Genomic DNA, 41,313 nt, shown 5'->3' on the forward strand with positions numbered 1-41,313 from the left:
CAGCCACACCAAGATCATCTCACCTGTGACCAGCAGTTACGGGACAAGCCTTAGGTACGCAGGTCGGCTGCCGTCGATGACCTCGCGAAACACTCCCCTCCAACTGCAAGTCTGTCGGTCTCATCACCGGCCGCTGCCTACGCTGCCTTCATGTCCGATCCGAAGAACACCACGACCGACTACGGCAGGCTGGTCCACCTCGTGGGGCCGCCGGCCGCTCCCGTGGACGCCCACGGGGACTGGACCGCCGTGGAGACCGTGATCGGTACCCGGCTGCCCCACGACTACAAACGACTCGTCGAAACCTACGGCTGGGGAGAGTTTTGCGACTTCCTCTACCTCCGGACGCCGTTCGGCACGAGCAAGCACAACGGCATCGAGTGGCAGAGTGCCCACCACTCCACGGGTTCTCCCGAACGAGACTACGAGCGCTACCCGTATCCGCTGCACCCGGCTCCCGGCGGACTGCTGATCTGGGGCACCAGCATGGACGCCGACCGGCTGTGCTGGCTTACCGACGGGGACCTCGAGAAATGGCCGGTCATCGTGTGGAGCAGCGAGGGCTGGTACGAGCCGCATCCCATGGGCGCGACCGAGTTCGTCAAGGGCTGGGCCGGCGGAAACGTCACCTCGGGCTTGATCGGAGACATGGAGCCGGACCTCGCTCCGTGGTTCAACGCGTTCCGTTCCCGTACGCACCGTTGCCTGCGCCTGTCCGAGGGCACCTCCTCCCACTCCGAACGCCTGCGACTCCTGCGCGAGGCATTGGCCCCCACTACCGACCGGGGCTCGTGGCGCTCAGAGCACGACGAAATGGGACAGGACCACTTCGCGACCGTCGACACCGACTGGCTGCTCACCTACGACGCATCCCGCCCTCACCAAATCCGGATCGGCTACCCGCCCGAAGACAGCGGACGGGTTCGCCGGCGCCTCTTTGCCGCAGTTCATCTCATGGGGTGTGAAGTCCTTCAGATCACGACGGCGGCCGGAACGTCCCTGGCGACCTGGGACACGCCCTCAGACGAAGACGAGGAGTAGCGGAGGAGCTTGCCCATGAGTCCCGCGCCGGTCAACTGAACCACTCAGACTCCTACGCCACGCACTGCTCGCGGGAGAGTGACCTCCAGAGCAGACTTCAGAAGTTCGACGGCGACGGCAGTGCCGCACGCTCAGCCTGCTCCAGCCAGGTGGTGTACCAGCGGGCGAAGGTCACCGGCTGCCCGTCAGGGGCGAGGAGCGGTACGAGATCGGCGTCGTCCGCCCGGCCGTCGGACCAGATCGTGCCCCGGTGACTACCGCTGATGATCAGCCACTCCCGCAGGGCGCAGCCCAGATGAGAGATCACGATCGCGCCGGCGGTGCGCTCGGGCGCGAACATGAGGGCTCCCCACGCCTCGTCCCACGCCTCAAAATCTTCGTCGAAGTCCTCGATCTCGTCAAAGTCCTCTGCCTCAGGACATCGAGCGAGGAGCTCCTCAAGGGCCTTGGGGTTCGGACCTTGCTCGGGGAACGGCTCGGCGAGCATGGAGAGGTCGGCCAGGTCGGCGCCGTCCCCTTCCCAGCACCACCCGTCTTGTACGCGCCGCACGGGAAAGAGGCCGTACGCCGGTCCTGCGCCGCCCGCGGCGACCTGGACAAGGAAGGTCCGGTAGTCCCCCGGCAGCCTCACGGCTATCTGGTCCTCGAGTTCAGCGAGCTCGTTCTCGGTGAGCGGCTCATCGAGGACCCACCGATGCCCGAGTGACCCGAACACCTCACTGCGCGCCGACTGAGCGCCCAACGCCGCTACGCGTTCCCGTACTCCTGCCCACTGATCAGTCATGAGCAGACCGTATGCGTCACCACTGACACCCTGTGCCGCCCGGCATGGTCCGGGGCCGTTCCCTCTGGGGCAGGGCGGAGGGCGCATCCTCCAGTGCTGGCCATTGCAGCCTTTGCCGCTTCGTCGGCGGCGGAAGTCGGGGTGCCTTCCCCCAGCCGCACCCGGGACCGCGCTGGTGTAGTCAGCAGGATTCTCGCGGGTCCGAACCTCGAACCCGGCCGCGAGGGGGAGCGGTCTCACTGGGGCAGTCTCGGGCGTCGGCGCCCGATCACCAGGTCGGCAGGACGTACGCGCAGGGCAGAACCCGGGACGGAGCCTGAACCGGTTTCGCCGTGACCGGGCGGGCCTCAGAATCTGCTCTTGGCTTCCGTCACGGTGCGCGAACGAGAGGGGAGCGTGTGAGGCGTCCCATGAGCCCTGCGACAGCGAACTGGTCAGCCCTGCGCTACTGGTGGCGCATCTGCCACCGGCCATGCTGACGTAGTCGGCCTGCCCCTGATCTCCTGGGGCAGATCGACGGGCCGTCCCTGCCAGAAGTGGCGGACTGAGAAACCAGACAATTGAAGCTCCGCCGCGAAGCCGGCGGAGCTTCAATTGGAAAACAGGATCAATCCCAACCCGCTAGAACCCCTTAGCCAAAACCTGATCATCTGGCAGCTCAAAGGCCGAAAGAAACACCCTCAAGGTTTCCTCCAGAAAGGTTTCAACAGGGCTATCTGCCCGAATGAACAGACTAAATCCCGGAGTGAGCTGATTCTGGACCCTTGTCAGGGATACGTCCTGCCCAGAGTCGAGACGAAAGGCGAACGTGATACGCCTTCCAAGATCCCACGGATCATCGAACTCTTCACCTTGACCCCAACTCGAACTCAGCTCATCTTCGAGCATATCGATATCAGCAACATAGATAGCGCGACGTCCGCCAACCATGTCGGAAACTTCAATTCTCTTCATCATTTAACCTACCCGCTGTCACGAATGCACGCGGCCCCGCAGGCATCATCGTCGCCCTCAGGGCTGTCCCGTAAATGATCTACGAGTTGCCTCGGGCTGGGTCGGCCGCTGTCTGGTCGGCTCGCCTATCCGGCGAGGGTGCGGTTGTGCATGCGGGCGATGCCGAGCATGGCGTGGTGGACCCCGTCGCCTTTGAGTCGGCAGTCGCGGAGGATCTTCCAGGTCTTCATGCGGGCGAAGGTGTGCTCGATGCGGGCGCGGACCTGCTTGTGGGACTTGTTGTGCTCCTGCTTCCAGTCGGGCAGGTCTTCGCCTTTGCGGCGGCGGTGGGGCATGACGAGCCGGTGCCGGGGTAGCCGCCGTCGGCGAGCGTGAGTGTTCTGCCGACGGCGCCTTGGGCGCCGGATTCCTCCCATGCCTTGCAGTCGTTGCGGTTTCCGGCGAGCGGCCGGCCGACCACGACGACCAGGTGGGTGTCGGCGTCGATGACGACCTGATGGTTGGTGGAGTATCGGTAGTTCTTGGACTGCGCGGCGATGGTGTGGTCCTGGGTGGGGACCAGGGTGCCGTCCACGATGAGCACGGCGTCCTTGGCGAACCGCTGGCGGGGCTGGAGCGCGAGCATCGGCCCGAGGTGGTCGATGATGCGGTCAGCTGCCGACTTGGACACCCCGAACAGCGGAGCGAGCTGCCGCATCGTCAAGTTCGTGCGCCAGTACGCCGCCACCAGCAGTGCTCGGTCCTCCAGCGGAAGGCTCCATGGCCGGCCTTGCGGACCGCGTCCGCACTCTTACGTCGCAAGACCGTCACCAGCTTTCCGAAGCAGTGCGGACTCAGCCCGGAGAACGGGGCCATCCAGGACGGCTCTGACGCCGTGATCACACCAGCCACGCGGAGATCATCACATCATGATCAGCGAGACGATTCAGGTGCGGGGGCTGAGTCGCAAGACCAGCAGGCGGCGTAGACGAGCAGAGGCCCCGCGGAGCGTCCCGAGTCGTGCCACCTCCTCCGCCTCAAGTTCCAGACGGCCGGCGAGGGCCAGCACAACTGCGTAGGGCCGTTCGCCCTCTTCGAGCTTCGCTGCCACAGCATCGAGGACAGCGCGAAGAACGAAGGAGTCCGCGGAAGGATGTTCCGCCAGCAGACGAAGAAGCCTGTTGTCGTTCCAGACACTGTCGCGGGCTGCGCTCAAGTCAAAGAGGACGGCGGACGGGGTGTGGGGATTGGTTGCCAGGGCCTGCCAGACGAAGGGGTACGGACACTGCGCGAGACGCTGCAGGGCGGAGCCGTCCTTCTCCTTATGTGCAAGGGCAAGGTAGTCCGTGGGGGTGGGCACGAGGGCGGCCTCCCGGAGTGGTCGAAGCCGTCATCTTGCCACCGCTCGTCCGCTGCCCGCTCAGGGAATCGTGTCCCACCTGCTTCGGCCGCCATTTACGGGACAGCCCTTAGCCGAACAGATCGGCTGACGCGGACCTGCAGGGCCCGCACGGCCGCCCAGCCGCTGGTGCGGAGCGGGAAGTCGGAGTTCCGCGGTTCGGCGGCGGCTGCCGTGCGATCTGGAGGAGCGGCTCGCGCGGCAACGCGACGACTGCGCTGCACACCGCGGCGCCGGCCGTCGACGGCCTCCCCCTCCGGAGGCCTTGTCGGTGGCACATCGTCCTTCCGCCGATCCGGCTCTCCAAAGCGTGGGTCCAGCCCCGGCGTCGACGAGGGCGCCCGACAACGCAGGCGCACGGCCCCGGCCCAGGCTGCGGCCAGCGCCGCAGCCGCGGGGTGCCACTCGTCGTGTCGTACGGGCTCGGGCGACGAGGCGCTGGCCCTGACAGCCGGCCTTTTCAACCGGAAGGCCCCGCCGGCCGAGGAGGACGTCACACCACTCAACCTGCGCGGCCGTCGTCATGTCACGGCCGACCCCGCGCCACCGCGTACCGAGTCGTTACAGTGCGGGTTCGTAGATGACGGTGGTGGCGGGACAGTCCTCGGTGACCCCGGGGAGCGCCTGGCGCTCGTTCTCGTCGGCGGCCAGGGCCCAGCGCAGCTTCGTCCCGGCCCAGGTCGCGGCATAGGTGCAGTGGTAGGAACCTTCGGAGGGCAGCCCATCGGCCGGGTCCTTGTCGGCCTTGGACCGGTTGGAGGCGGCGGACACCGCGATCAGCGTGTCCGGGGAGGCCTGGTCGTTCGCGTATGCCTCCTGTCGCGTCGCCGACCACGAAATGGTCAACATCCAGTCGGGCCGCGTGGCCTCAGGGCTCACACAGGCGTACGGCGAGGGCGGCGATGTCGTCGTCAAGGTGTCCTTTGGTGTAGCGGAGGAGGTCGCGGTGAAGAGCCGCGAGCAGTTCGCGGGGCGGCGTTGCGGGCTGTCGACGCATCCAAGCTGCCAGCGGGAAGAACTCGCCGTCGCGGGCGCGGGCCTCGGCGATCCCGTCGGTGTAGAGAAGCAGCAGGTCGCCAGGGGCGAAGTCGAAGGTGTCGACGTTGTAGTGATCGCCGAGTAGCTCCGCGAGGCTGAGCAATGGCGAGGGGGTGGCGACCTCGAGGACACGGAGTTTCCTGCGGTTCAGGAGCAGCGGTGGGGGGTGTCCGCAGTTGAGGATGTCGATACGTGTGCCCTCGTGCGGGATCTCGACGAGAAGGGCGGTGGCGAAGCGCTCCATCGGCCCGTCGGGGGGGAAGGCGGCGTTGTAGCGGGTGCTGCTGACGTCCAGCCTGCGCGCGATGTTGACCATGTAGGTCTCGGCGTAGGCCGCCTCCCGGAAGGCGTTGACGATGGCCGCGGCCGCCCCCACCGCCGGCAGTCCCTTGCCCCGCACGTCACCGATGAGCAGCCTGACCCCGTATGGCGTGTCGACCACCTCGTAGAAGTCCCCGCCGATGCGGGCCTCCGCCGCGGCCGCGAGGTACAGCGACTCGATCTCGACATTCCCGAAGCGGCGCGGCATAGGGCTCAGCACCACCTGTTGCGCCGCGTCGGCGACGAGCCGTACCTGGAAGAGGGTGCGCTCGCGCTGGAGTCTGACATGGCTTCCGTACGCGGCGGCCACGGTGACCGCGATGATCCCCGCGGCCGTCCACCACGTTCCCAGATCGGGGAAGACGAGGCCGAGGCCGATCATCAGGAAGAGGCAGACCGTCCCGAGCAGGACGGTGGGGAGGACCGGCCACATGGCGGCGGCCAGGGCCGGCGCTGCGGGCAGGAGGCGGCTGAAGGCCATTTCCGGCGGAGTGGCGTAGGCCAGGCTGGCGATCACGACGGTCAGAATGACCGGCGACAGCCGCACGAGCCTGCCGCGGCCGTAGCGCCGACGGAGCCGCGGCCGTCCAGACTCGATCACACTTCCCACAATATCTGCGCAATACGGGCATAGCGCGCTGAGCGGCAGAGTCGGCCGCATGTCTCTCCCGCACGGACCCACCCGGCGCGGGGCGGCCTCAGCCCTCGCTTCGGGCACCGCGATCGGGTGCGCTCATGTCGCCCGTCGCGGGAGTGCCGTCGGCGAGCCCGTAGCGCACATAGACGGTGCCCTTCGGGCTGGCTACCGGGGGAGCGAGGAGCGTGACGTTGGTGGGCACCGCGCCATCGTCGAACACCTTCTTCCCGACGCCGAGCACGATCGGGTGCACCCAGAGATCGAGACGGTCGAAGAGCTTCTCGCGCAGGAGGGTCTGCACGAGGTTCAGGCTCCCGACGACCTTCACGTGCTCGTGCCGCTCACGGATCTCACGCACCGCGTCGGCGAGGTCCGGGCCGAGCTGCGTGGACCCGGCCCACGAGAGCTCGGGCCTGCCGCGGGAGGCCACGTACTTCGGGACGCTGTTGAAGAGCGTGGCGATCTCGTTGTCCTCGCCGCCCTCCTGGTGAGGCCAGTAGGCGGCGAAGATGTCGTACGTCCGCCGGCCGAGCAGGAGGGCGTCCGTGCCCTCGTACGCGGCACCGACCTGCGCCCCGGCGACCTCGTCCAGCAGAGGCGCCTGCCAGCCGCCGAACGGGAACCCCACCGGGTCCTCGTCGGGGCCGCCGGGCGCCTGTCCGACGAGGTCGAGGGTCGCGAACAGCTCGATGTGGATGAGGCCCATGGCTTACTCCCGATGAGTGAGTCGGTTGTCTCCGTCAAGAGATAGACCTGCGGGTGCCCGCAAACTCATCGCCACGACGGAACCGGCTTCACCCAGTCGGGCGGAATGACCACGAGGTCACCAGGGACACCAGGGGCCGTCTACAGCGCTCAGTCACAAGCAGCCGGTTAGGGGGTGTGTCCCGATGTGCAAAAGAAATCGAACAGGTGCTCTAATCGGAGGGTGAAGCGAGATTTCGACCGCGATGACCTGGTGCAGCTACAGATCCTGTGGGACCAGACGTACCGGGACTTGGCCCAGCTACGACCTGACCTCGGCGCAACGGCGTACCGCCGCCGGCTGATCAAGCTCTCCTGCGTGCTCGCCCGCGCCGGCGTGAGCGGCGCTGACCTGGCCGCGCTGCGCCGCGAGGCCAAGGCCCGCTGCTGGACGGAGGCGGCGTGAGAGGTGTCAGGCAAGGGCGGAAGCCGGGGAGCCCCGGCGCGGCAGCGTGAAAGAGCCACCGGCCCGGGCGCGGCCGGGTCCGTGCCCTACGTTCCGATCGGGCTCATAACCCCAGACCGGCAGCACCTCCAGGTCCGTCTGTACGAGAAGCAGCAGATCGACCTCGGCGACGGCCGCCGCCGATGGCTGTTCCGCATCGCGGTGCCGATGTGGCAGGCCGCTGCCGGCGGCCGCGTGGAGGCGATGGGCTTCACCACCTGGGTCACGGCCGAGGTGCTGCAGCCGTACTGGTGCGTCGCCTACGACGCGGTTCCCGCGCACAAGATTCCCGCGCAGCTACCGGGGCCCAAGCGCTGGGGCTGGTAGACCGACCGCGCCGCCGCGGTACAGCCCGCCCTACGCGACCCGCCAGGGGCGGCGGCCCCCGAGCGGGCCCGGCGGCAGGGCGCTTCTGGGGCCGAGCTCGAGTGGGGCAGGCCGGTTCGCTGGTGCTGTGACCGCGCACCTTTGCCGTTGCTCGTTGTGCCGTTGACGACTTCGGCCGGCGTGGGGAGGCGGGATGGCATCGCCGGTGAGGGTTCGTGGACTGTCTGAGCGGGAGGGGCAGAGGCTGCAGCAGATCGTGCGGCGGGGCGTACCAGCTCGGGGCGATTTCGCCGGGCGATGATGCTGCTGGCCTCGGCCGGCGGCAGCACGGTCCCGGTCATCGCACGCCTGGTCCAGGCGGTTCAACCGGCGGGAGGGGGCTGTTCCGACCGTGCACGTGCACCGTTCCCGTTCCCGCTCCCGCCAGTAGTCCGTGGCTCAGGCAGCCTCTCAGGCGATGGTCGCCGGAGTGTCCCGCAGGGTGACGTTGGCGTGGCTCTCCTGGAAGCTCTGGTCGGAGACCAGGGTCAGCCGGGCCGTCGACTGGAACTCCGGAAGCGTGGCGGAGCCGCAGGAGACCATCGTGGTCTTGAGCTTGGCGATGGTCAGGGCGAGCCCTTCGTTGAGGTCGCCGGCGTAGGGGACGTAGCCGTCGACGCCTTCCTCGAAGATCAGGCCCTGGCTGCCCTGGCCGTAGCGCTGCCAGTTGCGGGCACGGTTCGAGCCTTCGCCCCAGTACTCCTTCACGAAGCCGTCCCGGGTGGGGAGCTTCGCGCCGGCCGCCTGGTCGAAGCGGGCGAAGTAGCGTCCCATCATGACGAAGTCGGCACCCATCGCCAGCGCCAAGGCCACGTGGTAGTCGTGCACCAGGCCGCCGTCGGAGCAGATCGGCACGTACTCGCCGGTGCGCTCCAGGAAGGCGTCCCGGGCCGCGGCGACGTCCAGCACCGCGCTGGCCTGGCCGCGGCCGATGCCCTTCTGATCGCGGGTGATGCAGATGGAGCCGCCGCCCACGCCGACCTTGACGAAGTCCGCGCCGGCTTCGGCGAGGAAGGTGAAGGCTTCACCGTCGACCACGTTGCCGCCGCCGATCGGGATCTCCGGGTAGTGCTTCTTCACCCAGGTCAGGGCTTGCGCCTGCCAGTCGCTGTAGCCGTCGGAGGAGTCGAAGCACAGGGCGTCCGCGCCTGCCTCCAGCAGGGCGGGGACGCGCTCTTGGTAGTCGTGGGTGTTGACGCCCGCGCCCACGCGCAGACGCTTGGCGCTGTCCACGGCCTGGTTCGGGAAGCGCTTGTTGTCCGCGTAGTCGGACCGGAACACCAGATACTGCAGGTGGCCCTCGGCGTCCAGCACCGGGAGGCAGTCCAGCCGCTGGTCCCACAGCCGCGCGTTGGCCTCGGAGAGAGTCGTGTCGGCCCCGGCGTGGGGCAGGTCGGCGATGTCGGTCATCCGACCGCCTACCGGTCCGTCGAGGTCGTGGCGCTGGGGGTGGAAGTCGCGGGAGGTCACCAGGCCGAGCAGGCGGCCGGTGGGGCTGCCGTCGTGGGTGACCGCAGCGGTGCTGTGACCGGTGCGCTGCATGACGGCGACCAGGTGGCTCAGGCTGTCGTCGGGGCGGACGTTGGTGTCGCTGGTGACGAACCCGGCCTTGAAGTTCTTCACCTGGCGGATGGCCGCAGCCTGGTCCTGGACCGACTGGTTGTGGTGCAGGAAGCTCAGACCGCCGTTGCGCGCGAGCGCGATCGCGAGCTCCGGTGTGCTGACCGCCTGCATGATCGCGGACGTGAACGGAGAGCCGAGTTCGATCGCCGACCGCTCGCCCGCGACGTGCCGCACCAGAGGCGTGCGCAGGTCGACCGTCGCGGGCGAACAGTCGGTCCGGGTCCGGTTAGGCAAGAGCAGAAACTCGTTGAACGTTCTTGAGACTTCGGCGATGACCTGTGCCACTCATTCCTCCTGACCCGCCGGCCGGAGCCCACTGCCCGGCCGTGAAGATCGCCCCGTGTCCCAAGACCCGGGCAGGCAGGTGCGGCATGGCAGTTGTGGAGGTGCCACGAACTGCGGCAGAGCCCTGACCTGCCCGTGTGTTCGAATCGGGTGCGGTCGTGACCTGGCACCCTACCCATTGCCCCGCCGCTGCACGAATCCTGCCCTCTTCCTCCCCAACCGCCGGTCACGGGCGTCTCCTTGGCCGCTCCGTGGACGGGCGATCCGGAACGCGCGCCCGTCCACGGACGCGACGCTGCGTGGCGGCGCGTGGTGGCCGGACCTGGCGTGCCGGCCAACCTTTAGCCCCGGACTTCACGGATGCTCGCCACGGGGTGCGTACGCGCCCCGTCGCGTACAGCAGCTGGCGCAATTCCAGGACCTACATGACCCGGGTGGTCACGTCACTGCTCCCGCACTGCGGGAAGGGCCACAGCCGCCCGCGCCGCCATCTTCGTGACCTCGCTCAGTGATCGCTCGGGTCCCTCACCGATACGGTTGTGGAAACCCCCTCAAGCAGGAGCTCGTGATCGCAAGCTCCTCGGGGTGGACGTTGCTGAGGCCCCGTGTCAGGCCTCCTGGACAGGAACAGCTGTCGCGACATGGCTGGCCCGTCCCCTCGGGGCGTTGCCGGGGTGACGGGCCATCGGTTCGCGGTGGAATGTTTTGCTCCCGAGCTGCTCCCCGCGCCCGCGGGGATGGCGCGAGGGACGCGGACACGGCGGAAGCCGCCTCCCGGGTGGGGAGACGGCTTCCGTGTGGTGCGGTGGCGTTTGGCGCCCGACGCTAATTCGTGGGCTCAGGCGGGGCGGTGGTGGGGACGGGCAGGGGCGCTGTGCCCAGCGCGGGGATCGTCCAGCGCTGCGCGTTGCTCGCGTTGCAGTCGTAGAGCCAGAGCTGGATCCCGTTCGTGGTGTCGTTCTGGGCCAGGTCCAGGCAGCGACCGGAAGCCGGGTTGTAGATGGTGCCGTCGGCGCGGGGCAGGAACTGCTGCGCCGGGTTGTTGTGGCAGTCGACCGCCTGGATCGGAGTGAGGTTGGCGGTCCCGGCGTCCTTGGCGTCCATGCACTTGCCCTGGATGCGGAGGGTGCCGTCGGCCCGGACGTCGAACTTCTGGGCGGCGCCGCCGTTGGTCTCGTTGCAGTCCCAGATCTGGATCTTGGCGCCGTCGGAGGCGAGGTCCAGACACTTCGTGCCCGACGAGGTGAGCGAAATCTTGGTGGTGGTGCCGGAAGCGGTGGGGCTGGCGGCGTAGGGGTAGACGGCGAGGTTGCTGATGCCTCCGGTGAAGCCGCCGTAGGTGTCGGGCTTGCTGTTGGACTGGTAGCGGCCCATGGCGAGCGGGCCGACGGGGGCCGGGCTGGTGGAGGCCGTGTGGTGGCCGGTGGCGGCGAGTACGCCGTTGACGTAGAGGCTCATCAGGCTGGTGTCGGCGTTGTAGAGGGCGGTGAGGCGGGTCCAGGTGCCGGGGGTGTAGCGGGCGGTGATGTTGGTGGTGTCGGTCCAGTCGTAGTGTCCGCTGCCGTCGTCGGCCGTGGCGAGGGCGAAGCGCCAGTTCTTGTTGAGCGGGTCGGCGAAGAGGGTGAAGGCGCTGTTCTTGGTGCCGTCCTGGCTGGCGATGAGTCCGCCTTGGGCACCGGGCTTGGCCCAGGTGCTGATGGTGAAGCTCTGGTGGGTGTCGATGACGGACTTGGTGGTGGTGATGGTTGACCCGGTGCCGTTGAAGGCGGCGTACGCCGTGTCGCGGCCGCCGATCTTCTCGGTCGGGAAGGTGATGCCGGCCGTGGTGGCCGGGTAGGCGCCGACGGCGCTGGGGGTGGTGGTGCCGGTCTGCCCGGTCAGCTTCCACTGGGCCCTGGGCATGTTGAGGTTGCCCAGGGTGATGGTCGTCGTATCGATACCGGTGACGCTCGGCTGCGGAGTGGCGGTGCCGATGCCGTTGAAGGCGACGAGCTGCTGATTGGCGCCGACGGCCCACAGGTCGGGGACTCCGTCGCCGGTCAGGTCACCGTTGGAGCCGACGCGGGGGTAGGCCACGGGGTCGATCTTCCCCGCCAGCAGGCCAGCGGCGGGGTTGGTGAAGCCGGTCAGGTCCGGGTTGGCCGCCGTGCCCTTGACCGAAAAGGCGTGCAGACTTCCGTCGGCCTTTGAGCGGGCCCACAGGGTCGGGAAGACGGTGCCCTGGGCCTTGCCCGGGGCGATCAGCTCGTAGCCGTCCCACTTGGTGTCGTTGGCGGAGAGCAGGACGGCCTTTGACCCCAGCTGGTTGGTGGCGCCAGCCATGGCCAGCCACAGCCGCCCGTTCTCGACGAAAAGTAGAGAGGTGCGCGGCAACGCGCCGTCGCCATCCAGGGTGTCGCCGTACGGCGACCCGAAGGCTGCCGCCTGCGAGACGTTGGCCCAGTTCGCGCCGTATCCGTGGGCCGCGCAGTCGATGGCACCGCCTGCCGGATTGAGGCAGCTGGTGGGCTTGGTCACCGTGGTTGGCGCCTGAGAGTCGAACCGTCCGCTGTTGCCATTGTTTGTGTACAGGTGGAGGTCAGTGTTGCCGGGCTGGTGTGCGAAGAGGTCGTCGACTTCCTGGAAGCCGAGGCTGCCGCGGTGCGTGATCTGGATGCCGTTCCAGCCGTTGCCGCCCGGGGCGGGCTTGATGCGTGCGTTGGGCGCCGCGGCCGGGTCTGTGCCGCCGCCGATCTGGCGGAGGTTGCCCGCCGTGTCGGGGAGCAGGACATCGGCCTTCTTGTCGCCGTCGACGTCGCCGAAGAGAGGCGCCGGGCTGTTCGGGTTGGAGGGGGCGTAGTAGCTGTATGCGACTGGCTGGGAGAGGTTGCCGGCGTTGTCCTGGGTCTGGAGGTAGACGAAGTTCGTGCCCCAGCGCTGCGGGGTGATCTTGATCGTGGCCGTTCCGCCGGTCAGCTTGGTGACGCCGGGGTCAGTGTCGGTGCACCTCCAGTTGGTGGCCGAGGCCCTGATCGGATCGGTGGTCCAGCGGGCGCAGGCCAGGCCGGAGCTGCGGCCGCCGTTGGCGGGGGCCGGGTCGCTGCCGGTGAGCGTGAAGGCGCCCTCCTGGCCGACCAGCTTGGGGTGGGCGCCGATGGTGCCGGATTCGGGGAAGTCGGTGGAGGTGACGGATGCGGTCGGGGGAGTCTGGTCGACGCGGAAGAAGCACCATTCGGTGGTGGGGCTGGTGAGCGTCTCGTCGGTGGTGCTCGATGCCCAGCCGTACTGGTGTCCGTCGGTCAGTCGGCCGATATCAACGGTGGCGTCCGCCCGGCTGCCGTGCCAATCGGTCTTGGCGAACTCGGTCTTCCCGCCGTTGTCGTCGTCCCAGTACTGGAAAGTGGTCTGGAGCTGTCGGTTGGTCGGTGACCAGGTGGACGCGACCAGGGTGATGTTGTTGTTGGCGCCGACCCAGCCCGGGTTGTCCCAGGCGTTCGCAGTGTTGGGTGTGCGGCAGTCCGCGTAGGAGGCGGTGTCCGCGAAGCCGGGGGTGGGGCGGGTGCGGGGCCACCAGATGCTGGGCTTGATGTCGTACGTGATCTTGATGTGCGGGTTGTTGCTGAACCGCTGCCGGTAGAGCATCTCCTTCTCGTTGTCGGGCGCGAGGCCGAAGGTGAAGTTGGCCCACTTGTCCCGGGCAGCGGTCTCCATCTGGGACTTGACGTCGAAGGAGATCTCGCCGGATCCCTTCATGTTCGCGGTGCCGATCTTCTGGCACCCCTGCATGGTGGAACCGATGCCGCAGGGCTGACGCGACCACATGGTGGGGTTGGAGATCGCACCGGTCCAGTACAGGCCCATCGGGGTGATGGTGTTGGGGCTGGAGGATGCGACGACGTTCGCGTACAGGCGGGCGTCGAGGACGACGGCGCCGTGGATGACCGAGTTGATCCCGACCTGGAAGTAGGCGCGCTCCCGGCCCTTGCGCTCACAGGATGAGTAGCCGCAGTATCCGGCCGCGGGCTGGTCCTGGCCGTCGGCCGTGCCGTTGTACTCGTTGGTGTCGGGGTATGCCTCCTGGACCTGGGACCAGGCCTGGGTGCCGTTGTCCACGTCCGGGTTCCAGCCCGGGTCGATGAACCAGGGGCCGGTGCCTTGGCCGAGCACCGCGGTGTCCGGGACGAGCTGGATGGTCTTGGAATCGCTCGTCGTGTGGATGGGGGCGACAGAAGCGCCCTGGCCGGGACCGTCCGTGCTGGAGGCAGCCGGTCGGTCGGCGGCCGGAGGCGCGGTAGACGTGTCGACGGAGGCGAGGCTGCGGGCGGCGGACTTGGAGCTCGGCGCAGCCGCCGCCGAGGAAGTCGTGGACGAGTCCCACATCAGGGGGGTGGGAGCGGAGAACCGCGTCTTGCCCTCGCCGTCAGCGGCGTTGAGGTTTCCGGCGCCGTCCGCTCGCACGGTGAGTCCGTCGGTCTCGACGACGAGCTGGAGCTTCTCCACGGCGGGATTGGCCGCGGCTGCGGCGGTGCGCACGATCAGCACCTGTCGCCAGCCTCCGACCGGGGTGGCTGTGAGCTCTAGGTCGACGTCCGGGAGCACGCCCATGTAGAGGGCGGCGGCGCCGTTGAGGGCCGGCTTGGGCAGCGCGAAGGGCGCCTTCAGAGCCAGTTTCTTGCCGTCGGCCGTGGTCATGGTGGCCATCGGTCCGGTGCCGCCACCGGAGAAGCTGAGCTGAGAGGCGGAGGCTACGGGCGCCACGGTGCCGTCGGCAAGGGGCCTCAGGTTCGCGTCGAGACCACGCCATTTGCCGTCGGATCCCTTGGTCCGCTGCAGCACCGGGGATGAGTCGGTGGTCAGGGTGCCATCGGGGTTGGCGACGGTCTGCGAGCTACCAGTCGTCAGGTGCTCGATGACCACGGCCTTCTTGGTCTCCTTCGCCTGGGCCTTGGCGGAGTCGACAGCTGTCGACTCCGCGGTCGGCGCGGGCTTGCCCTGGGGGGCAGGCCAGGCGGTCGTTGCCGGGCCGTGGCCGCGAGCGGAGTCGTCGGCGAAAGCCGGCTGACCCGTGAGCAGACCGGCTCCCAAGGAGAGGACGGCGGCCCCGGTGACGGGGAGCACCGCGATACGGGAGGCCCGCCGTCGGCGGGGGGCGGCGCCCGGTCCCGGTATCCAGGATGGAAGTAGTGACGGCCTCACGTTGGCGGTCCTCGCTGTGAGCTGATGGGATGTAAGTCAGCCGCACAGTCCCCTTCACTTCAGCAATCTGTCAACGCGTCATGGACGCCTGATGCCCCATTTGATCCGAGAAGTTATGCCCTGCCCGCAGAGTGATTTTAGTCATGTAAGAAACTTTTAAGAAATCGCTGTACTTGCCGAGCGGGCGATCTTTAGAGTGCGTTCGATCTGGACTCTGAGCGTCCATTCGTTGTGCCCTTATTTGATCCTGTGGGGGGATTCGTTTGTCTCGTCGGCATGGTTTCTTCGAGCGCTCGCGAGCGGGACGGTCGCGTGTAGCGGTCGCCTCCGTGTTCGCGGTGCTCCTCTCTGGCCTGGGGATTCCCCTGGCCGAGGCGGCTGACAAGCCGCCAAAGGTGTGGGTGCCTCCGAACACCCCCCTACCGCAAACCAAACCGGCCAAGGGGTCTGACGCGAAGCCTTCGGCCAAGCGGAGTGAATCTGGCCGAATTTGGACCCCGGATTCGAAGGCCAAAGCGCCTGTCGGTTCGGCTGCCGTGGACCTGAGCAGCCTTGCAGCTCCTAACACTTCCGGGTCCGGCTCCACTCAGGCCGGCTCTTTGCCTGTCTGGATCGCACCCGGGAAGACAGCCAAGTCTGCCGCCAGCCTGACACCGAACACAGCCGCCCCGGGGGCCGAAGGCACCGGCACGCTCACCGTCGAGGTGAAGGATGAGGCCCGTACCAAAGCCGCCGGCGTCAACGGCGCGCTCGTCGCCCTCACCGATCCCGCAGGGAACGCCCCTTCGGGCACGATGAAAGTCGGCTTCGACGTTGCCGCCTGGGCAAAGACGAACGGCGCCAACTGGGCCGACCGTGCCCGCCTGGTCCAGCTGCCGACCTGTGCTCTGACCACGCCGGGCGCCGAGGGCTGCACGACCCGCACGCCTGTGGCATCCCACCGTGACTCCGCCGGACGCCTGGTTGCCGAGGTCGAGGCTCCGAAGGGTGCTGCAGCGTCCCCTTCGGCTTCTCCCCTGCTGAAATCCGCCCCGGCGGCGTCCGCCCCGCAGGTGCTGGCAGCGCAGGGCGTGGCCCTAGCGGTGGAGCCGGGCCCGGCGGGCGCGAGTGGTGACTTCTCCGCGACCCCGCTTCAGCCGTCCGCCTCGTGGCAGGCGGGCTCCAATGCCGCGAACTTCACCTACGGCTACACCGTCGAGGTGCCCTCCTCCATCGCCGGAGCGTCCCCGGGCGTGTCCCTGGGCTACGACTCCTCCTCGATCGACGGCCGCACCGCGTCGACGAACGCGCAAGCGAGCGGCTTCGGCGAGGGCTGGGACTGGAGCCCGGGCTCCATCTCACGCTCGTACAAGGGCTGCAAGGACGCCGGTATCGCGGGCTCGGGTGACGAGTGCTGGGCCGGCGACATCCTCTCCCTGTCACTGGCGGGCCACGCGGGCCAGATCGTCCGCGACGACAACACGTGCGCGTACCGCCTCCAGGGCGAGGACGGCACGAAGATCGAGCGTCTGACCAGCCAGCGGAACGCCGCCTGGAAGGGTGAGGGCTTCAAGGTCACCACGACCGACGGGACCCAGTACTACTTCGGCTCCAACCGCCTGCCCGGTGGTGACGGGACCGACCCCGAGGCCAAGTCGGTCTCCACGGTGCCCGTCTACTTCAACAGCGGCCAGGACAAGTGCCTGGGCGCGGACACTCCGGCCAACGGGACGTGGCAGCAGCTGGGCTGGGAGTGGAACCTCGACTACGTCGTGGACCCGCACCAGAACCTCATCTCCTACCGCTACGAGCAGGAGGACAACTACTACGGGCGGGGCGGCGGCCAGAACAACGGCACCGGCACCTCCACCAAGTACCAGCGCGGCTCCTACCCGACCTGGATCGGCTACGGCCAGCGCCTGCCCGACCAGATCGCAGCCAAGGGCGCCGCCAAGCCGGCCGCACAGGTCGTCATCAAGAACGCCGAGCGCTGCGTCGCCGTCGGGTCGGTCAACTGCACCGACACCGCCCAGCGCACCAAGGCGAACGCCAAGTCCTGGCCCGACACCCCCGTGGACCAGGAATGCCCCGCCACCGGACAATGCCTGAACCTCTCGCCGACGTACTTCACCACGAAGAAGTTCACCGAGGTCGACACCGAGGTGTGGACCGGCACAGCCTGGCGCCCGGTCGACGCCTTCGCGCTGAAGCACTCCTTCCAGGACCCGGGGGACGGCACCTCGCCGACCCTGTGGCTCGAGTCGATCCAGCGCACGGCCTCCAATGGCAAGCCCGAGCAGAGCCTGCCCGCGGTCTCCTTCGGCAGCCCGCTCCAGATGGCCAACCGCGTCGACGGAGTCGTCAAGCGCCACGACGGCACCGAAGCCTCGGCCCCCGCGTACAACCGGCCGCGCATCCAGACGATCAACACCGAGACCGGTGGCCGCATTAATGTGGTCTACAAGGCGCCGGAGTGCTCGCGCGTCAAGGGCACCATGCCGTCCTCGGAGGACGGCAACACGATGGCCTGCATGCCGGTCAAGTGGTACCTGCCCGGCCAGTCCGACCCGGATCCGGTCGACGACTGGTTCAACAAGATCGTCATCCAGTCCGTCACCCAGGACGACCTGGTGGCCGGCCAGGTGACCACAGTGACGAACTACGAGTACGGCGGCGGCATCGCCTGGCACCGCAACGACTCGGAGTTCACTGACCCGAAGACCCGCACGTGGGACCAGTTCCGCGGCTTCGCCACGGTCACCACGAAGACCGGCAACGGGAACGCAACCGAGGCCCCGCGCACCAAGCACGTGGCGACGTTCCTGCGCGGCATGGACGGCGACTTCCTCGCCAACGGCACCAAGCGCAGCGTGACGGTGTCGGATGCCCAGGGCGGCTCGATCAAGGACGAGGACATCCTCTCCGGCTTCGTCCGCCAGACCGAGACCTACGACCGCGACGGTGGCTCCGTCGTCTCCGACGAGGTCTCCGCCCCGTGGATCGGCGCGGTCACCGCGACTCGCGCCCAGTCCGGCGGCATGCCGGCGATCACGGCCCGCCCGATGAACACGGCCAAGGTCACCACCCGAGCAAAGCTGGCCAACGGCACGTGGCGGACCAGCGAACGGACATCCACCTACGACAACACCGCCTTCTCGCGGCCCCTCCAGGTCGACGACCGCAGCGACCTCTCCCGGCCGCAGGAACGTCTCTGCACCACCTTTGAATACGCGACTGGCCCGGGCGGCGCGCTGACCCAGCTCGCCTCGAGGACGCTCGTCCTCTCGTCGGCCTGTGGACAGACGCCCACGGCCGCGAACACGGTGGGCGACACCCGCGCCTACTTCGACGGTCTGCCCCTCGGCCAGAGCGCCGCGACGGCTGACCAGACCGGCACCGAGGTCCTGGAGAAGTACGACGGGGCCGGCAAGCCGGTCTACCGTCTCAACTCCACCTCCACCTACGACGTGTACGGCCGCGTCACCAGCAACACCAATAGGGTCCGCAAGGACGCCGCCCACCCGAACGGCGCGGTCACCACGACCGAGTACAAGCCGGCCACCGGCGTGCTGCCCTCCGAGGTCGTCCACACCAACCCGCTGGGTTGGAAGTCCTCCAACACACTGGACATCGGCCGCTCGCTGCCGCTGATCACGAAGGACGAGAACGGTCACGTCGCCGAGCGCGACTACGACGCCTTCGGCCGGGTCGTCGCGATCTGGCAGCCGGGGCAGGAGCGGACGAACAAGTTCCTTCCGGTCCGCAAGTTCTCGTACGCCATGAACGGTGCGAACGCGCCGTCGTACGTCCTGAGCCAGGCGCTCATGAAGGACGGCCAGACCTACACCTCCAGCTACACCATCCACGACGGTCTCGGCCGTGTCCGTCAGACGCAGTCGACCACGGGCTCGGGCGTGACCGGACGTCTGGTCACCGACGCCCTCTTCGACTCGCACGGCCGTCAGGTGAAGACGAGCGCGCCGTACTACAACGACGAGAACGATCCGTCGGGCGCGCTGTTCCTGCCCAACGGCGGCGTGAACCCGGACAGCAAGATCCCGGCGCAGACTGTGTCCGTCTTCGACGGTCTGGGCCGCGAGACCGCCTCGGTCTTCCAGTCCTTCGGCATCGAGCAGTGGCGCTCGAAGACGGAGTATCCGGGAGCCGACGAGGTCCGTACGATCCCGCCGAACGGCGGCTTCGCGACGGCCCGCATCAGCAACGGAACCACCTCGGTCCTGCGCCAGTACAAGGCCAGCACGCCCACGGGCGCGTACGATGAGACCGCCTACGTGAGCAACACCCAGGGTCAGGAGCTGTCCCGCAAGGACTCCGCCAAGAACGAGTGGACGTTCACGTACGACTTGCTCGGCCGCACGGTGAAGACCACCGACCCGGACTCGGGCACGGCCACGACGGTCTACGACGACAGCAAGAACCTCGTCACCACGACCGACGCCCGCGGCAAGAGCGCCACCGTCGTCTCCGACCTCCTCGGACGCACCATAGCGGCCTACGAGGGCACGGCAGTCGATCCGGCCAAGCAGGTCAGCGCCTCCACCTACGACAGCAAGGCACTGGGCAAGCCCGACACCACCACGCGCTACGTCGGAGGGGTCTCCGGCAGTGCCTACCGCTCGGAGATCACCGGCTACGACGCCGGCTACCGACCGCTCGGCAGCAAGACCACGATCCCGGCCGGAGAGAACAAGCTCCAAGGCGTCTACGAGACGACCAACACGTACAGCCCCTATGGTCAGCTGGAGACGACCACCCTGCCAGCGATTCCCGGGGCCGGCCTGAAGGCGGAGACTCTCACCTTCAACGTGGACATCAGGGGCAACCTGCGTGCGCTGGACGGCACGATCGACTCCACGCTCTCCCCGTACCTCGTCGCCGCGCAGTACGACGCCTTCGGCCGCCCGATCCGCAGCACGGTCGGGAAGGGCGGCAAGCAGGTCGTTTCGACCACTGACGTCGACCTGGCCACCGGACGCCCGGTGCGTTCGACGCTGGACAAGCAGACGGCGACCACGGCGAGCGTCGATGTCGTCGACTACACCTACAACCAGGCGGGCAAGCTCACGTCGCTCGGGAACACGCAGGACGGGGCCACCCGCGACCTGCAGTGTTTCACGTACGACTACCTGGGCCGGATGACGCAAGCGTGGACCGACACCGGTACCACCACTACGACTCCCCAGCCGAGTGTTCGCGGCATCGGCGGCTGTTCCAACAGCGGCGGCCCGGCGGTGGACGGCACGGGCAAGCCGAGCGTGGGCGGTCCTGCTCCGTACTGGCAGCAGTACGAGTACGACCAAATGGGCAACCGCAAGAAGCTGGTGAAGAAGGACATCACCGGCAACCCGGCCAAGGACACGACGGTCACCCAGACCTTCGGCAACGGCCCGAACACCCCCTCCTCCGACCCGAAGACGGGCGGCGGCACGGGCGGCCCGCACGCCCTGATGACCTCCACGGAAAACAGCAGCGCGGGCACAAAGGTCAGTTCGTACACCTACGACGCCAGCGGCAACACCGCCTCCATCACCAGCACCCCGGGCACCAAGACCCTGACCTGGAACGACCAGGGCAAGCTCGACAAGATCACCGGTACCGGTCAGAGCGCCGGGACCAGCTACGTGTACGACGCCGGCGGCAACCAGCTCATCCGCCGCGATCCGACGAGCACCACGCTGAACCTGGGCAACGACCAGATCACCGTGGACACCGCCTCCGGCAAGGTCTCCAACGTCCGCACTTACGGCGCCCCCGGCGGCCTCGCCGTCACGCGCACGACGACGGGCGGTACCTCCACCCTCGCCTACCAGGCATCGGACCAGCACGGAACCAACGGCGTGCAGTTCAACGCCTCGGACCTGGCCCAGGTCCGCCGTCCGACGGACCCCTTCGGCAACGACCGCGGGACTCAGCCGGCTCCCGGCGCGTGGGCGGGCGACAAGGGCTTCGTCGGCGGGACCAAGGAGAAGACCACCGGCTTCACCCTCCTGGGAGCCCGCGAATACGATCCGACGACCGCCCGGTTCATCAGCCCGGACCCTGTCATTGACGCAGGCGACCCGCAGCAGTGGAACGCCTACGCCTACTCCGGCAACGATCCGATCAACAAGTCGGACCCCAACGGCCTCAGGCCCACTTGTGACACTCCAGCGGAGTGCCAGAACAACCGCGCGGCGGGCCTCAACAACCCGGAGTCCCATCCCCCCGTCAGCGGCGGTAGCACCAGCCAGTCTTCGAGCTCTGCCCAAGGCGAGCTGGACCAGGCAAATGGCGAGGTAGCACGGGCCAAGAAGCGGCGCGATGAGCTGCAGCACGCAGTCATCGACGTAGTCATGGACCTGATCGGCTTCAACGACGCCCGGGACTGCTTCACCAAGGGCGATGTGATGGCCTGCATCAACACGGCCCTCAACGCGGTTCCCTGGAGCAAGGTCCTCAAGGCGATCAAGATAGGCATCAAGGCCTTCAAGATCTATCGGGAGATGAACAAGGCCTACGACGCCATCCATGTAGCCGAGGGCAAAGCCGCCAAGGCCATGCAGGCCATCTCCAAGGCCAAGCGGGCAGAGGACGAAGCGGCTGCCGCAGCGTCGAAGGCAGCGAAATCCGGGGACGCAAAGGCTTCCAAGGAATCGGCCAGCGACAGCGCGGGCACTGAGTCGAGAGCCGGCAAGGAACAGGCTGACACAGAGGCAACCGAGGTCAAGTCGAAGTCGGACTCCTGCGAAGTCAGCAAAAACAGCTTCCCCACGGGCACTCAGGTCCAGATGGCCGATGGCACCACCAAGGCCATCGAGGACATACGCATCGGCGACACGGTGATGGCGACCGACCCGCAGACCGGTGAAACCCAGCCGAAGCGTGTCACGGCCACCATCACCACGCCCGACGACAAGGAATTCACCGACCTCACCCTCACAGACGACGCAGCCCCCCGCGGCCCGCCCGCAGCCGTCACCTCCACCTCCCACCACCCTTACTGGAGCGAAACCCGCCGGCAGTGGGTCAACGCCGGTGAACTCGCGCAAGGCGAACACCTCCGCGAGCCCAACGGCACCACCCTCACCGTCGCCACGTCCCGCAACTACCGCTATGCCGTTACCACCCACAACCTGACCGTCGACGACTTCCACACGTACTATGTGCTCGCAGGCGCCACCCCGGTCCTGGTGCACAATTGCGATGGTGACGTTCACTGGGTTCCGGAGAACGCTCACATGAGCCCCCAGGCCCAGGCTTACGACAGCGGCGCAATGGGATCCAGGCCCGGCGTTGCACCGGCCTTGCAGTACTACAAGCCGAACGGCAGCAAGCTGGCGCAGGTCAAGTTCGATGGTTTCGACTCTACAAACGGTGTGCTGATCGACCGGAAGCTCAGCGTGACGCATCGCAACAAGACGTACCAGCAGGCCCTCAACCAGTCCCAGGCGCTGGAGCAAAACGGGTTCTCAGGCAGGTGGGAAGTACCCGACGCTACGGAAGCTAGGCGGGCTCGCAAGCTACTCGGCGATCTCCTAATCACCAACATCAGAGTGAGGATTGTCCCCTAATGGAACTCACCCACGTCCTGGCGCGCGCCTTCTCAAGTGTGGCCGTGTCCATCGACCTGGCCGACGATGACGACATCGACCCGGACATCGCGACGGACATCATCGAGCCGGCTGCCGCGCTGTTCAAGGAGCTTTCAGAGGATGACCGCCGGGCGTTGGCCGCGATCATCGTCGAGGTCTCCGAGCTGGAGAGCGATCCGGTGCGAAAGCGGTCGATGCTGCAACTGCCGGAAGAGATCGGTCTCCTCGAAGAGGAGTGATCCTTGGCGGCCCCCGCAGCCGCCAGATCGGAGCGGAGCTACAACCTCCTGTTAGCGACTGAAAAGCCTCGCCCACTGTCTGTGGGCGAGGCTTTTCGGCAGTCTGACGGCAACGGTGACGGCAACGTCAGCGGACGACCGCTGCGGCGGGTGGGTCGTCAGGGTCGTCCTTGTCCGTGCTGAGGGCATCGCCCAGCGCGTTGATGGCTTGATGCTGGAGGCGGAGGCGGAGGCGGAGGCGGAGGCGGAGGCGGAGGCGGAGGCGGAGTCGGACGTGGGCGTAGCCGCCCGCGGTGACTCCGATGTGGGCGTGGCCGAGTAGTTCCTTGATGACGACGAGGTCGACGCCTTGCTCCATGAGCAGGGTGGCGGTCGAGTGCCGTAGGTCGTGGAAGCGGATGGTGCGGAGTTCTGCCCGGCGGAGGAGGCTACGGAAGCGACGGGTGAGGTTGGCGGGGTCGAGTGGGCCTCCGGTTGGAGTGGTGAAGACGAGGCCGCTCTCCTGCCAGCCCTGCCCAGCGCCGCTGCGCTCTTTCTTCTGGTGTTCTTGCTGGTTCTTCAGCGAATGGATGCATTCAGCGGGAAGCGCGATGCGGCGTTCGGAAGCTCGGGTCTTGGTGGGAACGATGGATAGACCGTCAGATCGGGTGCGCTGGAGGGATCTGCGGATGCTGGCGGCGCCTGCGTCGAGGTCGAGGTCTTCCCAGTGGAGGCCGAGGAGTTCGCCTTTGCGGAGTCCGGTGCGCAGGGCGAGTTCGTACAGCGCGTGGAGCCGGTCGGTCTCGGCTGCTCGGAGGAATTGGCGGGCCTCAGTGGCTGTGAGTGGTGCAAAACGGCGCGGACGCGGAGTCGTCGTCTTGACGTTGCGGGCGACGTTGCGCGGCAGCTCATCCTCACGCACCGCGTGTTCAAGCGCGGACTTGAGAACCGAGTGCACGTAGGTCACGGTCAGCGGGGAGAGCCTCTTGCCGCAGCACTCGCCGATGGCACAGCAGCGTCGCCGGGTGGTGTCGAGTCCGTGGGCGCAACACTGGCACGCGGCACGGAGCAGGTCGAGGAAGGTCCGGACATCCTTGGCGGTGAGTCGGGCGAGCTTCTTGGTTCCCAGGCCCGGCTTGAGGTAGAGGCGGATGCAGGTGGCATAGCGGGTGTGGGTGTTCTCGCGCAGCCTGTGGATGGCCACGCTGCCCAGCCAGTAGGCCAGGTACACACCCACCGTGCTGTCTGCTGTTGCGACAGGGAGACCGCGGTTGCTGTCTGCGATCTTCCCGGTGAGCTTGTCCGCAGCTTCCTTCCGAGTGGTGCCGTAGACGCGGACGCGCTTGCGTCTGCCGTCGGCGGCGAGGACGTAGCCGGCGGCCTCCCAGCGCCCGTCCTTGCGCTGGTAGATGGTGCCCTCGCCGTTTGCGCGGGCCTTCCCCTTCGGGCCGGTCATCGGACGGCCCCTTCCAGATGCAGCTGGATGTAGTCGGTGAGCGCGTGCACGGGGATGCGGCGGGCGCGGCCGATCGTGAGCGAGGCGAGGCGGCGGCTGCGGATCAGGTTGTAGAGCGCGGATCGGCCGATCTTGAGGCGGGCCATCACTTCGGGCACGGTGAGGAGTTCGTCGTCACGCACGGGCCGTCACCGCCTGAGGGTGGGTGCCGCCAACGAGGCGGGCGAGTCGTTCGAGGTCGGGTGTGAGGCCGGTGCCGTCAAAGGCCCAGTGGGCGAGGACGAGCGTGGTCGCCTCGGGTGTGGGGGTGTGGCGGCGGTGCCAGGCGGCGCGGGCCTCGCGGAGTGCGCCGAGGGTGGTGGAGTAGGTGCGGGTCTTGGTGGAGAAGTGGCCGCGGAAGCCGAGCATGTGGGCCCAGGTCCGCAGTTTCAGGTGTTCGAGGTCGCGGCGGGCGCCGAGGGCCCAGGCAGTGCGGATCATGCGGGCCGCGTGGTCCGGAATGGTCTCCTGCCCGAGTTCGGCGATCAGCTTCAGGCGGTGGTCGAGGGTGCCAGCCGCGCTTTCGGCTCCCTTGGTGGCGTACTTCGCCACGTACCCGGCGACCTTGCCCTCGGTGATGGTGGTCCCGTCCTGGAAGGCGGCGGACCGGATGACCTTGACGTCCAGCTCCTTGCCGAAGCCGAAGGAGTAGGTCCGGTCGTTGATCTCCGGCCCGTCGACGTGGGCGCGGGCGGCGGCAGCGTGGACGGCATCGGCCAACATCTCGGGTGTGGCCCACGCGGGTGGCGGGGTGTGGCCGCCTCCGGGGCCGTCGAGGCGGATCACAGCGTGGAAGTGGATCAGTCCGCGTCGCTGGTACTCGGCGACCTTGGCGTACGAGACGCGGGCGACCTTGGGGAGCAGGCGTTGGGAGATTCCGGCTACGGCGGCGATGGTGCGGCGCAAGTGGAGCATGAAGCGGGCCCATAGGGCGGGTGCATGGGCGTTCCACAGGACCGCGCCCTTGTAGTCGTACCGATCCGGGTCGAGCGGGGTGCCGAGGGCCGGGGCGTCTTTGGCGTGGGTGCGCCCGCACCCGCAGCGCGCGGAAGAACTGGAGCGCCGACCGTGAACCGGACCGTACGAGGGTGCGGTGAGGGTGGCGAAAACCCGCGGGTGGGAGGCGACCTGCTCGGGGATCTTCTTGCCACCGCGGAGCCCCGCGGCGATGAGCTGGTAGGTGTCCTGGCGGTAGAGCTCGGCGCAGGAGGGGCAGCGGGTGGTGCGGCGGTTGCCGCAGCGGAGCAGGAGGTGTCCGGCGGGCAGCTCCTTGGACTTCAGTTCTCGGAGGATTTCGCCGGTGGTGGGGTTGATCTCGGCGCGGTGGCCTTCGAGGCGGATGGGCTGGGCGCACCCGCCGAGGGAGGAGAGCTGTCGGACGAGGCCGGGCAGGTCCCGGTAGGAGGTGAACGCCGCCAGGTCGGCGGTGGTCAGCTCGGGGCGGGGGATTGTGGCGGTGCGGTCGTGCGATGGCATGCTGGCAGGACCTCTCTGCGTTCCGGCACATGCGTGTGCCTTGGATGAAGGGGGGAAAGGCCCCGGCAGGGGCGAGGGTTTGGCGACTACACGCCTCTGCCGGGGATCACTGCGATACGGGGCCGGGATGGTCCTGGTCTTGGCTGCTCGGGTGGATGGCCGGCGGGGGTCACGCGGCCTTGCCGAGGTCGATGTGGTCGGGGAGTTCGCGGATCTGGAGGCCGTTTGCGCACATCAGGTCGTTGATCTGCCAGCAGGCTTCGGTGGGCAGGTAGACGGAGCGGAGCCGGACGGGGGTGCGCATGTCGCCGACGGAGGCGATCGAGACACCGGGCGGCATTTCCCGGTCGGCGGCGGTGATGTCCAGTTCCCGGCCGTCCGGGAAGAGGTGCAGGAAGTCCTCCGTGGTGTCGACGCGGTGGCAGATACGGGTGGACAGGTTGGTGCGTACGGCGGTGGTGAGCACGTCGGCGGACGGCTTTTGGGTGAGGAGCCACAGTCGGATTCCGAACTTGGCGCCCTGGCTTGCGATGGCCAGCAGTTCGGCCTCGAAGCGCTCGCGGGCCTTGCGGTCCGGGTGCCGGGTGTAGTTCGCCACCTCGTCGATCGCCAAGACGATCAGCGGCAGTTCGGGGCTGAAGTTGGTGATGCGGTCGGTACGGCCGGACCAGAACAGCCGCTCCCGCTTCTGCATCTCCTCCCGCACCCAGCGCAGGATCTCCGCCGGCTCATCTGGGTGGATCGAGTCGGAGACCTTGTACGCGGTACGCCACCATGGGGCGACGGCCCCGAGGTTGGGGTCGATGACGATCAGACGTACGTCTCGCATCAGGGACGCGTAGGCGAGCAGGGTGTTCACGTTGATCGACTTGCCGGAGCGGGTGGCCCCGGCGATCAGGGCGTGTGCGGAGTTGGCGAGGTTGAGCACGACGGGGGTGCCGTCCTCGTCCCACCCCAGCAGCACGTCATCCGTGGAGACGAACTGGCCTGGGCGACAGGCCGGGGACCCGTCGGGACCGAGCAGGGGTGAGCTGATCACGGCCTCCAGCGGCTCGCGCCGGAACCCGCGCGCCACGATCACCCCGGGCTTGGGCTGGGAGATCCGGATGCGCCGCATCCCCCACGCATCACGCAAGCCCTCGCTCGCGTCCTGCCAGGCACTCAGCCCCACCTGCGGGAGGGCATCCGCGGTGACGGTTACGCCGAACGGGTCGGCTTGGGTATGCAGACGCGGCGCCAGTACCCTCGGCTTCGCGGGCGTCTCCTGCGGGCTGAGCTGCTGGAGCACGGTAGGCGTGGCGTCTTTGACCGCCAACCTCAGCATCAGGGCCAGCCGCTTCCAGCCCCACCGGATCCGTCGTGCCTGACGGAGGCTGATACGGGTCTCCCCGTCGGCCCGGTACCAGCGCCCGAAGCGGAACCCGGCCACACGAGCAGGACGAGCAAACCGAGACAGGCGACCAGGAGCGCCCCGGTGCTGAGTGCATTCGTAATCGGCATCAGGCGGCCGTCTTGACGGTGACGGCGTCCGCACGCAGCGAGATACCGTGCCGGTCCTTGCCGTTGATCTCGTTCTCCCAGGCCGAGGCGACGAGCCCGGTGAAGACGACCGGCATGCCGACCTTCAGGCCCTTACCCAGGCCAGGCTCCGGCACTTTCACGGTGATCACTTCGGCGCGCCCGTTGAACGCGAACATCACGTCCACCTGGTGCAGCTGGGCTCCGGTGGCCCGGTCGATGGCAGCCTCCCGGCCTTCGCGGTCCTTGAACTGCGGGCGGGGCTCGGAGGCCAGGATCTCCAGCGCCTGGGACTGGTCGATGGGCATGGTCTTCACGGCAAACCTCCAGGTGAGAGGGGGTGAATCACCCTTGTGGGCGATCGCATGCCGCAACCATACATTTATTCCATCCTAAGTCCATCCCTATTGAATTCCATCCGTTCCTGAAGTGGTCCATCCATAGGGCGGCTACCCTGGCACCGTGGGCGGCTGAGCTGGTGAAACACAGAGGCGACGGCCCGCCTGCGGCCTGTGGGACTCGGAACCGGATCAGGGGTGGACATGCCTCGTGTTGACGACGCGCGCTTGACGTTCGAGCGCATCGCGGACGACCTGCGGCAGCAGATCCGGGAGGAGAAGCTGCGGCCGGGCCAGCTGCTGCCGACCCAGAGCCAGCTCATGCAGGAGTACAAGGCGTCGAGCCTGACCGTGCAGAAGGCCATCCGGCTGCTGCGCAACGAAGGCTGGGTCATCGCCCGCCAGGGGCGCGGCACGTTCGTGACCCGATCGGCCGACTTCGAGGAAGCCTTCGAGAACGTCGCCAGCGATCTCCAACAGCAGATCTACACCGGCACACTGGCCCCCGGAGCCAAGCTTCCCGCCCGTCAGGTCCTGGCAGACCACTACTCCGTGCCGCTCAACGTGGTCACCAACGCCATCGCCCTGCTGGCCAGCAACTTCCTCCTGCGCTACACAGGCGAGGTACCCGGTGAGGACGTCTACGTGCGGGACTGGGACGACCACGGCTTCGCCACGCAGCTCATCCACGGCCGGCTGGTCAGGAAGATCAGGGACGGATCGCTGCCCAGGGGCTCCACGGTCACCGTGAACGAAGTGGTCGACACGATCGGCGGCGACGCAGAAGCCGCGGATCAGGCCCTAACCTTCCTCGCCCTAGAGGGCCGGGTCAAGAAGGTCCACCGGACGAGCGGGGCACACCAGGAGAGTGCGTACGCCATTGTGGGTGGCGAGTTCGGGACCGAGCTGCCCGTCAACGTGCAGCCAGTGGACGAGGAGCCCGAGGAGCTGGGTGTTCCAGACCGGGAGTTCCCTTCGGCGGCCGGGCTCGCGGACCTGGCCCACAAGCTTCAACTCGCCCTGGAGCAGATCGAAGAGTTGCAAGAGCGCGTCGAGCGACTGGAGCGCAGCAACACCGATTGAGATGTGTGAAAGCGACGGGGCGTCCCCGGAGTTTTGAATCTCCGAGGACGCTCCGCGTTCATGGCTCAGGGCTGGTACTCGTAGCCGATGGTGAACCGGGGTGGAAGGCACCATTCCCCGTACTCGATGATCCCTTCCGAGTCCGACCACCGGTGGGCACCGGCCAGGATGGGCGAGCCAACAGGTAGGCCCAGCGCACTCGCCTCGCGCGCGTCGGCGGGGCGGGCGTGCATGTCGTCACGGGCGTGCGCGATCGTGCGCCCGGTGGCTTCGAGCACCCGCGAGGACAGTCCGTGATTGCGGCCCGGAGCGGTGTTCAGTAGATCGGGGACCAGGGCGGCGAACGGTGCTGGGTACCAGGTCACCGCGAACACAGTCCGCGTCTTGCCGCGGCCGGCCAGCCACTCCCGCCGGACGATCTGGTCTCCGGGCTCCAGATCGAAGATCTCAGCCACGTACAGCGGCGGGGCGATCAGCTCAGCGGCCGTCACGCGGCTCGTTTCTCCCTCGGCCAGGAACGACTTCACCCGCTGGACCCTGGCCAGCCGGTCACGCGCCGACAGGGTCCACCTCGGGTCATCTGCGACGAACGTACCCCTGGGGGTGGTGCGGATGAAGTTCTCGACCTGGAGAGCTTGCAGAGCCCGGGACACGGTGGCGGCTGCGGCCTGCCACTGTCCGGCGATCTCCCGGTTGGTCGGCAGCTTGGCCCCCGGCGCAAGCTCGCCCGACAGGATGCGCTCTCGGAAGTGATCAGCGATCTTCGTGAACGTCTTGGGACTGGGCATAAGGCGTGCCCCTCCATTGAGTTGACGTGCTGTCAGTGAGGGCACACTAGTGCACTACGAACCGTAGCGGGAGTGCTTCGGCCACTCGAATACTGAACTAGAGCACCGACCTGTCAACAGGTCAGCCATGTGACGTTCGAAGGGTGGCGACGCACCATGAGTGAGCCGACCAGGTACTCGACTGCGCCTGTTGAACTACCGCTGCGATTGGAGCCGGACCCGGATCCCGTCGAGGGCTGTGCGGGCTGCACCGAACTGGCCAACGTACGCGACCGCGCACACATGGTCGGCGACATGACGACCGTGACCGACTGCAACGTCTACATGCGACGCCACCCTGAGGGCCACCAGTGACTGCCCGCGCCGTGTACCGGCACGTACCCCACACCATCCGGCACGTCCCCGAGGGCGGCATCACCTACGAAGCGTTCTGCGTCACCGCAGGCTGCGACGCCGAGTCCGGCCCACACGACGAGCAAGAGGCCGCACAGGACTGGGCCCTTCGCCACGCCGGATGCACCGGCCACGACCTCTTCAGACGCGTCGTGACCGACCACGCCAAGGTCACCCGAGCTGAGTAGGCGTAGCTATGGCAGCACCACCTGAAGCCACGCCAGCCAATCCGACGCCCGAGGCCCCATCCCAGCACGAGCCTCCACCGATGGCCATGGCATGCCGCCGAAGAGGGATGCGTCCAAACTTTCTATACGTCTTCAAGGCGACCCGCTGGCGCGGGTCGCGCGCGGCACGGCCGCCCACCGGCCCGCTCTCGGCTCCGCCACCGCGTGCCGGCCAGCGACCAGGCCGCGCAAAGACAGCGCAGCGGATGACCGGAAGCGCGAGGAAGCCCGGACGTTCCCGCATGGCGAGGGCCAGGCCGACGGCGAGGCAGCGGCAGGGCGTTGGCCGGTACGCAGCTCGCGGGTGGGTCGGTCGGCTCCGTGAGCTTTACCCACCTGTTCGAGCCGGGGCCCGCGTCGGGCAAGGCCAGGGGGCCACTCGTTCAAATTCCGGGCAGGATCAAAGCCTGCCCGAGTTGCCGGCCAGCGTACGGCCCCCTGACCATGCCCGACCCCAACCCGAACAGGACACCGGCCAAAGCCCACTCCGCCGCCCTCACGCGCGTAGCCGTCTGACGGCAACGCCGACGGCAACAGGGGCGCACAACACGGCACTTCCACGCACACCCATGGACTGGCCGAATTCCGCTGACCTGCAAAAACGCAGATGACAGCACCTCAGCACGCACACGTACTATGTGCTCGCAGGCGCCACTCCAGTCCTCGTTCACAATTGCGGCGGGGTTGCCCCAAATGGAAAGCCATGTGCCTGCAATGGATCGACGAACCCTTCTACGCCGGACCTGATCCAGGCGATAGCCACGCGAGCACAGGCTAGATTGGGGGGCAGCGGTGCTGTTTCCGGAACGGCAAAGCATGGATACGCTGACACCCTTCTAACACGATACCAAGGGATCTACGGAGATCGTGGTCTAATCACAGAGACAAGCTATCTGGGCGGAGGCACTCATCCAGTTCCGAGGGGTACCCGCGGGAGCGCTCGTCCAGACGTATTCGATCCGGCCACTGGTACCGTTTACGACTACAAGTTTGTCCAGAATCCTGGGCAAGGGATATCAAAGTGGCAGGCAGATAAGAATGCGGCGAACATCCCAGGCGTAAACCTGACAATCGAGGTCAATCCGTGAGTAAATTCGATGCGGCTACAGCAAGGCGTGTAACCGCTGATTGGGCAAGATGTTTTGACGGATTTGACGTCTGGAGACCACTGCGGCTCATGCGTCGCATCGGTCCGGTCGTCCAGGGGATCACGCTGGACCGGACAACCGCAGGTGACGGATATTTCCCCACTGCGCACGTCCATAATCTGGCACGGGCGTTCCCTGCGATCACGCTTGCCCTAGGGCAACGGTTGATCGGAAGCTCTGGAATGCAGGAGAGTGTCCGTTTCTCGCGTCACAGTGACGACTTCATGGATGCAGCCGAGAGATTGGCATCGCAGAGCAACCTCTCGTTGTCTATTCCGCCAACCGTCGCGGAAATCGCGAAGGAATACACCTCCTTCGCTGTTGCCCAGCAGGGGAAAGGGCATCCACCGGCGGTGGATTCCATTGAAGACGGCATTTTAATCGCCGCAGCTACTGGTGATCGAGCACTCGTCGAAGATGGCCTGCGGATTGCGCGAGAGCTGGCAGGTGTCTGGCCAAAATCAAGGCTGCCCATCGATTGGAATGGATCGGATGCGTGGATTTCCGGTCTGGAGGAGCGAGCCGCTAATCTGAACCAGCTGACTGCTGTCATTGAGGGCCAGGTTGTGTTTCATAAGTTGACCAAGGTGCGCGTCGTACAACGATGATCGCGGCTTGCGTCACCCACCTCGGAAGCTCCCGCGCTCCGTGGGGTCTCTGAGGTGGGTGACGGCAGTAGTTGACGGCAGCAGCAGCGGACGGGGGCGTGCCGGACGGTCGTTCGCGTCAGCGTGGACATCTCTTTCAGTGTCGGGCTGCTGCTGGCGCGATGCCGATCTATGACGCAGGCGCCGCCCCCCGCCGCCTCGGACACGGCGCTGCGTGCGAAGCCTGACTGGCCGATTCGAAGGAACGACGGCAGCAGCGCTGCCCCTGACGCATGGCCCGGCAGCTCAGTGGGTTCAGCAGGCCAAGGCACTTGGGTGAGCTGTTCAGAGTTTCTTTACTGGATCAAGGCGGCCCGCTGGCGCGGCCCGCCCGCGCTCCGGCCCCGCCGGTCCGGGCGCGCAATAGCCGCCAGCGGTGTCTGTTCTGGGGCTCTGCCCCAGGCCCCGGCCCTCTCTCTGAGGGGGAGGAGGTCGAATTCAAGTACGGCCCCGTCGTGGTGATGAGTGGTCGGGGTCGCGGGAGGGGTCCCTCGTCGCCCGGTCACCGGAGGCGTACCAGGAACCTCCGGGGGCCGCCAAGGCCGAGCGCAAGCGTCACGGTGTGAGCCTTGGCGGCCCCCGGAGAACCCTGGTACGGCGAAGCTGCCCGACCGACGAGGGACCCCTCCCGCTCACGCCCCGATTCTGCTGGCGCCCCGGCCCTGCATAGTCCGGCCACCTGCTCGGCACCAAGTCGGTGGTAGGTCGCCGCTTCGGGCGGGTATCTGCCGGATAGCTCTCGGTTGACTCGTCGGACCGGCGTACCGTGGCGCTGGAGGTGGTCAGCTGATGGCTACGGAACTGGCGGACAACGTCCGTAAGTACCGGCGTCGGGCCGGGATGAGCCAGGAAGAACTCGCATACGCCGCAGGCGTCTCGCCGGGGACCGTCCGCAAGGTCGAGCAGGGCGGCACGGTCCGTATGGAGACACTTCACGCCCTCGCTCGCGCGCTGAGGGTGACCACGGGCACGCTGATGGCGTCCGATGCCCCCGAACCCGTGGGCCGTGCAGAGGAGCCGAACCGGGTCAACCTGATCCAGCTTCGCGCCGTACTCACCCCGGCTGTCGGGCTCGTGGACCAGGCCGCCGAAGCAGTGGGCGAGGAACCCAACCTGCGCGCCTTCAGCCGAACCGTGGGAGACGCGCGGGTCCTGTACTTCTCCGACAGCTACAAAAGCGTCGCGGCACAACTCCCCGACCTGCTGCGCGATGCCACGAAGGCCGTCGCCTATTACAGCAGCGGAGACGAGCACCAGCAGGCCCTACTGGCCCGCGCCGAGGCACTGCGTCTGGCCGGCACCTACCTCACCCAGGTCCGGCAGTACGACATCGCCTATACCGCGCTGGTCGGTGCGATCACGGATGCCAGGCAGGCCGGGGACATGCTCGCGGCGGGATCCGGCGTCGGCGGTATGTGCTGGCTGCTCGTGCGGCAGGGCCGGCTGGACGAGGCGGAGCGGATCGCAGCCCAGAGCATGGATGCGGTGGAACCGAAGATCACCGGGGCTGAGCCGGACCATTACGCGGTGTGGGGCGGTCTGGCGATGGAGGCCGCAGCCGCAGCCGCCCGCAACAACCGACCGGATGCGGCGAAGGAGTACCGGAAGGCGGCGCGCGTGGCGGCAGCCGCCGTTGGTACGTCGCACCGCAACGTCTCGCGGCACTGGTCCGTCTTCGGGCCAGTCACGGCGGCGATGAAGGCCCTGGAAGACTCCATGGTCGTAGGGGACGCGCGCGCCGTAGTGCGCAAGGCAGGTGAGCAAGAGGAGTTGTCGCCCAAGGCGTGGAAGCGCTTGGGTAGGCCCAGCACGAACGACGGGAACCGCTTCACCCTTGACGTGGCGCGCGCCCACGCGCGTACCGGGGACCTGTCGGCCGCGATGGATGAGTTGACCCATGCTCGGTCGGCGGCACCGGAGTGGATGCGGCATCAGAACATGGCCGCCGAGACCATGCAGGAGATCCTGGGCAAGCGGAAGCGCACCCTCACGACAGAGATGCGCGAGATGGCCGACTACCTGGGCGTTATCGGATAGCTACCGCGCAACGCGATACTTTCGGCACCCTCCGTCGCCAACTGGCATGCCCCATCGATGGAGTGACGGACAGTAGGCCCCTACGGTCGCCGTATTCCATTCGGCTACCCAGGTGGGGGTACACGGTGAGCACACCCAGGACCGACGCGGACCGTATGCGCCGCAGGGAGTTGCACGACGCATCGGCAGGCGTGACCGTCCCCGCTTACTGCCATGGACCACACAGGACGGGAACCCCTGCTACCTCAGCACCGACGGCAGGGGGTACCTCTCCTCTCTCGCCGATAGCATCGAAGAGGTGCAACTCGACATGGGCGAGGAACTCCTCGGGTACGCCCGTCAGGTCGTGGCCCCCGGAGCCAAGGAGCTGTCGGCCGTCGAACACCGGTGGCTCGCCTGCCGGCTGACCGAAACCCTGGCTGACGCACTCCGGGTCGCCGAATCACGCGGCGAACGCATCCCTACCCCGCCAGAGAACCCCGGCTCCTGACGGCAGTAGCGACGGCAACAACCACGGATTCAGGCACACAACCACGGACTCCAACGGACCCCAAAACTCCTCCCCACCTGCATAAAAGCAGCTAGAGGAGGGGCTGCCAGCACACGTACTATGTGCTCGCAGGCGCCACTCCAGTCCTCGTTCACAATTGCGTGGGCGGTATTGATGCCTCTGGGGCTGCGTGCTCCTGCCCGAGCCCAAGGCCTGCTAAATGGACCATCGATGCGATCCAGCATCCAGATAGTGCAATCCATGCGGCCGAGCAAGGTGGTGAGGGCATGATGGTGACCCTCGACAGGGCGGGTGCAGACGCCAGGCGGGCAGGTAATCTGCGAGGCATACCAACACGTCCCGGCCAAGATAGGGACGAATTCCCGCCTGCAATGTTCAGTGAAGGGGCAGGTGCTCACGTAAAGCACATTGGGGCGGGAGACAATCGAGGTGCCGGTTCTGATATGAAGAATCAGCTCGTAGGTATTCCGAACGGCGGTCGAGTGATGGTCACCATTATGAGTCTCGGCTACATATTGGGGCAGAATCCATGACATGCGAGGTCGAATGAACAAGTTGTTTTCGGTTGCGAGTGGGGCAATTTGTGCCAACTTGCCGAAGAGTGGTCCAATCTTTGGCGGTGCCGAGAGCCCCCTCGAGATCCTGCTGACCGAGATGAACGGGTTCTACGCCTTCGAGTCGGCGCTCCACGTATTTCCCTCGGGCGAGCCAGGGCTGCCGGGGCGTTCGCTGGAGGAGTGGAATTCAAAAACGCTTTGGCGGGAAAGTTACGGCCCTTTGGTGCCGGAAATGGTCTTCTTTGCGGAGGATGTTTTCGGCGCTCAATTTGCTGTGGCACGCGATGGTATGGTCTATTCCTTTAATCCTGAGACGGCTGCTGTATCGAAATTCTCCGAAGATGTCGCGAGTTGGCGGGATGACATTATCGAAGACTGGAATTATGCCACTGGATACTCAGTGGGGCATGAATGGCAGACCCGGAATGGGTCACTGCCTCCGGGGCATCGGCTCGTACCCAGGATCCCGTTTTCTGTCGGTGGAGAATTCTCCTTCGATAACATTATTCCCGTCGAGGCTGTTGCGGCGCTGAAATATTGGGGTGGCTTCGCACTTGCGATCTCGAGGTTGCGGGACGGTGATCAATTTAAATTCAACCCGGAAGTGATCGAGAACTTGAGATGCGGGATATGGTCGCCAGGGGGACAATCGGTTTGTCGCTGCTTGACGTGAATCTCGTCAGCCGTGCACTGTAGCGGCCGCAATTCCGCGTAAGACACACGAGCCCTCATCGACAGTAATGTTGATGAGGGCTCGCGCCTTTTGACGGCAACTGACGGCAACGTCAGCGAACGACGGCTGTGGCGGGCGGGTCGCCAGCTTCGTCGTCGGTCGCATCCAGTGCGTTGCCGAGGGCGTCGATGGCTTGGCGTTTGAGCCGGGAGTCGTACGTGGGCGTAGACGCCAGCGGTGACGTCGATGTGGGCGTCACTCAGCAGCTCTTTGATCACGACGAGGTCAACGCCCTGCTCCAGGAGCGGGGTGGCGGTTGAGCGTCGGAGGTCGTGAAAGCGGATGCGGGGCATGCTCAAGGCTCGCCCGAGTTGCCAGCCAGTGTACGGCCCCTGACCATGCCCGACCCCAACCCCAACAGGACACCGGCCAAAGCCCATTCCACCGCCGTCACGCGCGTGGCCATCTGACGGCAACAGGGGCGCACAACGCGGCACTTCCATGCAGGCCCACGGACTGGCCGAATTGTTCTGACCTACGAAAATACAGATGACAGTACCTCAGCACGCACAGGTACTACGTATTTGCAGACGTCGCACCCGTCCTCGTCCACAACTGCGACATCAGTCGCTCAACGAGGCCGTGGGCCTCGGACGGCGTACCCGCCGGTGAGCACCAGAGGGTACGGGGTGCCGACGTCGATGACGGCGACCAGGAGTCGGCGGTGCAGGTCGGTCAGTTTCACGCCGCGGCGAACCCGGCGAACCCGGCCGTCGCGAGCTCGGGGAAGGCTTCCTCCCACACCTGCCTGACGTGCCTGCTGACCAGGGTGCGCAGGACGGGCCACTGCGCCAGGAGGAGGTCGCGGTTCAGCAGGGTTACGAGGTCCTCGTGCCGGCCCTCGGCCAGGACCGTGCGGTACAGGCCCATGCGCAGGCGCGGGCGGTCCAGGTCGTAGGCGCGCAGCCCTGACCAGGCGACATGCAGCGGCAGGTCGACCACGCCGTGCTGCGGGCCTGCGAGCTTCTCCAGCAAGGCGGGCAGCCGGCCCGCGTAGCGGGCGTGCAGCACCTCGGCCGCGGAGGGCGCCGTACCACTGGAGGAGAGCGTGACCATGGACCCGATTATCCCGCGTCCCGCCCGTCCCCGGTACCGCAGACGCGACACACCGACCCATCGGCTGCACCAGGCATCCCGCCCCCGGCCCATCCCGGCTACGTACGGCGCCGACATCGGCAGACGAGTCGACGGGTCAGCCGCACCGCCGAGAGCTGGTCGATCTTGATGAACCTCGATGAGTATCGGGTTTGCGGGCTGACGCCTGCCCAGCGCTTACCCGGTCTCCCCTGAGGCTCTGGGAAGCCGCCCTGTCCCGTCGTCCTATGGCGGCCGGGCGCTGTTTGCGTGATTGGCCAGGTCAGCCCTGGTGGAGGTGCTGGCGACGGCCGGCGCATGATGGCTGTCATGGAGAACGCGGTCGAGAAGATCAAGGTCTGGTTCCGGTTCATCCCTCGCGAGGGCTGGTTCCCGCAGGACACCGAGGGCCTGTGGGCGACGAGGGTCGGCGCCGACGCTGCCAGCGTGCAGAACGCCCCGTTCCTTCAGGACGGAGTGGCCGAGGGCGACGTTGTGCGGTTCCAGACCGACTCCGACGGGCTCCACTGGGCTGGCGAGCGGATCAGTTCCTCCGGCCACTGCACGATCCGCGTTGTGCCTGTCCCTACCGGCCCGTTGGGACGCAGCCCCCACGCGGTGCACCAGAGGCTTTCAACGTTCGGACTCGGAGGCGAGGTCTTCAGCGAGGACTTCCCCATGGTGGCCTTCACCGCCCCGGCGGACGCGGACTTCGCCGGCATCAAGGCACTTCTGACCCGAGGGCGAGAGGAAGGATGGTGGCACTACGAAGTCAGCTGCGCCACCGACGCGTGGCGGAACGCCTGACCCTATGAGGCCTCAAATCTTTACGACCAGCCTTCAATGCCACCGCTCGGCGCAGCAGTTGGAAGCTGAGACATCACGAATGCGGCGGATGCCGGAAATTCCCGTCTCTTTGAAAGTGCTTCAGATCGGCCGCTTGCCCACTTAAAGTGGCAGGTCAGCAAGTCTGCTCCCCGCACCCGCGGGGATGAGACCACACCTTCATCACCCGATTCCGCATCCCCCGCCTGCTCCCCGCACCCGCGGGGATGAGACGGATGCTCGTAGGCGCATCGTAGGCTTGCCATCCGGGAGAGCCCTGCCGCTTGCCCTCCGCGCTGCTCTCCCCGGCCCCGCAGGCGGCATCATGGCCAGGCGCCAGGTGAATCCTCGCGACCTCGACCTCGTCATCGCTGCCGTACACGCCGTCGACCCCTGCCCCGCCGATCAGGAGGCCGCCTGGACCGACCGGGTCCGGGAGCGTGCCGTCAGTCTCTACGTGCTCGGCGACACGGTCGGGCAGGACATCGCGCGCCTGGACGCCGCCAAGCAGTTCACGGCGACGCTGCTCGACGTACGGGTGGAGGCCTCCAGCACCCGCGGGGTCCTGGTCCTGCGCAACACCTCCGGGAGCTCGAGCAGCTCATCCGGACCGACCGCGGCGATTCCGAGGCCGGGCGGGCGATGATCGAGCGCGCCCGGGCCCTGGGCGGACACCGGGTACGGGGCCACCGGCTCAACGAGCGCATGGCCTCCAACGCCAAGCTCGAGGTCCGTATCGTCGTGCACCTCGCCGACTTCGGCGTGGACACCGACCCGGTACCCGAGAACAGTGCGAAGCAGAACGTCCTCGCCGCCGCCGAAGGAGACACCGGCGTAGCGCTGCAGGCCTGGGCGCGCAAGCTGGTCTGCCGGAGTCCGGGTCGGTGTCCGTACGGCAGTTGGCCGACGCCCTGGCGCAGCTCCCGCACGCGGAGGGTTAAGCGCTGCGCGGCGCCGTCAGGTGGGTGGTGAGTTCCTCGACGAAGGCCTCCAGGTGCGGCGGCCGCGGGCCCGGGAGGGTGGCGCAGTACCAGGTGCGGGTCAGCGGCTGCGCGCCGATGCGTACCAGGGCGAGGTCGTGCGAGGCCACGTACGGGGCGGCCACCCAGTTGGGCAGTACGGTCACGCCCTGGCCGCCCGCCACCATCTCCACCACCAGGTCGGTCACCACGGGCATGGTGATGATCCGGCCTGGCCGGGCCCCGACGGGGAGCGGCAGCGGCATCGACGGGATGCGCTTCTGATCGTAGAAGTCGTACAGGACCAGGTCGGCGCCGTCGAAGTCACGGGCGGTCAGGTGTTTGCGGGAGGCCCACGCGTGCCCGGCGGGCACCACGGCCATCATCTCGTCCTCGAACAGCCGCGTCAGGGACACCCGGTCCATCTGCAGGTCCGGCTTGGTCACCAGTGCCACGTCCACGAGGTCGGCGAGCAGCGCCGGGATCGGCGCGTCGTCGGCGACGGTCTCGATGCGTACGTCGATGTCCGGCTCGCGTTCGCGGAAGGCGCGCAGGACGGGTGGCAGCCAGGGGTAGGTGGTGCTGCATTGCGCGGTGAAGCGGACCCTCCGGCCGCGTCCGTCGCGGATCTCCCGTAGGTCGCGGGAGGCGGACTCCAGTTCGCCGAGGACCTGGCGGGCGGCGACCAGCAGCCGGCGGCCGGCCGCGTTGGGGACCAGGCGGCGGCCCTTGCGGTCGAAGAGGGGCATGCCGAGGCGGGCTTCGAGCCGGGTCAGGCGCTGGCTGAGCGCGGGCTGGCTGACGTAGAGCCGCTCGGCGGCGGCGGTCAGGGAGCCGGCGTCGGCGGTGGCGTGCAGGAGCTCCAGGTCACGCAGGTCCACATCCATAACTCTGGATTATCACATGCTCCACATTCCGTCGTGGTGTTATGAGTTGAGGGCTCGTAGGTTTCTGGTGTCGACCAGACGAGACGAACGAAAACCGAACCGATCCGCCGCCCCGAAAGGCACCCACAGCCATGACCGACACCACGACGACCACGATCGCGACTACGACGACCGCGACGACCGCGACCACGACCGCCCTGATCACGGGCTCCTCCAGCGGCATCGGCCTGGACATCGCCCGCGCCTTCCTGGCCGGCGGCGCCAACGTCGTCCTCAACGGCCGCGACCCCGACCGCCTCGCCAAGGCCGCCGCCGACCTCGGCCACCCGGAACGGACCGCCTGGGTCACCGGCGCCATCGCCGACCCGCAGACCGGCCAGTCCCTCGTCCGCACCGCGCTCGACCGCTTCGGCGGCATCGACGTACTGGTCAACAACGCCGGCACCTTCGCCTCCAAGCCCTTCACCGAGGTCACCGAAGACGAGCTCGACGGCTTCCTGACCGGCAACCTCAAGGGCACCTACCTCACCACCCAGGCCGTCGTACGGGCGCTGCGCGCGCAGGGCCGCGGCGGCAGCATCGTGAACATCGGCACCGTCCTCGTCGACCACGGGCTGGCGGGCTTCCCGGCCTCCGCACCGGTGGTCAGCAAGGCGGGCGTGCACGCGCTGACCACGAGCCTGGCCGCCGAACTCGCGGCCGACGGCATCCGCGTCAACCTCGTTTCCCCGGGCATCATCCGCACCCCGCTGCACACGGCCTCGGACGTCGACTCCTTCGGCGGGCTCGCCCTCCTCAATCGGGTCGGCGAGGTGTCCGAGATCTCCGAGGCCGTGCTCTACCTCGCGGGCGCCACGTTCGTCACCGGCCACGCCCTGCGCGTGGACGGCGGCCACGTCACCGGCCGCGCCTGAGCCCCGTACCCCCTCCGCCCCCTCCCCCTCTCCCGCAAGGGCATGACCACCATGCCGTACGTCAACGTCAAGATCACCCGCGATGGTGCCACCGCCGCCCAGAAAGCCGAGATCATCGCAGGAGTCACCGACCTGCTGGTCAAGGTCCTTGACCAGGACCCCGCCACCAGAAGGCGAGCCGCAGTCGGGCGTCGATCACTGTCGTCCCGGCGGTACCACCTTCGGCGCCGACGCCGGGTAGGGGCATTAGAACGTGGTCGGGGCGGTGCTGGGAACGGAAGGACTCACGCAGCAGTTTGGCGCCGGCGGACAGCTCCCGGTCCAGGAACCGGCGCAGCGGGGTGCGGGGGTTTTCGACTCCGCTCTTGAGGCTCATACAGAGGCCGCATTCGGTAAGCACGCCTCAGGGTGGCTCTGTTCGCCAGTCCGACGGCAGTTGTCCACGACTTCGGGAGGCGCCCCGCCTGGGCCCTGGTCGATGTTCACGCGAACGGGAGGCACCTCGTGGGCCCTCCCGCCGGCCGGGTGGAGGTAGGCGTCGGCCGAGCCGCGCCCGGACGCCATCGCTCCCCGTAGGGTGGTCTGATGTTCGATCATTTGGAGATCAGGGTGTTGCCGCGGGGACCTCGGTTCGCTGCCCAGTTGCGGTTCTGGGTCAACGGCGAGGACTTGGTCGAGGAGGTGGTCGGTGGATCCGGACCGTACGCGTGCCGTGGGCCGTACGCGTCTGATGCGCTGCCGGCCGGCCGCCCCAGCCCTCTCCGGGCGACCGGCGAGGCACGCCGCCTGGAGCTGGGTGAACCGGACTGTACCGGTGGCTGCTGCGGCTTCCTGACCGTGGTCGTGCAGCGGTTCGGGGAGACCGTGCAGTGGTCGGACTGGGAGGTTCCGTCGGAGTCTCCGCTCGCGCCCGCGCCCTACCCTCCGCCGGAGTTCCACTTCGACGCGAGTCAGTACGACGCCGAAGTGGCACGCGCTGAGGCGACCGGCTGGTGGCAGGTGCACCCGTAGCCCAGCACGCCGCGGCACTATCTGGCTGCTCATACCGACCCCGTGTACGGGGAACGCCTAAGGGTTGTCCCGTAAATGATCTTTGAGTTGCCCTGGGCAGGGGGCAGTCGCG

General features: G+C 67.4%; 34 protein-coding genes and 4 pseudogenes. 19 read left to right on the forward strand and 19 right to left on the reverse strand.

Features of this window, described 5'->3' with window-relative positions; genetic code table 11:
- Window positions 1-150: 150 nt before the first annotated feature.
- Window positions 151-1,041, forward strand: a complete 891-nt coding sequence (locus ACFWBF_RS27565) for an SMI1/KNR4 family protein (RefSeq protein ID WP_385606613.1) — start codon at window positions 151-153, stop codon at window positions 1,039-1,041.
- 97 nt (window positions 1,042-1,138) lie between these two features.
- Here the strand turns inward: ACFWBF_RS27565 and ACFWBF_RS27570 are convergent, their stop codons facing one another.
- The 7 genes and pseudogenes from ACFWBF_RS27570 to ACFWBF_RS27600 form a co-directional block, all read right to left on the reverse strand.
- Window positions 1,139-1,825: an SMI1/KNR4 family protein gene (locus ACFWBF_RS27570; RefSeq protein ID WP_385606615.1), complete on the reverse strand. Its 687-nt coding sequence runs from the start codon at window positions 1,823-1,825 to the stop codon at window positions 1,139-1,141.
- Window positions 1,826-2,446: 621 nt separating this feature from the next.
- On the reverse strand, window positions 2,447-2,782 hold the full coding sequence (locus ACFWBF_RS27575) for a hypothetical protein (RefSeq protein WP_385606617.1): 336 nt from the start codon (window positions 2,780-2,782) through the stop codon (window positions 2,447-2,449).
- Between the two features lie 122 nt (window positions 2,783-2,904).
- Window positions 2,905-3,670, reverse strand: a pseudogene (locus tag ACFWBF_RS27580) (transposase).
- A 34-nt stretch (window positions 3,671-3,704) separates the two neighbouring features.
- Complete coding sequence (locus ACFWBF_RS27585; protein ID WP_385606618.1) at window positions 3,705-4,118, reverse strand: hypothetical protein; 414 nt, start codon at window positions 4,116-4,118, stop codon at window positions 3,705-3,707.
- Between the two features lie 600 nt (window positions 4,119-4,718).
- Window positions 4,719-5,006: a hypothetical protein gene (locus ACFWBF_RS27590; protein ID WP_385606620.1), complete on the reverse strand. Its 288-nt coding sequence runs from the start codon at window positions 5,004-5,006 to the stop codon at window positions 4,719-4,721.
- Window positions 5,007-5,025: 19 nt separating this feature from the next.
- The gene (locus ACFWBF_RS27595) at window positions 5,026-6,117 is read right to left on the reverse strand and encodes a PP2C family protein-serine/threonine phosphatase (protein ID WP_385606622.1); all 1,092 of its coding nucleotides are present in this window, start codon (window positions 6,115-6,117) and stop codon (window positions 5,026-5,028) included.
- Between the two features lie 97 nt (window positions 6,118-6,214).
- Window positions 6,215-6,859: a dihydrofolate reductase family protein gene (locus ACFWBF_RS27600; protein WP_385606623.1), complete on the reverse strand. Its 645-nt coding sequence runs from the start codon at window positions 6,857-6,859 to the stop codon at window positions 6,215-6,217.
- 222 nt (window positions 6,860-7,081) lie between these two features.
- Between ACFWBF_RS27600 and ACFWBF_RS27605 the strand changes: the two genes are divergently transcribed.
- From ACFWBF_RS27605 to ACFWBF_RS27615, 3 genes and pseudogenes are all read left to right on the forward strand, one after another.
- A complete protein-coding gene (locus ACFWBF_RS27605) occupies window positions 7,082-7,303 on the forward strand; it encodes a hypothetical protein (protein ID WP_385606625.1) in 222 nt (73 codons plus the stop codon).
- An 81-nt stretch (window positions 7,304-7,384) separates the two neighbouring features.
- Window positions 7,385-7,669, forward strand: coding sequence for a hypothetical protein (locus ACFWBF_RS27610; protein ID WP_385606627.1), 285 nt, complete (start codon window positions 7,385-7,387; stop codon window positions 7,667-7,669).
- Window positions 7,670-7,862: 193 nt separating this feature from the next.
- A pseudogene (locus tag ACFWBF_RS27615) lies at window positions 7,863-8,029 on the forward strand (IS630 family transposase); the annotation flags it as partial.
- 90 nt (window positions 8,030-8,119) lie between these two features.
- Here ACFWBF_RS27615 and ACFWBF_RS27620 read toward each other — a convergent pair.
- A complete protein-coding gene (locus tag ACFWBF_RS27620) occupies window positions 8,120-9,616 on the reverse strand; it encodes an IMP dehydrogenase (protein WP_385606629.1) in 1,497 nt (498 codons plus the stop codon).
- Window positions 9,617-10,441: 825 nt separating this feature from the next.
- Entirely contained in the window at window positions 10,442-14,713 is a 4,272-nt protein-coding gene (locus tag ACFWBF_RS27625; RefSeq protein WP_385606630.1) for a ricin-type beta-trefoil lectin domain protein, read from the reverse strand.
- A 782-nt stretch (window positions 14,714-15,495) separates the two neighbouring features.
- Between ACFWBF_RS27625 and ACFWBF_RS27630 the strand changes: the two genes are divergently transcribed.
- Window positions 15,496-22,341 carry a polymorphic toxin-type HINT domain-containing protein gene (locus ACFWBF_RS27630; protein ID WP_385606632.1) on the forward strand — a complete coding sequence of 2,282 codons (6,846 nt, stop codon included), beginning with the start codon at window positions 15,496-15,498 and terminating at the stop codon, window positions 22,339-22,341.
- Window positions 22,341-22,601 carry a hypothetical protein gene (locus ACFWBF_RS27635; RefSeq protein ID WP_385606634.1) on the forward strand — a complete coding sequence of 87 codons (261 nt, stop codon included), beginning with the start codon at window positions 22,341-22,343 and terminating at the stop codon, window positions 22,599-22,601. Before ACFWBF_RS27630 ends, ACFWBF_RS27635 begins: the two co-directional genes overlap by 1 nt.
- 127 nt (window positions 22,602-22,728) lie before the next feature.
- On the opposite strand, the gene ACFWBF_RS27640 is transcribed toward ACFWBF_RS27635, so the two are convergent.
- The 5 genes from ACFWBF_RS27640 to ACFWBF_RS27660 form a co-directional block, all read right to left on the reverse strand.
- Entirely contained in the window at window positions 22,729-24,036 is a 1,308-nt protein-coding gene (locus ACFWBF_RS27640; RefSeq protein WP_385606635.1) for a tyrosine-type recombinase/integrase, read from the reverse strand.
- Window positions 24,033-24,218 (reverse strand): helix-turn-helix domain-containing protein, encoded by a 186-nt coding sequence (locus tag ACFWBF_RS27645; protein WP_385606637.1) that lies wholly within the window; start codon window positions 24,216-24,218, stop codon window positions 24,033-24,035. The genes ACFWBF_RS27640 and ACFWBF_RS27645 overlap by 4 nt, the downstream gene beginning before the upstream one ends.
- Window positions 24,211-25,551: a replication initiator gene (locus tag ACFWBF_RS27650; protein WP_385606639.1), complete on the reverse strand. Its 1,341-nt coding sequence runs from the start codon at window positions 25,549-25,551 to the stop codon at window positions 24,211-24,213. The genes ACFWBF_RS27645 and ACFWBF_RS27650 overlap by 8 nt, the downstream gene beginning before the upstream one ends.
- Before the next feature lie 169 nt (window positions 25,552-25,720).
- Window positions 25,721-26,980, reverse strand: coding sequence for an FtsK/SpoIIIE domain-containing protein (locus ACFWBF_RS27655; RefSeq protein ID WP_385606641.1), 1,260 nt, complete (start codon window positions 26,978-26,980; stop codon window positions 25,721-25,723).
- A gap of 70 nt (window positions 26,981-27,050) precedes the next feature.
- Window positions 27,051-27,386 carry a hypothetical protein gene (locus ACFWBF_RS27660; RefSeq protein ID WP_267038450.1) on the reverse strand — a complete coding sequence of 112 codons (336 nt, stop codon included), beginning with the start codon at window positions 27,384-27,386 and terminating at the stop codon, window positions 27,051-27,053.
- 249 nt (window positions 27,387-27,635) lie between these two features.
- On the opposite strand from ACFWBF_RS27660, the gene ACFWBF_RS27665 reads away from it, so the two are divergent.
- A complete protein-coding gene (locus ACFWBF_RS27665; RefSeq protein WP_385606643.1) occupies window positions 27,636-28,490 on the forward strand; it encodes a GntR family transcriptional regulator in 855 nt (284 codons plus the stop codon).
- A gap of 65 nt (window positions 28,491-28,555) precedes the next feature.
- Here the strand turns inward: ACFWBF_RS27665 and ACFWBF_RS27670 are convergent, their stop codons facing one another.
- Window positions 28,556-29,278 carry a GntR family transcriptional regulator gene (locus ACFWBF_RS27670; RefSeq protein ID WP_267038452.1) on the reverse strand — a complete coding sequence of 241 codons (723 nt, stop codon included), beginning with the start codon at window positions 29,276-29,278 and terminating at the stop codon, window positions 28,556-28,558.
- Between the two features lie 156 nt (window positions 29,279-29,434).
- Between ACFWBF_RS27670 and ACFWBF_RS27675 the strand changes: the two genes are divergently transcribed.
- From ACFWBF_RS27675 to ACFWBF_RS27700, 6 genes are all read left to right on the forward strand, one after another.
- Window positions 29,435-29,632, forward strand: a complete 198-nt coding sequence (locus ACFWBF_RS27675) for a hypothetical protein (RefSeq protein ID WP_267038453.1) — start codon at window positions 29,435-29,437, stop codon at window positions 29,630-29,632.
- Entirely contained in the window at window positions 29,629-29,859 is a 231-nt protein-coding gene (locus tag ACFWBF_RS27680; RefSeq protein ID WP_385606646.1) for a hypothetical protein, read from the forward strand. Before ACFWBF_RS27675 ends, ACFWBF_RS27680 begins: the two co-directional genes overlap by 4 nt.
- Window positions 29,860-31,075: 1,216 nt before the next feature.
- Window positions 31,076-31,654 (forward strand): hypothetical protein, encoded by a 579-nt coding sequence (locus ACFWBF_RS27685; protein ID WP_385606647.1) that lies wholly within the window; start codon window positions 31,076-31,078, stop codon window positions 31,652-31,654.
- An 828-nt stretch (window positions 31,655-32,482) separates the two neighbouring features.
- Window positions 32,483-33,730 (forward strand): helix-turn-helix domain-containing protein, encoded by a 1,248-nt coding sequence (locus tag ACFWBF_RS27690; RefSeq protein ID WP_385606649.1) that lies wholly within the window; start codon window positions 32,483-32,485, stop codon window positions 33,728-33,730.
- 298 nt (window positions 33,731-34,028) lie between these two features.
- Window positions 34,029-34,220, forward strand: a complete 192-nt coding sequence (locus ACFWBF_RS27695; protein WP_385606650.1) for a hypothetical protein — start codon at window positions 34,029-34,031, stop codon at window positions 34,218-34,220.
- A 567-nt stretch (window positions 34,221-34,787) separates the two neighbouring features.
- Window positions 34,788-35,471: a hypothetical protein gene (locus ACFWBF_RS27700; RefSeq protein WP_385606652.1), complete on the forward strand. Its 684-nt coding sequence runs from the start codon at window positions 34,788-34,790 to the stop codon at window positions 35,469-35,471.
- 112 nt (window positions 35,472-35,583) lie between these two features.
- Here ACFWBF_RS27700 and ACFWBF_RS27705 read toward each other — a convergent pair.
- Both ACFWBF_RS27705 and ACFWBF_RS27710 read right to left on the reverse strand, forming a co-directional pair.
- Window positions 35,584-35,827 (reverse strand): annotated as a pseudogene (locus ACFWBF_RS27705) (tyrosine-type recombinase/integrase); the annotation flags it as partial.
- Window positions 35,828-36,212: 385 nt separating this feature from the next.
- On the reverse strand, window positions 36,213-36,587 hold the full coding sequence (locus tag ACFWBF_RS27710) for a hypothetical protein (RefSeq protein ID WP_385606654.1): 375 nt from the start codon (window positions 36,585-36,587) through the stop codon (window positions 36,213-36,215).
- 348 nt (window positions 36,588-36,935) lie between these two features.
- On the opposite strand from ACFWBF_RS27710, the gene ACFWBF_RS27715 reads away from it, so the two are divergent.
- The 3 genes from ACFWBF_RS27715 to ACFWBF_RS27725 all read left to right on the forward strand — a co-directional run bounded on the left by ACFWBF_RS27715 (window position 36,936) and on the right by ACFWBF_RS27725 (window position 38,402).
- The gene (locus ACFWBF_RS27715) at window positions 36,936-37,412 is read left to right on the forward strand and encodes a DUF4265 domain-containing protein (RefSeq protein ID WP_385606655.1); all 477 of its coding nucleotides are present in this window, start codon (window positions 36,936-36,938) and stop codon (window positions 37,410-37,412) included.
- A 343-nt stretch (window positions 37,413-37,755) separates the two neighbouring features.
- The gene (locus ACFWBF_RS27720) at window positions 37,756-38,076 is read left to right on the forward strand and encodes a hypothetical protein (RefSeq protein ID WP_385606657.1); all 321 of its coding nucleotides are present in this window, start codon (window positions 37,756-37,758) and stop codon (window positions 38,074-38,076) included.
- Window positions 38,073-38,402, forward strand: coding sequence for a hypothetical protein (locus tag ACFWBF_RS27725; protein WP_385606659.1), 330 nt, complete (start codon window positions 38,073-38,075; stop codon window positions 38,400-38,402). The genes ACFWBF_RS27720 and ACFWBF_RS27725 overlap by 4 nt, the downstream gene beginning before the upstream one ends.
- Here the strand turns inward: ACFWBF_RS27725 and ACFWBF_RS27730 are convergent.
- Window positions 38,368-39,276: a LysR family transcriptional regulator gene (locus tag ACFWBF_RS27730; protein WP_385606661.1), complete on the reverse strand. Its 909-nt coding sequence runs from the start codon at window positions 39,274-39,276 to the stop codon at window positions 38,368-38,370. The two genes, ACFWBF_RS27725 and ACFWBF_RS27730, sit on opposite strands and share 35 nt — an antisense overlap.
- A gap of 131 nt (window positions 39,277-39,407) precedes the next feature.
- Here ACFWBF_RS27730 and ACFWBF_RS27735 point away from each other — a divergent pair, with 131 nt between their 5' ends.
- Together ACFWBF_RS27735 and ACFWBF_RS27740 are read left to right on the forward strand one after the other, a co-directional pair.
- Window positions 39,408-40,190, forward strand: coding sequence for an SDR family NAD(P)-dependent oxidoreductase (locus ACFWBF_RS27735; protein WP_385606663.1), 783 nt, complete (start codon window positions 39,408-39,410; stop codon window positions 40,188-40,190).
- Between the two features lie 51 nt (window positions 40,191-40,241).
- Window positions 40,242-40,307 (forward strand): annotated as a pseudogene (locus tag ACFWBF_RS27740) (hypothetical protein); the annotation flags it as partial.
- A 22-nt stretch (window positions 40,308-40,329) separates the two neighbouring features.
- Here ACFWBF_RS27740 and ACFWBF_RS27745 read toward each other — a convergent pair.
- Window positions 40,330-40,566, reverse strand: a complete 237-nt coding sequence (locus tag ACFWBF_RS27745) for a hypothetical protein (RefSeq protein ID WP_385606667.1) — start codon at window positions 40,564-40,566, stop codon at window positions 40,330-40,332.
- Window positions 40,567-40,775: 209 nt separating this feature from the next.
- Here ACFWBF_RS27745 and ACFWBF_RS27750 point away from each other — a divergent pair, with 209 nt between their 5' ends.
- A complete protein-coding gene (locus ACFWBF_RS27750) occupies window positions 40,776-41,201 on the forward strand; it encodes a hypothetical protein (RefSeq protein ID WP_385606665.1) in 426 nt (141 codons plus the stop codon).
- Window positions 41,202-41,313 lie beyond the last annotated feature (112 nt).

It is taken from the genome of Streptomyces sp. NPDC060028, assembly GCF_042736725.1.
GTDB lineage: Bacteria > Actinomycetota > Actinomycetes > Streptomycetales > Streptomycetaceae > Streptomyces.

Coding starts and splice junctions, on each gene's coding strand:
- ACFWBF_RS27565 (WP_385606613.1), top strand. CDS start 151: ATGTCCGATCCGAAGAACACCACGACCGACTACGGCAGGCTGGTCCAC.
- ACFWBF_RS27570 (WP_385606615.1), bottom strand. CDS start 1,825: ATGACTGATCAGTGGGCAGGAGTACGGGAACGCGTAGCGGCGTTGGGC.
- ACFWBF_RS27575 (WP_385606617.1), bottom strand. CDS start 2,782: ATGATGAAGAGAATTGAAGTTTCCGACATGGTTGGCGGACGTCGCGCT.
- ACFWBF_RS27590 (WP_385606620.1), bottom strand. CDS start 5,006: ATGTTGACCATTTCGTGGTCGGCGACGCGACAGGAGGCATACGCGAAC.
- ACFWBF_RS27600 (WP_385606623.1), bottom strand. CDS start 6,859: ATGGGCCTCATCCACATCGAGCTGTTCGCGACCCTCGACCTCGTCGGA.
- ACFWBF_RS27635 (WP_385606634.1), top strand. CDS start 22,341: ATGGAACTCACCCACGTCCTGGCGCGCGCCTTCTCAAGTGTGGCCGTG.
- ACFWBF_RS27640 (WP_385606635.1), bottom strand. CDS start 24,036: ATGACCGGCCCGAAGGGGAAGGCCCGCGCAAACGGCGAGGGCACCATC.
- ACFWBF_RS27650 (WP_385606639.1), bottom strand. CDS start 25,551: ATGCCATCGCACGACCGCACCGCCACAATCCCCCGCCCCGAGCTGACC.
- ACFWBF_RS27670 (WP_267038452.1), bottom strand. CDS start 29,278: ATGCCCAGTCCCAAGACGTTCACGAAGATCGCTGATCACTTCCGAGAG.
- ACFWBF_RS27675 (WP_267038453.1), top strand. CDS start 29,435: ATGAGTGAGCCGACCAGGTACTCGACTGCGCCTGTTGAACTACCGCTG.
- ACFWBF_RS27685 (WP_385606647.1), top strand. CDS start 31,076: ATGCGTCGCATCGGTCCGGTCGTCCAGGGGATCACGCTGGACCGGACA.
- ACFWBF_RS27690 (WP_385606649.1), top strand. CDS start 32,483: ATGGCTACGGAACTGGCGGACAACGTCCGTAAGTACCGGCGTCGGGCC.
- ACFWBF_RS27700 (WP_385606652.1), top strand. CDS start 34,788: ATGAACAAGTTGTTTTCGGTTGCGAGTGGGGCAATTTGTGCCAACTTG.
- ACFWBF_RS27710 (WP_385606654.1), bottom strand. CDS start 36,587: ATGGTCACGCTCTCCTCCAGTGGTACGGCGCCCTCCGCGGCCGAGGTG.
- ACFWBF_RS27715 (WP_385606655.1), top strand. CDS start 36,936: ATGGAGAACGCGGTCGAGAAGATCAAGGTCTGGTTCCGGTTCATCCCT.
- ACFWBF_RS27720 (WP_385606657.1), top strand. CDS start 37,756: ATGGCCAGGCGCCAGGTGAATCCTCGCGACCTCGACCTCGTCATCGCT.
- ACFWBF_RS27725 (WP_385606659.1), top strand. CDS start 38,073: ATGATCGAGCGCGCCCGGGCCCTGGGCGGACACCGGGTACGGGGCCAC.
- ACFWBF_RS27730 (WP_385606661.1), bottom strand. CDS start 39,276: ATGGATGTGGACCTGCGTGACCTGGAGCTCCTGCACGCCACCGCCGAC.
- ACFWBF_RS27735 (WP_385606663.1), top strand. CDS start 39,408: ATGACCGACACCACGACGACCACGATCGCGACTACGACGACCGCGACG.
- ACFWBF_RS27745 (WP_385606667.1), bottom strand. CDS start 40,566: ATGAGCCTCAAGAGCGGAGTCGAAAACCCCCGCACCCCGCTGCGCCGG.
- ACFWBF_RS27750 (WP_385606665.1), top strand. CDS start 40,776: ATGTTCGATCATTTGGAGATCAGGGTGTTGCCGCGGGGACCTCGGTTC.